The sequence below is a fragment of the Microcoleus sp. A003_D6 genome, from assembly GCF_036702825.1.
In the GTDB taxonomy this organism is placed as follows: domain Bacteria; phylum Cyanobacteriota; class Cyanobacteriia; order Cyanobacteriales; family Microcoleaceae; genus Microcoleus.
Window position 1 is genome coordinate 1 of the sequence record NZ_JAUBWA010000003.1, and the last position, 57,671, is coordinate 57,671.

Consider the following 57,671-nt stretch of genomic DNA (forward strand, 5'->3'; position numbering starts at 1 on the left):
ACAGGAGTAAAAATTGGACACACTTGTTTACATCGATTGGTAGAAAAACAAGAATGGTCAGAACCGATAGCCAAAATTGAGGTCAAAGAAACAAGCATAGATGGAGGGAAAGTCCGTCTGAGAGGGAAGTTGGGCGAAGGCTCTCATTGGCAAGATTATAAGGCCGTGCGGTTACACGAAAGTTATTATGGGGCTTTTTATCAAGAGAATGAAGCATTAATTAACTATATAAACCATCAGCCATTAGCCGATATATTAACTTGTTTGGGTGATGGACATGAGGGAATATGGAATATTATGAGCCAGTTAAATCCTGGTAAAACCAGACGTGAAATTTTAGATTGGTATCATTTAATGGAAAATTTATATAAAGTGGGAGGGTCATTAAAATCTTTAGCCAAAGCCAAGGAATTTTTGTGGCAAGGTCGGGTCGAACCTACGCTAAGTCTATTTAAATATTGTCGCAAAAAAACCGCCAAAAACTTTTGCAAGTATCTAGAAAAGCATCGCTCTCGAATTGTTAACTATGAGCAATTATCATCAGACAAGATTTGTTCCATAGGCTCGGGAGCCGTGGAATCGACGGTCAAACAAATAGATAGAAGGTTGAAAATTTCGGGAGCTCAATGGTTGAAAAAAAATGTCAATCAAATGCTAAAACTTCGTTGTGGTTACCTCAACGATCTCTTGGCCATTTGAGGCTTTTGCAAAACCGGGATGCTCCCTATTAGTTATTTACTACCAATTAGCAATGCCCAATGCCTAATACCCGATGCCCGATGCCCGATGCCCGATGCCTAATTCTGAATTCCTAATAATCTAGCCGGATTTTCTTTCATCATTAAATCAATTTCCAACTGAGAAATGCCTTCATTCATCAATTTTTTGACAAATAACTCGTAACCTTCCGCTGGTAAAGGATCTGGTTTTCTGCCCAAATCTGTACTCAGAACAAAATGCTCGGCTCCTATTAATTTGATAGCAGCCGCCATCCGCTCCATCGAAACATGATGCCAGTTTCTATGTCCTTCGTCAGCGGCATTTTCTCCCATCAAATCGTTGACAAATGCTAATTCTAGAAAAGCTCCCATTGCGGCGGCTGTTTGCATATTTTTTAAAGACAAACCGGGTACATCGGCCATTGCGTGGGTGATCAGGATGTTTTTAATGTTGAGAAGGTTGGCTTGTCGGACAACGGCCATAACTTCTTCTGAGGAAATATGCCCGGTTTCCAGCACCAAATTTTCTCTAGCTATTATCTTGAGTACCGCTTCAGTTTCCGGTAGAATCTTGCCATTTTCTGCGACTTTAATCCCAATTCCCGACTTGTGAAAAACCTTTAAATGATGCTCGGCATCAACTGTTGGCAGCCACACTACTTTACCGTATTTGCCGCCGATGCGGTGCATTGCTTCTACAGCATCGGGATTAATTCCGCCTACAGAATGATTGAGAACAATTCCTCCGAAAACTTCGATTTGCGGTACTATTTTATTAACTAGAACGGCCCGCGCTGCTGTACTGGCATAATGATTTTTCAATACAACAGCTTTCATCTTCGCGCTAGCAGCTAATTTCGCTACCTCAAAATCGTCTAATCTGCGGGGAATCACATCAGGAGAAGAATGAATGTGAAAGTCGATCGCACCTTCAATAATACTCTCTTGTGAGTTAGCAAACGGTTGGTCTCCCACAGCATACACTGGCAAAGAAAAGGAAGAGAAAACTAGCCAAAATACCGCTGTTATTCTGATGATGTAAACCGCCGAATAGTAAGCCGCCGAATAGAATTCGGGGCTACACAAACAAAGTCCGCCTGCGCGGACTGGAGAAGTGGAAATTTTAAGCAATTTATAAAAAAGATTTAATCGCATTTGCTAAAGCTTCTGCATTTTCTTCGTGCATACCCAAAGAACCGGGAATAACTCGCGATTCAACACCCGGTAATTCCGTTAATGCTTCCATTTCAGCCTTTGATTTTGGCGGCGCATTTTCAGCAATTACAACCATCACCGGTACTGCTAAGTGTTGGAATTTATCTGTAAATTCCGATCGCACTTTTGCCGGATCTAAACCACCAGTCACAAAAGCGGCGGAACCGTACCGAGCACCTGGTTTTTGCGTAACTTGCCATTTGCTTTGGATGAAATCGGGCGTGACTTTTGCAGCATCGGCGTAGACGTGGCGGCGGTACATCAAACTGAGGAATGAGGGCGCAGTATTCAGTTTGTAAAGGAATTGACCTAAAAAGGGCGATCGCACTAATTCTCTCACCATTCCGTGCCACCCGCTTTGCTGTTTGCTCATCGTCGGCAAAGGCCCGCGCCAAGTCGGCGCAGCTAACACAATCTTTGACCAAACATTGGGCTTTGACTGCGCTAATTGCATCGCATAACCCGCCGCGTGACCGGCCGCAACTACAGCAACAGGACTCTTAAAAATTGACTCAACAAAATCCTTGAGAAATTGATGGTATAATTGCGGTTGGTAGTCGGTGCGCGGGCGCGACGATTCGCCGAAACCCGGCCAATCTAAGCTCACAACTTGAAATTGGGGAGCTAACAATTCTGCTAAAGGACGCATTTCTTCTCGCGTCGAAACCGTACTGAATGCCGGCAGCAACAATACAGAATTTCCCTTTCCTCTGGTTTCGTAAATAACTTTGATTTGCGTGGCTTTCCAGTTCCAGAGATATTCTTGAACTGCGGCGGGATAGTTGCTAGAATTAGATTTTGTTAAATCTGTAGTTTGAGTCATAGATATTTATCCTGTTAATTTGCTTCGGCTTGCTCGCTCAATTCGCAAGCAAGTGCCTTGTTTCTCATCATTTGAAAGATGTTGTAAAATCCGTTAGCGCGGGAGGGTGTCAGGCTCACATTCAATCCCGTATCTTGAATGAAATCTGGGGTGACGCTAACAATTTCGGCTGGCGTCAATCCGCTCAAACCTTCCACGAGCAAGCCAACTAATCCTTTGACTAACTGAGCGTCTGAATCGCCTTGAAACGAAACTTTTCCGTCGGCTAAATTGGCAGTAATATAAACTTGCGACACGCAGCCAGAAACTTTGTTTTCAGGCAATTTATCGCTTTCGGGAAATGCTGGGAGTCTCTTAGCGTACCACAGCAGTTGTTCGTAGCGCTGTTTCGGGTCGGAGTGTCGCTGAAAGCGCTGGACGATTTTAGCTAGGGCTGCGGGTAGCGCGGTGTTTGCGGACATGATTTCGAGTAGCGGTTTACTTCGTTAATATTACAATACGGTTCACTTAACACTATTTATGCCCCGGAGATCCCCCTAAATCCCCCTTAAGAAGGGGGACTTTGAGAGCTTTCTTGTTCCCCCCTTTTTAAGGGGGGTTAGGGGGGATCTCTCTTAAGTGAACCGTATTGGTTAATATTATACATTTAATTTTGCCGGCGGGTGCGATCGACTGCTCATCTGTTGGGAGTGAAGCCGTCTTAAGGTGAATAGGTTATTGTAGTCAACAAGTGCGATCGTTCCGCAAAAAGGAGAATATATAGCTTTTATCAAAAAGATGAGGTATGACTGACAGCTTATATAACCACTAAACTAAGAGGGCCCAAGCCCAACTACGTACCTCATCTTTCTGAGAACCGCTATATGGTATTTAGTGCTTGCTATTAACGAAGATTGGTGTCGAGTCGTAATGAACCGCGAAACGCGCAGAATCGTTAAAAGCTTGCAGCCCAGTCAATTGAAAGCCTTAGAAATCTCCGGCGACAGTTGGGGGAATTGGGAGTCTTTCAAAAGCTATAAATCGCTGAAATATCCAGATTTTGATATTTGCGAGTATTGCCTCGACGAAACCTTTGATTTGATAATTGCAGAGCAGATATTTGAACACCTGCTTTGGCCTTACCGCGCTGGAAAAAATATATACAAAATGCTGGACAGCGACGGTTATTTTTTAATAACCACACCATTTTTAATTCGCATTCACAATTATCCTACAGACTGCTCTCGCTGGACAGAAACTGGCATCAAATACTTGCTTGCTGAATGCGGTTTTAATTTGGAACGCATTCAAACAGGAGCGTGGGGAAACCGAGCTTGTGTAATGGCAAACTTTGCGAGGTGGGAGATTTACAATCCCTCGATTCATTCGCTAGCAAACGAGCCGGATTTTCCCTTAGTAGTTTGGGCGATCGCGCAAAAATAGCTCCGGGCGATCGCACGCAGTTGGGCGAATCAGCCGGTTGGCCTGGTGTTTCGCCAATTCGATCGGGATTTGCGATCGCCCTCAAAGACATCACAGATCCAAACAGCGTCGGACTTACCAGTAGTGTGAGGAGCAATTTATTCATTTGTCCTCTTGCAAAAATAACTAGGACGGGCTCTCCGGCCCATCCCACAAAATTTTTTTTCTTGTGGAATGGGCCGGAGAGCCCGTTCCAGAATTTGATTAAAAGGATTTTTGCAAGAGGTTTATTTGTCCTCCTTAAAAACTTCAACGTATACAGTAGCGGATTATCTGTTGCAATTCAACAAAGTTTTCGTCCGACATCAGTACGATTTGCCGTTATTAAGGCTTAAGAGCCGAATATTTGCCACCCAAACATCGAATAATTGTCCGCGTATTAGCAACCAGCATTTCCTGATAAGTATTGCCTTCGCTCGCAGTTTAAGATTTGTTGCAATTTTAGTAAATTTAGCTCGCCAGTGATAGCAAATTCATCCAATGCGGGTAAACTGATTTCAGCAAGGGCAACTCGAAGCAGCGAACAAGTTTACCTCAGAAACCAGGTGGGGAGTGATGAGTACAGTTTTAGTGGTGGAAGATTCCCGCAGCCAGCGGGAGTGCATTTCACATCAGTTGAGTTGCAGCGGATTGAATGTAATTCAGGCATCTGACGGTGTGGAAGCGCTGGATAAAATTGAGAGAAATTACCCGGATTTAGTATTATTAGATATCATAATGCCCCGTCTAGACGGCTACGGTGTTTGCCGTTTAATTAAAGCTAATCCCGAAACTAGGAATATACCAGTCGTATTTTTAACAGGAAAGGGACAGCAGTTAGGTTTATTGTCTAGGGCGATCGATCGCGCCGAGGCTTATGTTAGCAAACCTTGGCAGCCAAGGGAACTTTTGGCAACGATCCAAAAAGTTTTGCTCAATGCCAATATTAAGTTCGATCGAGCTTCAGCGGACGCTTGGACAGAATACGGGATCTTAAACTTAAGTACAGTCGAACTGTATCAAAGCCGTGCCGATGCTTGGACAAAATACAGCGCCCAAATTATTAAATTGTACGATTCCAGCTTAGCAGCTTTCAACCAAGCTTTGGCAATTGAACCGAGTCACTCCAATGCCAACAAGTATCGAAACCGAGTCCAGACAATCCGGGCAATTTTGATGAAAAAATTAGAGCAAACTCAACCTTGTAAAGTCTGCGATTATTATTACGGCAAGGACGGCATCAATTGTGCGGTGCATCCGGCTGGCCGCCCTCAAAAACTGTGTCGCGATTGGGAATTTAATTAAACTAAAATGAAAACAAATAACCGCGCTTACTTGGAAAAGTTACTGCAAGAAAGAAACGAACATCCCGAAAGAATGGCGGAAATTGATGAGAAGATAGATGCAACTTTTCGCCAAAGTTACGCAATTTTAGTAATGGATATGTCGGGATTTTCGCGCACGACTCTCCGCTACGGAATCATTCATTTTTTGGCAATGATTCACCGGATGCACGGAATTGTCAAACCGATAATTTCAGAATGCGGCGGCACTGTAGTTAAGGAGGAAGCAGACAATATTTTTGCAGTTTTTCCAAATGTTAAATCAACTGTGGAAGCTGCGATCGACTCTTTGAAGCAAACGGCGGCTGTCAACACGACACTGCCGCCGGAGATGGATATTTACCTCTGCATTGGTATTGGCTGCGGCGATGTTTTGATGCTGGAAGGAGAGGATATGTACGGATCGGAATTTAATCTGGCATCCAAGCTGGGAGAAGATTTGGCGGAACGGGGAGAAATTTTGCTCACCTCAGCGGCATTTGAACAGTTGGAAGGTGACAAGCAAGATTGGGAAAAAGTGGAAATTTCAATTTCTGGGTTGGAATTGGTGGCGTACAAGCGGCTGCAATCAACTTAATTTCTCTAGTTATATCTTTAGCCCTCGGCGATTGAAACCGCTACTACACAAACGAAGTCCCAGCAGAGGGGCATTAAGAAATAAGCCGGATTTGGTATCATATGATTGACGATTACAAAAATTGGCAAGCTATTAATCTCGGCGCAATTGGGCAGCGGCTTGCTTGGCTGCAACAACAGCCGGATGGAATCATTTTTTGCAAAGATGCGGGAGTTCACTATGTTGCAGTCAGAAAAGACAAATACCAAATTAACCTATCTTTAGTAGAAAAAGTTAATTTGCATACAGATTTACTGCAATCTGTTTGCAATTTCCAAAATCCTTTACATCTAGTGTCTGAATATACTCAGGCAATGATGTTGGGTTTGGTGTGGCAAAGCCAACCTCAAAGAATCTACATTGCTGGTTTTGGCGGCGGCAGAATTCCCTTAGTTTTACACCACTATTTGCCGGAAACTGTTATAGAATGTGCGGATGTCGATCCGATCGCGATCGAAGCAGCTACACAGTGTTTTGGAGTGCAGTTCGACGGCAGAATCACAGTGGCAATCGAAGATGGGAGAGAATATCTAGAACAGCAAAATCCCGATATTAAGTACGATATCATCATGACGGACGTATTTTTTGGCAACGGATACTTTCCCCACCGGCTGGCCACCAAAGAATTTTATGAACTTTGCGAAAAACGCTTGTCAAGCGAGGGAGTTGTGCTTGTAAATCTGCTGCAAAGAGATGAGTTTTATGCGGAAAAAATCAAGACTTTCCAAAGCGTGTTTTCTCAGGTTTGCCTCTGTCCGTGGAAGGACATTAACAGCGTTTTAATTGGTAGCAACAGCGCTATTTTAGAGAAAGATGAGATTGTTTCCAGAGCAAAATATTTGCAAGATGGCCATCAATTTTCATTTCCATTAACAGACAGAGCACAGGAAGTAAAATTAGGTACAGAATTGGCGGAAGCTATACCTAATTTAGACCAAGCTCAAATTTTGCATGACGATTCGCCGCCCGCTGGTTATTTTGATTGCTGGTTATTCTGATATTGATAACAAGTCCGGGTTTACTCTTTGTGGAACAGGCCGGAAAGCCTGTTGGTGATGCGGCTTTCACGAAGTTGAGATCCCGGCGATTTGAAAGAGACTGTTAGCGAATTAAAAAAGGGTGAAATCAAACATCCCATAATCAGGACAAAAGAACTATGATGAGCCAGAGATAAAAAGAGCAGAAAAACTAGAGACACGAGTCAAGCCAATCGGAATGTTGCGCCTCAAGTGGATGGTTTCAATCCCTGATAGGGATTTAGGTTAATTGCGGCTTTAGATGATGACATTATCGTAGTAGCTAAGCGCCAACGTTTCAATCCCTGATAGGGATTTAGGTTAATTGCGGCAACGAAGCTACTTAAAGACAGCAGAGTATTACTTAGTTTCAATCCCTGATAGGGATTTAGGTTAATTGCGGCAGCTATTGCCGTGATAATCTCCCACTAAGAAGATAGTTTCAATCCCTGATAGGGATTTAGGTTAATTGCGGCGCAAATGCAATCTGTTTGATCGGGGTGGGCTGCTGTTTCAATCCCTGATAGGGATTTAGGTTAATTGCGGCTATCGTTGCCCTACGCTACCTCTTTGGGGAGCAACGTTTCAATCCCTGATAGGGATTTAGGTTAATTGCGGCAGTGGAGGTTTTTTTCCGGGGCTCCCCACAGATGTTTCAATCCCTGATAGGGATTTAGGTTAATTGCGGCAAACACCGACCGCCGACGCACCCGCAACAAGCGAACAGTTTCAATCCCTGATAGGGATTTAGGTTAATTGCGGCAATCCAAGAAATCAAGCCCAACTTTGCAGTTATTGAAGTTTCAATCCCTGATAGGGATTTAGGTTAATTGCGGCAGGATAATTGGATAGTAGAAGGTATAGTTGTTAGGTTTCAATCCCTGATAGGGATTTAGGTTAATTGCGGCAATACTATGCCACTCATACTGTCTCAGCTACTATTGGTTTCAATCCCTGATAGGGATTTAGGTTAATTGCGGCTCAATTGGGGGCAAGTTGAACTATTGAGACAAGCCTTTGTTTCAATCCCTGATAGGGATTTAGGTTAATTGCGGCGCTAGAATACCTTTCCTGGTCAAATGCTAATAAACGTTTCAATCCCTGATAGGGATTTAGGTTAATTGCGGCGCCTAATGTATTTGGTGTTATCAACAAAAAGAAGGTTTCAATCCCTGATAGGGATTTAGGTTAATTGCGGCCCTAATACTTGGAGCATAATCAGATGAACCTTCCTAACTCGTTTCAATCCCTGATAGGGATTTAGGTTAATTGCGGCTTTAAATAAAGTATCCCCTAGTATCAAGGGAGTATCTTGTTTCAATCCCTGATAGGGATTTAGGTTAATTGCGGCTGATCGATGTCCCTACTACTGAGTCTGTCACAGGTTTCAATCCCTGATAGGGATTTAGGTTAATTGCGGCCTTAGAGTCAGCAATGATATGGGCAAAAGAGAAGGTTTCAATCCCTGATAGGGATTTAGGTTAATTGCGGCTGCCATGCTTTACTTTCCTATCATGCTACAAATTATCACGTTTCAATCCCTGATAGGGATTTAGGTTAATTGCGGCCGGCGGGATAAAAGATTTAACCGAAATAGATCGGTTGGTTTCAATCCCTGATAGGGATTTAGGTTAATTGCGGCTAGGGTTTTTCCGGGGCAAGTCGCGGCCGGGGGGCGACCACAAGAGCTGGTTTCAATCCCTGATAGGGATTTAGGTTAATTGCGGCCATGAAATAAATAAGCCTGATGAGCAACAACAGGTTTCAATCCCTGATAGGGATTTAGGTTAATTGCGGCGGGAGTTGAGGCAATCTTATCTCTCACTGGGGGGTTTCAATCCCTGATAGGGATTTAGGTTAATTGCGGCGCATCAGTGACTAGCTCATCATCTGAATCATCTAAGTTTCAATCCCTGATAGGGATTTAGGTTAATTGCGGCTTAATTTAAGAAACTAGAATCCTGCCACGAGTATCCGTTTCAATCCCTGATAGGGATTTAGGTTAATTGCGGCCCCTTGAAGGCGACCAGCCAATCGAAGTACACGCGCTGTTTCAATCCCTGATAGGGATTTAGGTTAATTGCGGCATGAAATGGGTTTATATGCTCCTTCTTGTCAGTCCTGGTTTCAATCCCTGATAGGGATTTAGGTTAATTGCGGCTCTCTCGGTTATTAGCAACTAGATAAATATACAGCCCGTTTCAATCCCTGATAGGGATTTAGGTTAATTGCGGCTTAAAAATTGAGCCGTTGCTTTGTTGGCAATGTCCAACTTTTCGTTTCAATCCCTGATAGGGATTTAGGTTAATTGCGGCGAAAGTCAGATTTTTTCTAATATTTCTTAGATGGGGGTTTCAATCCCTGATAGGGATTTAGGTTAATTGCGGCTATCCAGAATCTGCCGAGTGGCTTTATGGTATTACTGGTTTCAATCCCTGATAGGGATTTAGGTTAATTGCGGCTCAAATACCCTATCTTGAGAAGCTTCCAAAACTTGAGAGTTTCAATCCCTGATAGGGATTTAGGTTAATTGCGGCATAAGTGCCGAGAACTGGGAATAAATACCACGCAGCGATTGGTTTCAATCCCTGATAGGGATTTAGGTTAATTGCGGCAAAGACTACGAGTTTATACTGAACTGAAAAAAATGTTTCAATCCCTGATAGGGATTTAGGTTAATTGCGGCTCTGTTACCAAGATTTTTCCAACCCCAAAGAATTTGGTTTCAATCCCTGATAGGGATTTAGGTTAATTGCGGCAAGCTGTGGAGATGTTGCTGAGCATTTGCTCTATGTTTCAATCCCTGATAGGGATTTAGGTTAATTGCGGCATCAGTTTTGGACTCACTATATCAAAAAGTGAACTCGCGTTTCAATCCCTGATAGGGATTTAGGTTAATTGCGGCTTTGTGGGCTAACCACTGGATAGACAGGGAAGCGGATTCGTTTCAATCCCTGATAGGGATTTAGGTTAATTGCGGCCGGGCGAGGTTGTGATAAATCGTTACTTTGAACCGTTTCAATCCCTGATAGGGATTTAGGTTAATTGCGGCTGGATATCTAGGAGGGCTGCTTACTCCAACACCCGTTTCAATCCCTGATAGGGATTTAGGTTAATTGCGGCCTTACACCCCACTGACAGCAGTTGGCTACTGTCAAGTTTCAATCCCTGATAGGGATTTAGGTTAATTGCGGCTCGGCTGTTGAACTTAGCTAAGCAATTCTTGAAAAATCTGTTTCAATCCCTGATAGGGATTTAGGTTAATTGCGGCTTGAGGAACGGCTGGGAAAATTGAGGGCCTGAGTGAGTTTCAATCCCTGATAGGGATTTAGGTTAATTGCGGCAATTTCGCCAGCATCCGCACGATGCCTATATGCGTTTCAATCCCTGATAGGGATTTAGGTTAATTGCGGCACGAGAAAGAAAAAATCCCGCCGCTCCTTGAAATTTGGGTTTCAATCCCTGATAGGGATTTAGGTTAATTGCGGCCTGATAAAGCTTTTACTGTAGATATTGGAGAAGCTAGTTTCAATCCCTGATAGGGATTTAGGTTAATTGCGGCTCAAACAGGTACTCCGATGCACTACATAGCTAATTCATGTTTCAATCCCTGATAGGGATTTAGGTTAATTGCGGCGTTACTTAAAAGTGATCTATACTGACTGAGAAAGTTTCAATCCCTGATAGGGATTTAGGTTAATTGCGGCTAGATTGGTTAGAAAATAATGGGGATATAATGCCGTCATTTGTTTCAATCCCTGATAGGGATTTAGGTTAATTGCGGCGTATCCTCACCTGTAGCTACTCAAAATCAAGAAAAAGTGTTTCAATCCCTGATAGGGATTTAGGTTAATTGCGGCTTATCACTTATGTCTAAGTCTGGAGTAATAGTGGTAGTATTGTTTCAATCCCTGATAGGGATTTAGGTTAATTGCGGCACTAATAAACCTTCTTCTGTAATTTCATAAGGCAAAGTTTCAATCCCTGATAGGGATTTAGGTTAATTGCGGCTTTAGATGATAATGATTTGTTATGTGTTATCAAGTTTCAATCCCTGATAGGGATTTAGGTTAATTGCGGCATAAGCGGCCCTCCACGCGCAGGCAAAGGAACTTGGTTTCAATCCCTGATAGGGATTTAGGTTAATTGCGGCAACGGAGCCGATCGCACTTCACGCACGATCGGCAGAGTTTCAATCCCTGATAGGGATTTAGGTTAATTGCGGCCCAAACCACCAATCAGCAAGGCTTGCAGGTCAGCGTTTCAATCCCTGATAGGGATTTAGGTTAATTGCGGCAAAACATACTTAATTATGTCTAAGTTGAGTTTTTGCCGCGTTTCAATCCCTGATAGGGATTTAGGTTAATTGCGGCTCAAGTTAGCATCAGGTTCGCACGAAAAGTTTAGTTTCAATCCCTGATAGGGATTTAGGTTAATTGCGGCTCAATCGCTACTCTTCTGAGTTTGCTAGTCGAGCAACTGTTTTGGTGTTTCAATCCCTGATAGGGATTTAGGTTAATTGCGGCTTACTAAATCTTTTCAATAGTAAACTTAGGATTAGTTTCAATCCCTGATAGGGATTTAGGTTAATTGCGGCAAAAGCAATCAGCGGCACTTGAAGAAAAAGTCCTCAGTTTCAATCCCTGATAGGGATTTAGGTTAATTGCGGCATACCATGAACAACACACGCCCCAAAAGTTTAGCAGTTTCAATCCCTGATAGGGATTTAGGTTAATTGCGGCTCGACTGGCTGATTGATACTTTTGTGCAGCAGATGGTTTCAATCCCTGATAGGGATTTAGGTTAATTGCGGCGGAAGCTCAGAATAGCACCACAGGCTGAAGCTATGTTTCAATCCCTGATAGGGATTTAGGTTAATTGCGGCTAGGGTTATCTCAAAGAGAGTTTGCCAAGGAACTTTCTGACAAGGTTTCAATCCCTGATAGGGATTTAGGTTAATTGCGGCTATAGGCTACAGAAAAAGTAAGCACGTCTACAATCTGGTTTCAATCCCTGATAGGGATTTAGGTTAATTGCGGCTTGAACAATACTGCTATTATATACAACTCCATATGAGAGTTTCAATCCCTGATAGGGATTTAGGTTAATTGCGGCCTAGTTCATTCATGATAAAAGTGAGTTCCACGTACTGTTTCAATCCCTGATAGGGATTTAGGTTAATTGCGGCCCTTAAAAAGGGGGAGTCGCGGGAAAGGGTCGCGTTTCAATCCCTGATAGGGATTTAGGTTAATTGCGGCCGCCTCAAAGTGATATCCAAAGATAGAAGAGTAAGTTTCAATCCCTGATAGGGATTTAGGTTAATTGCGGCCGCCCGTGTCAGAAGCCTTACTGTATTTAGTTTTCAAGGTACTGTTCCGTGAACCATCTACAAAATATCATTTCAGCCACCGCCCTGTCAAGAGACAAAAAATGCAACAACCACGAAAGCCATACTCAGCAAGAATTGCAGCGTTTCCGTGAATCGATTTTTCAAGCAGAGAGGCTCAAACCCTTGCCACACCAGCCATACAGCCGAAAGATTTGACCCCCTCAAAAAAACACCTACCCATTCACGGAAATTCCACGAACCGGTAAGCAATTAAACACTCGCGACTGCTAACAGTTCCTCAGCCTCTTTCTCGTTCATCTCGTCGAGTTTTTGCCAAACTTGCTGCATCAATTCATCCAACCCAACTCGACTCACAGCCGAAATCAACAAAATCGGAGCGCCGCTAATTTCTCTGAGTCGGCTGGTTAAATTACCGATTTCTTCGCTTTCGAGGTCGATCGCATCTACCTTATTAAAAGCCAAAATCTGCGGTCGATCGGCTAAACCGCGCCTGTAAGCCTTTAATTCTTCCTGAATTGTGACATAATTGGCGATCGGATCTTCATCCGTAATATCAATCAAATGCAGCAACAACCGAGTCCGCTCAATGTGCCGCAAAAACTCGTAACCCAAACCAGCACCTTCGTGCGCTCCTTCAATCAATCCCGGAATATCTGCAAACACCGTACCGTCGCCAGTCGGTTTTCTGACTACACCCAAATTCGGGACTAAAGTTGTAAACGGATAATCTGCTATTTTGGGGCGAGCCGCAGACAAAGCTGAAATTAACGTCGATTTGCCCGCATTCGGCATCCCGAGAATTCCCACTTCAGCTAATAGCTTCAATTCCAAACGCAAAAATTTGTGTTCTCCTTCTTTTCCCGGCATCGCATAATCGGGAGCGCGGTTGGAATTGGTCAGAAAACACTTGTTTCCCAAACCGCCTTTGCCGCCTTTAGCTACGCAAAAAGTCTGTCCGGGCGTTACTAAATCTGCTAAGATTGCCTGAGTTTCCGCGTCGTAAACTACTGTACCGCAGGGAACTTCGATCGTGCGATCGTCCCCAGAAGCCCCAGTCATATTCTTGGGCGCGCCGCGCTTCCCGTCATCGGCTTTAAAAATCCGGTTGTACTGAAAATCCAGCAGCGTTTGCAGGCTTTCCACCGCCACCATAAACACAGAACCGCCCCGCCCGCCGGTGCCGCCGCTGGGGCCGCCCGCCGGTACATACTTTTCTCTGCGAAAAGCTACCATACCGTCGCCGCCTTTGCCGGCTGCGACTTGAATATCTGCTCGATCGATAAATTGCATAATTTAGTCAGTAGTCAATAGTCAGCAGTCATTAGTCATTAGTCATTAGCTATGATACCAGATCCAAGTACAATATTCCTCTTTTCCTTGAGTGTGCAGAGGCAGACTCCAAGCAAGTGTAGTCGCGACTTACAGTCGCCGGAAAAATATAGTTATACCAATTCTGAAAAGTAGTGCCTACCGAGAGATTTTACCCGATCGTCTGTAGGGAAACGGCACTGCCGTGTCCGGCTCTGAAATCTGCTATTTTTAATAATTTGTATAAGATTGAGGATAGTACCAAGACTTTTATTGAAATAGTATTATCAAAGATTTGAGCTTAGCAAGGCTTACCCACAAAAACTGAATAAACCGGGTTTTTCTACTGGATTTTTCTACTGGCGCGGATGGGTGTAACGATGTTTTGTCCTAGAAAAACCCGGTTTTTGCATCCTAGACTAATTAGTAGTCATTGGTTAATAGTTACAGTCATTAATCCAAGATTTCACAAGAATGACAACTGACAACTGACAACTGACAACTGCCTACTGCCTACTGACTGCTAACAATATATCGATACATCTTCCTTACATTCATCTGCCAAATAGCAGAGAGATCGAAAGCGCATCCCCACCAACTGTTCGTAAAGCGGGTTAATCTTGCACATCGCCGGAATGTGCACGATTTTGCGTCCGAACAACACGACATCTCGCTCAAACGGACACTGCGGCGGAATCATTTTGCAGACAAAGTGTGCGACTCTGGGATCGTGAACTTCCCAGGCGTCAAGCCAGTCTTTGACTGGTTGCAGGACATTTTTGTGGTGAGGTTGAGGTAGTCGAGATGAAAGCGGGGTTCCGGCGACGGGGACGACATTCGCATCAAAGACTATTTGGCTGCTGGGCCCCTGCGGATCGGACTTGCTGTCTTCGATGGTGTGTCGCAGAGCTTCGATCGCCTCGACCTTGTGACCCAAAGCTGTGCAAAACTTGTAGATTACCTCGTCTTCACTGAGCGAGTAGGTACCGTCTGCCAAGGCTACCATTACTGCTGTCCTCAAAAAATCCTCGCCTTTGGATGTGTCTTTCCCTAAAACAGCAGCTAATTCCTCTGGGGCAATCGGTTCAAAAATTGCCTCAACAGATACCGGATGCAGTTCATCCTGAGTTAGATTCGCAATCATTTTTTGCTCGTTTTCGTCAAAGTTGCCGTCTGCCCAAGCAATTGTTAGCAATCCGCGCAGCCAAGCGGTAATCTCTTCATTGGTGCAGGAAGATTTCGCGTTACTCATTAGCATTTCCAGTTGGATATACCAGTCAATTTGTTCGTTTACAGCGGGATAAATATTCCCCTCCGAATAATTTTCACTGCTTTTTTGTTCGATCGATCTATTTGTTGAAGGTTTGTGCCCGAAGATTGCTCCAAACGCTTGTAGTGGACGTGTTAAAAGCATATTTGTTTCTCAGCAGCATCGCTGACTAGCGAGCTAATCTATTGGCTAATCCTATTCCCTAAAAAGTCATCTATCGGGAGGAATAGGTTTGTTGAATTCATCTTAACTCTAGTTGCACCCATCGAGATGACGATCGAATTTTATGCAAGCCCGATTGCCATTAGCCACCCAATTTTTCGCAAGAAATAAAAGGTTGGCAAGCGTTGGATCTAATCAGACACTGGGTTTGTCACCCAGGGGCGATCGAACTTCACTATGTTTCTATTTTAATGTATATTTTTGTAAATTTTGTGTAACGGCGTCGCAACATTTGACCGCGAGCTGGCTTTACGCTTTTGAAATCAAAAGAACTGAGGCAACGCTTCCGGGCTGTCAAGGGTTTTGATTGCTGTGTCCGTATCGAAAAAACTGATTTTTTTTAACTGCGGCGGCACAAAATCCAGCGCAATTCCATTGGCGGGCGTCCGTTTGCCATCGGGAAGACGTCTCGACCGGTTGCCCAACTGGGAAACCAGGGCGTCGGTGGCCAGGCTCCTTCTGGCAGGTGGTGGCGTTCGTACTCAAACACCAATTCGTCGGATATTTGGACTAAGGGCAACCCTTCCATTGCAGTGGCGAGTTCTTGGGGAGTAAATAAAGTAGACCAGGAGAGTTGGGCAACTTGTCGCACGAGGGTATCCGGCTGGTAGTCGCCGACAGTTAAAAACGTGCTGAACAGCAACAGGCCTCCGGGACAGAGGGAATCGCACATTTTAGCGAGGAAAAGCCGTACTTGATCGCTGTCTCGAAAATGTGAAATGACTTCGGCGGCAACTGCCAACTGGTAGCGGGCGGGTTTCATCCGCATTAAGGGGTCGAGTACGTCGCCTTCGGTAACTGTCACGGGAAGGTTTTCGGCTGTTACGGCCGCTTTCAATTGTTCTGCAAAAGCTGGAGTTAGCTCGATCGCATCTACAGAATAGCCCAATCTCGCCAGCGGCAAGGTATTGCGGCCGGTACCAGCCCCCACGTCCAAAATCCGCACTCGATCGGGATTTCCCAATTTAGCAGCCGTCGCCATCAATTTTGCGTCTGGATGAGAGCCAAAAAGCGGAGGTTCTCTGGTGTCTACCCAGCTTTTGTACTGTTCTCCCATTGTTGAGGTAGTAACAATCACTTTGCAAGCTAAACCGGTTTGCGGCGGCTGTACTGATTCGTATTGCAGGATCAGCATCGATGCTGTGGAGGTGCGGTAGCCTTGTTCTAACTTGCTGACTAAAAGCTTGCTGAGTTCGTCTCTGCGTTCTTCTGGCAGGGGTCTGTCGAGAGTGCGAAATAGCTGTTCGATCGCCTTGAGATAGTGGCTGAGCATTCCCGGTATGCAGGGGAAAACTAATTCTCCGCGAGCGATGATGCGAGTATTAATTTTGTAGAGGATAGCTTGCTGGAGAATGTCGGGATTTACTACCAGCGGTAGCTGTTCGGTTTGGTCGATCGTACTTTCGGCGCCCATAGATTCCGCGAAGAGGTGATTAGTTGTTAGTTGTTAGTTGTTAGTTATTTGTTATTAGTTATTTGTTATTAGTTATTTGTTATTCGTTATAACTCACATCTTGCACCCTTTTCAATAACAGGCAAGATGCCTGTTCCACAAAGAGGGAATTTTCTTGTGGAACGGGCCGGAAAGCCCGTTCAAAAGGCTTATTGACAATGGTGCAACATCTCAGTTATAACTCACATCTTGCACCCTTTTCAATAACAGGCAAGATGCCTGTTCCACAAAGAGGGAATTTTCTTGTGGAACGGGCATCTTGCCTGTTCGTAAAAAGCTATAAGCAGCGCGTCAAAACACTTTTCGCGTAAGTATTAATTATCAAAAAAACGCCGATTTTATAGCTTTATTTTCGATAAGTCTCAAATCGACTAAGCCCAAAACCCGAGTTTGTCTAAAAATCGGAGTTCGTATTTCGATAAGCTGTAGCACATTTAAATTGTATGTTTCGCGGCGAGGTGGAAAAAGCGTCAAATCCTCTCGCCTTCTCCCCCTCTCTCCTTCCCTCCGTCAGCCATAACAGGCAATTTATATGGGTAGCAACTTAAAGCTGGGCTTAGTTGCTGCCGGTAAAAGTCACTTCGGGGAACTTAGACTGAGCTTCAGTCACCGGGCGCCGTCTGCCTTCCTCTTGCCAGTAGTTGATTACTTCTGTAGCTTGGTTGAGGACTTCGACGCGATCGTTGTCAGCAATCCAGTGTTTGGCTTCGAGTTCGTTTTTGAGTTCTTCCCACGCATCCTTGCGGGGCCAGAAAAAATAAGCTGTCAGCGGGCTAGTTCCTTTACCGACAACTTGGTCAACGGCGAGGGCAACATTCTCTTCTAGCCAGAGAACTTTTAAGATGAACTTGGACAAGCAAACCTCCAGGGTTCCGATCGAACTTGTTAAAAATTTCTACAATCGCTAAGCGTAGCACATTCTGTTCAATAATGAGTCATCAGTGATTAAAAGTTTTGTCGCGCCGCTGGGTTTCGCGCCCGAAATTGGCTTGAAATCGATAAAATTTGGGTTCTCACCGGCCCTAGCTACAAGGATGGTTAAGTTGTGAACAAAGTTATTTTAGTCTTCGACATTGACGGTGTGGTGCGGGATGTGTCCGGTTCTTACCGGCGGGCGATCGCGGATGCGGTGGAACATTTCACGGCGGGTGCTTTTCGCCCGAATTCTCTGGATATCGACTCTCTGAAGTCTGAGGGAGTGTGGAATAATGACTGGGAAGCGTCTTTTGAGTTAGTTTGCCGTTATTTTGAGGCGATCGGGCGATCGAGAAACCAACTCTCTCTGAACTATGACGAATTAGTAGCTTTTTTCCAAAGTCGCTATCGCGGGCCCGACGAGCAAAATTGGACTGGTTACATTTGTGACGAACCGCTGCTGTTAAGTCCGGCTTACCTAGAAAATTTAACAGTTGGGGGCATTGTTTGGGGCTTTTTTAGCGGCGCGATGCGGGATGAAGCTGCTTATGTTTTGTCAGGAAAACTGAATTTAAATTCTCCCGTGTTGGTGGCGATGGAAGATGCACCGGGAAAACCCGATCCGACTGGACTTTTTGCGGCAATTGAACAGTTGGAAAACCTGCACGGTTTGGAAAAGAATTTGCCCGTAATTTACGCGGGAGATACTGTTGCCGATATTTACACGGTTGTGAAGGCGCGACAAGTGCAACCAAATCGAGTTTGGCTGGGGACGGGAATTTTGCCACCTCATGTTTTGGATGATTCTGAGCGCTGCGAGGCTTATGCTGCGGCGCTGAAAAAAGCAGGTGCGGATGCGGTTTTCAGGAATGTTGAGGAGTTGACTACCGCGCGGATCGAAGCATTGGTTAAGACGGCGGTTGAAACCGCGTCTACACAAACGATGTCCGCCTCCGCGGACTCAAGCATTGGTTGAGACGGCGGTTGAAACCGCGTCTACACAAACGATGTCCGCCTCCGCGGACTCAAGAATATAACATAATTTTAACCCTTTGATCTTCAACCTGCGGAGGCAGGTTTTGTTTGTATAGACGCGGTTTTAACCGCCGTCTAATCTTCAACCTGCGGAGGCAGGTTTTGTTTGTATAGACGCGGTTTTAACCGCCGTCTAATCTTCAACCTGCGGAGGCAGGTTTTGTTTGTATAGAAGCGGTTTTAACCGCCGTCCGATCTATTTCAAGTTCAAGAATTTGTCTAATGCGCTGACTGCAACAGGCGGCCAGCGGCGGGTATTTGCAACCCAATCGAGGTCTTTGTAGCGGGAATCGAGGCCGACTGCGGCTACCCAATTGCTCTCAGCTTCACCGCGATTTCCGGCTTCCCAAAGACAGGCGGTGAGTGCGGCTCTCATGTCGGCAAATTGGGGGTATCTGCGGACGATGTTTTTCATGTTGCGAATTGCTTCTTTGGTTTGCCCGTTTTGATAAAGTGCGAGGGCGTGATTGGCGCGGGCAAAGGCATATTCGGGGGCTAATTCAAAGGCTTTGCTGTAGTCGGCAATTGCTTGTTCCCATTTTCCTAAACCGGCTTCGGCGTTGCCTCGGTTGTTGTAGGCGGCTGGATCTTTGGGGTCTAATTCTAGCACGTGATTGTAGTCTGCGATCGCTTCTTCCCAGCGTCCTAAACCTTCTAAGGCGGTGCCGCGATTCAAGTAGGGATCGGGGGCGATGGGAGCTAGTTCGATCGCTTTTTCGTAGTCGGAAATAGCTGCTTGTAGTTTGTTTTGGCTGACTCTAGAATTGCCTCGGTTGCTCCAAGCCGCGGCTTGTGAGGGAAATTTGTCAATGATTTGAGTCCAAAAAGTTTCAGCGGCGGGAAATTTGCCTTCGTTTGTAGCTTCAAAAGCTTTTTGAACGAGTTCTCCTAATTCCTGCTGCGGATCGGCGATATCTGTTGGTTGTACTTGTGCGGCAGCGGACGCGATATTCCCCAACCAAACTAACCCGGTTACAATTAATACTGTAAAAAATGTGAAAAATGAGCGAATCATCGTTGTTGGCAGTTTAAACTTTACTAAACATATTATTAACCGAATTTGCGGGCGTTGGTTAGAAGATGTTTGAAAAGTCTCGGCGACTTAAGTCGCAGCTACACAGACAAAACCTGCCTCCGCAGGTTCTGGATTTTGTTTAGTCGGCGTAGGTGTTCACTGAGTTTGTCGAATGTGCGGACTTTGGTTGTGTAGTTGCGGGTTTAACTGAGATGTTGCACCATTCTGAATTACTTGTTTAGGAACAGGCTTTTCGGCCTGTTCCACAAGAAAATTCACTCTTTGTGGAACAGGCCTCTTGCCTGTTCTTAAAAATCGTGCAAGATGTGAGTTTTAACCGTCAGTTTATGTAGTCGCTAAGGGTAATTTGGTGAAAAAACGGTTGCTAATTTTGGGCGGAACGGGGGATGCTGCTGAACTGGCTGCCAGGGCTTCCCAAATCGCTGATATTGAGGTTGTATCTTCGCTAGCAGGACGCACTCAACAGCCTTTTATCCCAAAAACGGGTACGGTGCGAATTGGGGGGTTTGGTGGGGCGGCTGGGCTGGCGCAGTTTTTGCTCGATCGCCCGATCGACTTGTTAATTGATGCTACTCATCCGTTTGCGGCTCAGATTTCTGCCAATGCTGCTGTTGCTGCTGCTGAATGTAATGTGCCCTATTTGATGCTGGTGCGTCCAACTTGGGAGATGGTGGAGGGCGATCGCTGGATTGAAGTTGCCAGCCACTCGGAGGCGGCAATTGCTTTATTAGGGCAGTCTGGGCGGGTGTTTCTCAGCATTGGCAGGCAGGAATTGGCTGCCTTTGCGGGTTTGGATGCTATTTGGTTTTTGATGCGGGCGATCGATCCTCCTGCACTAAATACTCCTCTTCCTAACGGTAAATTGTTATTAGCAAGGGGGCCTTTTACATTAGAAGACGAGCGAGAATTGCTGTTAGAATATCAGATTGATACAATTGTTAGTAAAAACAGCGGGGGAGGTGCTACTTATGCTAAAATTTTTGCAGCGCGGGAACTGGGAATTCCGGTTGTGATGGTGCAGCGGCCACCGATTCCCGATGTAGAGCAGGTTGCTGAGGTGGAAGAAGCTATTTTTTGGTTAATTAAGCAGTTGAATTGAATTGAACCGCGAAGACGCAAAGGACGCGACTGAAGAGGGAGAAGAAGATAGGTAGATAAACGCTATTTGCATCGCAATCATATTTTTATTCGTGCAGTGCGATCGGGACGCTCGCGAGAGGTTATAATTCCGCTGTCAGCGAATTTAATATGATTATTTGCTTTTATTCTCGCTGTTCAAAGAGTTAAGACGATCGTTCATCTCTTGTAGATATGCTTTTAAAACTGGATACTGGGAAGTTGCTAGCAGCGCATCTTTTTTCTGGGTGGCATTTGTTTCTAAGGGCAAAACGCGATAGTTCGTTTTATTGTTCAGAAATAATTAAGAGAATAATAGACCTCTTGCAAAAATAACTAGGACGGGCTCTGGGGCCCATCCCACAAAATTTTTTTTCTTGTGGAACGGGCCGGAGAGCCCGTTCCAGAATTTGATTAAAAGGATTTTTGCAAGATGTCTAATTAAAAAAAAGTATGAGTTAGCATAGGATGCGTCGAGGTGTTGGCGGCAAGCCAGACCCCATAGAATAAAAGGAAAAAACCGAAAAGCTGTCAGAATTAAAACAACTAGAAGATGAGGAACAAATTGATTTATACTATTTGAAAGTGTTTTTGATAAATATTTACCAAAATGGAACTATCGAGCCGTACCTCAAATCACTAAACAATCAAGTTTTTAATTTTGCATTCCTAAATTCAATTCAATTAATCATTAAATTATGTCATCACTAATCTTAACTCGAATCTTCCTAGCAACCGCAGCCGTATTCGGAGGTTTTTCTGTCGTCGGTGGCGCCTTTGCCTCTCACGCTTTAAAAGAGAAATTGACCGATCGCGCTTTAGCAATTTTTGAGACCGGCGCCCGATATCAAATGTATCATGCCCTAGCTCTATTGCTCGTCGCTTTACTCTTGAGCCGCGCCCAAGAGTCTCAAACTTTTTTTGCAGTCGCTGGATGGGCTTTTATTACCGGCACAATCATTTTTTCAGGCAGTTTGTACGCCCTGAGTTTGACTGACATCAAATGGCTGGGTGCCATTACCCCATTGGGAGGAGTTGCTTTTATTGTCGGTTGGGGATGTTTGGCAGTCGCAGCTTTTAGTTTTAAATAGAGATTGGCAATTCCTAATGCCAAATCCCTCCGCGAGAGTTCCGCTTTTTGACCCCATGCCCCATGCCCTATACCCCATGCCCCATGCCCCATGCCCTATACCCCATGCCCCATGCCCAATTCCCTAATTATCAAAAACATCGCTGGAAAACATCTCTGTCACAGTACGCAAGTAAGGTAAAAATACCGTTAAATCTTCATCAGGGAGGCGATCGGATATTTCCCAAAACAAAATTAGCAGCATATCTTGCACTAGCTGCCAACTTACATGAAGTTTTGGATACAGCATCACGCAAATTGGAAACAATTCTTGCTGTACCGGACCCATGCTTTCTTCCAAAACGCACCAGCACAAATAGCTTTGAAAAATCTCGACATCCCGGATACCAGAAACTTTTACCTCCCGATCGCTCAAATAACCGCTGCTGCTGCGGTATCCTTGATGCTGGGAACTAGCCCGATCGTACACTCCACTAGCAATCTGAGTCGTATGCTGCAACAAATGCTGAACGGCTAATAGAGCTTTTGAATTCGGGGGCTGATTCGCCGCAGCCTCGTTAATCTCTCCGTAGGGAATGTGCAGGTAGTCCTCTACAACTTTTAAGTATGGTGTAAATTCCGATCGCTCAGACTCGGAAAGACATCCTAACAAAATTTTGCTAGTGTATTGAAACTGTAACGTCACAAATCCCAGCACTAACGCATCTGCCTGTGAGTATTTCCGCCTCACTTGGATAATATCTTTTCCTACCAGCACTGACAAGCGGAAAACAGGTTCTCTATCGGCGTAAGCGTCTATCGCTTTCCGATATAAAGTGCTAGTGTCGGCAGCAATTTCTAAAGGATTAATTAAGCTCGGATCGATCGCGTGCCGCTCTATTTGTTCCCCTAAAACAGCTTCTACTCTACTCCAAGCTATCTCGCTGGCTAATTTCAGGGTATTTGTCAATTTGTCAACTATTTTAGCTCGATTTCCCTCAAAATTCGTCAACTTTGGGCTTTGGGAAATTTGTCGCGGGGCTTGGTTTTCTCGTGCCGCCAGTGTACTGTAATATTTTTTTGCCCAGCTAACTGCGAAGGAAGAAACGCTGACACTTTTAGCTTCTGGGAGTTTGTGAGTGTCTGAGTCGGTAATACCCTGTGACGCAAGACTGTCGCCCTGTTGAAGTTCGTCTGCTGGTAAAGACGAAGATACTTGTGAAATATTCGTCATTATCGACCTCGTTTTTTTATTAAGTCGCACCCGATCCATTCCCTTAACTTTTAATGTTGTTAACTACAATTTTCTGCATTTGTACGCTGAGAGTCATCCGCCATTGTGCTTAAAGCTATAGGCCATTTGGCTCTACTGCCTGCATCTTTTATAAGATATACGTTAATAACGTTATTTATTGTGTTTTAGAACACAATCATCCTGTGAGTCGCCACCTATTTTTTCTTACCAGTAAAACCCGCAGCAAAAAAAAATAATTTGCTTACAAGTTCAGACTTAAAGTCTATTGTGTCTCAAAAAAACTGAGCTTTGAAATATTTTATCTTTGTTTTCAATCGGTTTTGTCGATCGCCTTAGTTTCTCAAATAACCTATGCTAAATCACCAGCGAGCGGTGATTTGGATTAATTTATTTACCTAGCTAAATGAAAAATGTATTTTTAGCCTTGCGGTTGTTAGGAAACCGTCACAAATAAAACAAGCTGCTTTTATAAATAAATAATTAAATTTAAGATTAGAATAAAATTGATGTGCGTTTCGTTAATGCCATTGCCATCGCGTTTTTTTAGCTTTTTTTAGCTTTTCCAATCGCCCGCAACTGATAAGCGTTTATTATATCGCCAAACTACCTTTCAAAACCGGAATCTAGATAGGCTTGCCCGATCGCTCTTCAAGATTATCAACTCAGGCTGTTTCGAGTCCTCCTCCTACAGAGAGAGCTTGCCCCCATAGCGATAAGATGGGGTTGATTCGGCAAACAGCACGGCCAGTACGTCTTTAAGGCTATGGCTTCGGGTAGGATTAATAGGACGAGAGGAAGTGGATAAAATGAGCGCCAGCAGCAATTCAACAGAAATCAAGTTCGGAACCGATGGGTGGCGGGGACTGATTGCCCGCGACTTTACTTTTGCCAACGTGCGAAAAGTCACCCGGGCGATCGCCAGTTACCTAGAAACCGCTTACACCAAAGACCGACCAGTTCTAGTCTCCTACGATACCCGCTTTCTGGCAGACGAGTTCGCCCGCACCGCGGCGGAAGTATTGGCAGATTTGGGATGGACTGTGAAAGTGGTCGATCGAGATTGCCCCACACCAGTCATCGCCTACAGCGCCAAGCATCTAAACTCCGCAGGAGCTCTGATGTTCACGGCTTCGCACAATCCCGCACCTTACTGCGGCATCAAATACATCCCCGACTACGCAGGCCCGGCAACCCCGGAAATTACCGATACAATTGTGGCAAATATTGCTGGCGCTTCTGATGCCCCAGCCAAAGGCAGTCACAACGATAAAATCTCCACTTTTGACCCGAAACCCGAATATCTGAAGTTTCTTTATACTTTGATCGATGTGGAGCGGATTCGCTCTGCTAAGTTGAAAGTCAAGTACGACGCCCTTTATTCGACTTCTCGCGGCTATCTCGACGGGGTTTTGGAACACTGCGGCTGCGATGTCGAAAGTTTTCACACCTACCGCGACGTGCTGTTTGGCGGCGGAATGCCCGAACCCAAGGGCGAACAGTTAGTCGAGTTGGTGGAAGCTGTTAAGAAGGATTCGGCCGATTTGGGTTTGGCTACGGATGGCGACAGCGATCGCTTTGGTATTGTTGACGAGTTGGGAAATGTCTTGACTCCAAACACCGTGCTGTTGCTGCTGGCGCGTCACTTGGTTAAAAATAAAGGCTTGACTGGGGCGATCGTCCGTACCGTCGCAACTACTCACTTGCTAGACAATTTAGCCGCCAAGTACGGTTTAACAATCTACGAAACCGCAGTCGGTTTTAAATACATCGGCGAAAAAATGCGGGAAACTGCGGTGCTCATCGGTGGCGAAGAATCTGGCGGTTTGAGCGTTTTGGGTCACATTCCCGAAAAAGACGGGATTTTGGCTGATATGCTAGTTGCCGAGGCGATCGCCTATGAAGGCAAACCGCTTTCTCAGCTAGTCGAAGAAGCCATTAAAGAAGCCGACGGCCCCCTGTACAACAAACGCTTGGACTTGCACCTAGATGACGCCCACAAAGCAGCCGTTTTGGAATCTTTTACCAAGAATCCCCCGACGGAAATAGCGGGTATTGGCGTTAAGGAAATCGGCCGCAAAGACGGAATTAAACTTTATCTTGAAGATGGCGGCTGGGTATTGCTGCGGCCTTCGGGAACCGAACCCCTGATGCGCGTTTACATGGAAACAAATTCTGTGGAAAAAGAAAGCCAAGTTGCGGAATACATGGAAAAGGTAATTTCCCACTTAGAACCTGTTTAAATTTCCACCTATTCCAATGGGGGGTTTTTTCCCTACGGCTTGAGATTGTAGGGTGCGCACTGCGCACCTTACGTATTTTTGATAGCTCTTGCAAAGCTTCTGAACATTAATCATCAATACTGCTCAGTCAGTTATATATCAATACGGTTCAGTTAGTGCTGTTGCTTAATCAGGGTATGAAAAAATAATTTTAAAATCCAGAAACTGTGTCAAAAATGGTTTCTATGACTTGCATATTTTGCCTTGCATACCATAAATCAGCAACGCCCAATTTTAATTGTTATTGTGGGATGGGCGTCCCGGCCGTCCAAAAAGGGCGGGCGGGACGCCCAACCCCTACTCCCCACTTTCAAGAGTGTAAGTTATTTAATTCTCATTCCTTACGAATCTCGATCGAGCTTCAGCACAGCCATAAAAGCCTCCTGCGGCACATCCACAGTACCCACAGACTTCATCCGCTTCTTACCCTTCGCCTGCTTTTGCAGCAACTTCTTCTTCCGGGAAATATCACCGCCGTAACACTTAGCCAACACATCCTTCCGCAAAGCCGGAATGTGTTCCGAAGCAATCACCTTAGCGCCAATTGTCGCTTGAATCGGCACCTTAAATTGATGGCGGGGAATCAATTCCTTGAGTTTTTCCGTCAAGCTGCGGCCCACATTATAAGCCTTATCGCGGTGTACGATCATCGCCAAAGCATCAACCGGATCGCCATTAATTAAAATGTCCAGTTTCACCAGCGGATTTTCGCGGTAGCCAATTATGTGATACTCCATGCTCGCATAACCGCGCGATCGCGATTTCATCTGGTCAAAAAAGTCCGTCACCACCTCCGCCAAAGGCAACTCGTAAACCAGCGTAGTTCGGCCTTGACTCAGATACTTCATATCCATAAAAATGCCCCGCCGACTTTGAGACAGTTCCATCAGCGCCCCCACATAGGTTTCCGGCGACAGCATTTCTACCCGCACGTAAGGCTCCTCAATTTTCTCCCGATACTGAGGATCTGGCAAGTGGCTGGGATTGTCAATTGTTAACACTTCTCCTTTGATTGTTGTGACTTGATAAACCACAGAAGGAGCCGTAACAATCAAATCCAAATTGTATTCTCTCTCCAGTCTTTCTTGCACAATTTCCATGTGCAGCAAACCCAAGAAACCGCAGCGGAAACCAAATCCCATCGCGCTCGAAGTTTCCGGTTCGTAAGAAAGCGCCGCATCGTTGAGTTCGAGTTTTTCTAAGGCTTCCCGCAAATCTGGAAATTGGTCGGCATCGATCGGGAACAAGCCGCAAAAAACCATCGGTTTTGCTTCTGTATAACCCGGCCAAGGCTCCGATGCAGGCTTTTTGACTAAAGTAATCGTATCGCCGACGCGAGCATCAGCTACTGCTTTAATTGCCGCGCCCAGATAACCGACTTCCCCCGCGTGCAGTTCGTCTACTTGAACTTGCGTCGGTGAAAGGATGCCCAATTCATCGATGACATATTCCTTTCCCGAAACCATCAACAAAACTCGATCGCCCTTTTTGACACTGCCATCCATCACCCGGAAATAAACAATTACCCCCCGATAAGCATCGTAATAACTGTCAAAAATTAGCGCCCTGAGCGGTTTGTCAACAGTATCCTGCGGCGGCGGCACCAATTCGACGATCGACTCCAAAATCTCATCAATACCAATTCCTTCCTTAGCAGAAGCCTCAATCGCCCCGCTACAGTCCAGACCGATAATTTCTTCAATTTCCCCTTTTACCCGTTCCGGTTCTGCCCCCGGCAGGTCAATTTTATTTAAAACAGGAATAATTTCCAGATTGTTTCCCAAGGCAAGATAGACATTTGCCAGGGTTTGTGCTTCCACGCCTTGAGATGCGTCAACCACCAGCAGCGCACCTTCGCAAGCAGCGAGCGATCGCGACACCTCGTAAGAGAAATCGACGTGTCCGGGAGTGTCGATCAGATTGAGCACGTACTCCTGACCGTCCTTAGCAGTGTAATTCATGCGAGCCGCTTGCAGCTTGATCGTGATGCCGCGTTCGCGTTCGAGATCCATATTGTCTAAAAACTGCTCCTTCATCTCCCGTGCCTGCACAGTCCCAGTCGCCTGCAACAGCCGATCGGCCAGGGTGGATTTTCCGTGGTCGATGTGAGCAATAATCGAAAAATTACGAATGCGAGATACAGGGACGTTAGTCATAAAACCTATCGGCAAAAGATTGACTTTTGTTGTATTATAAAACTTCATTCAATCTACAATCATTTATACTCATTTAGAGACTTAAATATAATTTAATTTTTTCTCGGCTGTGGGTTGACAGCTCCATTGTATTTATGCTATGTTTATCAGCTAACTCCAGCCAAGACCCCTCCTGGAAAAAAACTTTTCTCTTTGTTATTGTAAAAATAGTGTAAAAAAAGCTGTTGAACGGTTGGGGATGCTGTCGATCGCCAGCATCCGTCCTCAAACCCCCATTCCAGTCAGGTTGCTCAACCGGCGGGCGATCGCCAACTTAAAAATATTGGTGAGAAGTTGCTGGCGCTTGACAAGAAGCAGATAATTTGGTCAAATGACGGAAGCGGGACGGTAAGGGTGTAAAAAAAATACAGGTTTTGATCCGCTGTGAATCTGTACTAGGGATCAGGCATCACTTCCTTCAAAACACTTCCTTCATTCAAACAAAACAAAAAAGCGTAAATTCCTAGAAGGAATTGAAACTTAAGAATTACAACTAGGATTTTTTAACTATGAGCGAGTCAAGGATACCATCCCACAGTTCGTCAGAAAAAGTGGAACTATCTATCCATATAGATTCTGAACTGCTAGACCAAATTAAGCACTTGACGAATGACCCCAGCAAAGTCATTGAAACAGCAATCAAGCAGTGGCTCAGAGGCGAGCGCCGCGAAGACGATCAGGCTATGAGTTTGCGCCGCAACCCCCCAGTCCCGCCCCGCGGCGAGTGGAACGACTGAGGTTCTCTCCTCTCTCGCCCGAGACGGCGCGCGCAAATCTGCTGGCTGTGAAATTTCGAGTTCCGGCTTCGAGTTCCGGCAGATTTCGCGGCGAAAACTACAGGTTTTGGGCGATCGAACGCTTGTAAACTCGCAACCTCGGAACTCTTCAAGGTGAAAGCAAAGATGCGCTCGCCAGTCTCCCACTTGAGTTGTTTGCAGCCTCAAATTTTGGGGTGATTTTCAAACTCGATCGTTAATCGGTGCAGACTACTAATTCCTAAATCTTAAATTTTATTTTTTAATTAGCAAAAACGGCGGACAACAAATAGTTTTGACTTTTGAGTAGAGTTCTGAATTAAATAATTAATATCTTTTTAGTTCATTAATAACTCAAAACGCAATGGTAGAAGCCTAAAATAGTGGTAAATTGTGAGTTTCGATCTGTGAATTGTTAATTAAATATCCCACAAATTTTTAGTTGATTAAGAACTCAAAACTTAACGGTCGAAGCCCAAAACAATTTTTCCTTCTTGAGTTTTGAATTAAAAACTCAAGAAGGAAAAAATCCGAACTACTTTCATCCCCAACTCTGATGGACTCTAACACAGATTTCCGGCGATCGAGCCTCGCCTCTACAGCCTTTTTTCAAGAGTTAGGGGCAGAATTAGTATTTACCCAAGACGCAAGGGGTCAGTATCTATCTTTTTACTGGCAAAAAGCCGAGCAGTACAACCTCACAGCAGAACAAATTGTCGATCGCCCCCTCAGCGAAACCCTGCAACCCATCCCCCCTGCGCCTTATCTCGATATCCTGCGACGGGCGATCGAAACCCTCGTACCGCAACGGTTCAGCTATCCATTTAGCCGCGGCGAACAATATTTTCTTTTCGATTTGACAGTCACTCCCGCGATCGACTCAAACGGCAAAGCTACAAAAGTCTTAGTTATGGGAAGGCTGCTGTCTGACAAACCCGCAGAATTGCCGCCAGATTCCCCAGAATTCATGCCCGATCGAGCTTTGCCATCCCCCCCGGACGCCCGCCAACAAATGCCGCTTCCCGATCGCCGCATCGGTCGATCGCTCCCTCCCAACTGGGAAATCGACCGCAAAATCATCTCCCAAATCGCTCAAAATCTGCACAGAACCCTCGACCTAGAGACAATTTGGCAGCAAACAGCTAACAGTTTGGGTCAAGTCTTGAACGCGAGCCGCTGCATCATCTGTTCCTACAAAAAAGACAGCGAAAATCTCCAATCCTCCCCATTCCTTGCCCCAGAAAATCAGCAAAATTCGGCCGCCCCAGCAGCCGAATTGCAACAGTCAATTGCCAGCGATCGCTCGCCCCCGCTTTTGCCAGATCAAATCGAAAATCTTCAATCGAAAACTCTTAAAGTAGTAGCTGAGTACCGCCAAGAACCTTACTCTTCCATGCTGGGATTAGAACTGCGCGCAGCCGAACAGCCGGGGTGGATTCAAACTTTAGCCACCTTACAACCAGTAGCAGTCGATTACGCCTCCCCCGTCGCCGATCCCTTCGGTCGCCATTCCGTACTCGTAGCAGCTACCTCCTATGAAGACCAACCCAATGCACTGATCGGTTTGCACCGCTGCGGCAATTCCTCTAAATGGAGTCCAGTCGAACTCGAATTCGCCCGCGAGTTAGTCGCTCAAGTCGGCAGCGCGATCGCCCACGCTACACTTTACCAAGAATTAGAACAGGCCCGCGCCGAAGCCGTAGCTCTTTCCCAACTGAAAAGCCAATTTCTGGCCAATACTTCTCACGAACTCCGCACCCCTCTCAACGGCATCCTCGGCTTTCTGAAACTGCTTATGGACGGCATGGCAGATGACCCCGAAGAAGCGCACCAATTTATCGAAGAAGCTTACCGATCGGCAGTACACTTGTTCAATGTGATTAACGATATTTTGGATATCGCTAAAATCGAAGCTGGCAAAATGCACTTAGACCTCGCTCCCGTCAAACTCGGCGAACTTTTGCAGCAAGTTGAGAATTTTACGCGGGTTCAAGTGCAGCAAAAGCGATTGCAATTTCAAATCCAAAAACCGCCTGTCGAGGACGAAATTATTTTGTACGGCAACTACCAACGCCTGCTTCAAGTAATTTTGAACCTCACGGGCAATGCGATTAAATTTACCGGGGAAGGGGGAATTCGCATCACTGCCGAAGTTATTAAGAAAAAGGTGACCGTTCACAACCAGCAGTTCCCCGGAATGGTAAAAATCCGAGTCGCTGATACTGGTATTGGCGTTTCTCTAGACAAGCAAGATAAATTATTTGAGTCGTTTTTTCAGGTAGACGGCGCTCGTACCAGGCAATACGGCGGCACCGGTTTGGGATTGGCTATTTCTCAAAAAATGGTAGAAGCAATGGGGGGTACAGTAAATTTTTACAGTATGGGGGAAGGACTCGGATCGACTGTTACTTTTACTGTGCCGCTTTATCAAGAACCACTCTTAAAAAATTAATCATCGGTCATCGGGAAAAAGGTAATTGGTAATTCGTAATTGGGACGTTGAAGGAAGTTCGGCAATGGATTGTCTAACGGATTTAACTGATGTTGAGGGAAGAAGCAACAGGGAATCACGAAGAAGCAACAGGGAAAAAAACAGCTATCCGTGTATCCGCAACCAAGAATTTCTTGATAGTACAAGCCCCCGGATTTATCCGTGGAGTCAATCCAAAATCCAAACTCTAAAATCTAAAATCGAATGACTTCCGTTTCCTGAATAAAGGTAATTCATAATTCGTAATTTTCCTACAGAGACAGTTCGATCGCGCGCCACAGTATCAATTATTACTCTATCTGCTGCCAAGCTCCCTCATTTGGTGTTTTGAAGTCAGACCGATCGCCCCCGCCACTTCCTGGGCCCCACCCAGAATTCGCATCAATGGAATCCGACGCCCTAGGGATAACAGCTCATCTTTATCTGTCCCCTGGGGGCTAACACCTCCCAGTAAACCCCCGCAAATCGCCAACTTTAACAATAACTTATTGAAGTTTTACAATACCAATGATTCAGCTTCCAAATCCCCTACTGTAAAGGATTCTTCAAAAAACAGGACGCTTTCCGTTCTATGTGAAAACCATAAAGATATTGTAAAGACACCGAGACTACTTAGTAATGTTTGACGGTGTGTGGCAATATTTAAGTGTAATTACGTAAGTCCGAAGTCGGACAGCCTGCGACTGGCAAATTTAGTAAATTCCTTCTCTGTTGGCGGGGTGGTAAACTTTTGCCAGTCTAGTAGAAAAAGGGTTGCTATGAATCAGCAAGTATCAGCTCAATCACAAAAACTTTTACTCCAAATTGGCCGAAAAATTCGTCGAACCTTGGATATCGATACCATTTGGCAGCAAACAGTTAACAGTCTGGGACAAAATCTAGGCGTCAGCCGCTGCATCATTTGTCCCTATCCAAGTTCTAGCCTGCAAGTCAAAGTAGCTGCTGAATACTGCCAAGAACCATTTCTACCCATGCTGGGAATGGAAATCTCGCTCACAGCAGCACCTCATTTCATTCAAGCTCTAGCCACCCTCGAACCGGTGGTAGAAGAGTCCTTTGGGGCCGATGACCCTTTTGAGCGGCAGTCGGTGCTAGTGGTGGCTACCGCTTATCAAGAGCAACCTAACGGCATAATTAGCTTGCACCGGTGCGAGGGCGGATCGTCGGGAAAGGGTAATGCCGATCGACCTTGGACTCAATGTCAGATCGAATTCGCACAAGAACTTGCCGATCAAGTAGGAAGTGCGATCGCGCTGGCCACCCTCTACCACGAGAACAGCCAGCGAACACAAGAAATATCCCACCTCAAAAAGGAATTTTTGTTGAACGCGTCCCACGAGCTGCGCACTCCCCTAAATCACATCATCGGCTATCTTCAACTAACCATAGACGATCAAGCTGACGATCCGATAGAGGAGAGAGATTTTATCCAAGAAGCTCACCGTTCGGCTATCCACCTTTATAAGGTAATTGGTAATGTCTTAGATTTCATTCAGTCAAGTGAAGCGTGCAAAGCTCACGTAGAGTTAGCCGCTTTCAGGAGCCAGGAGAAATCTGGGCCTCAGTAAAGATTCGAGCCACCCATTCAAAAAGTCGAATATTTAGCGTGCAGACAAGTCTTATGCCTGAAAAATCTGACTGTTGCATTTATAGATTCCCTTAATAAATTTGGTGGCTAGTTACTCAATTATTTTTAGGTATTTAGGGTTTTATACCGCACAGGATACCAACTACTAAAGGTAGCATCTGGGTTTATTTCTCATATTATTTCCGCTCGAACGACCTGATCGAATAGGTTATTTAACCGGAAATGATATCGCAAGCAGAAGAGGGAAGTTTCGCACTTTTAATATTTTTAACTTGTGCTTTAGAGAATTACCGATCGCCGTTTTTTCTCTGAGTTTTTGGAGGTTTGACATAGCGCGCCCAAAAAGGTTCCTCCATATCTTTCATCGCTGCTAGTTGTTGGCGCTTCTCCTGTATGCGCTGGCGTTCTGAAAGGTCAGAAAATATGTTGATGCTGCCGATAGTCTCGCCGCCGACATCTCGCACAGGTGCGGCAAACAGCCAAACATCGATCGAGCTACCGTCTTTTTTCAACAAAGACACTTCCAAACCGTTTTGCGGTTTGCCATTGCACGCAGACTTCAGCAGCGCGTAAAAATCTTGCTTTTGGCCTTCAGGAATATTCGGTAAAGATTGCCCTAAAACCTCAGCCGAAGTCCAGCCAAAAAGTTGTTCGGCGGCGCGGTTCCAGACAAGGGTACGGCCGTTATTGTCGGTACAGTTAATCGCCAGCGGTGCCGATGCCATCTGCGCTATCATTACTTCGTTAACGAGTTGCAGTTTCAATTCTACTTGCTTGCGATCGGTAATTTCCTGACAAGCGCCCCACAAACGAACAACCCGTTCAGCAGTTTTGTCCCACACCACTTGCCAGCAGTCCCGCACCCAGCGCACCTCGCCTTTTCGATCGATAATGCGGTACTCGTTGACTCCCGTGCGGCTGAAAGTACAGCCTTCTAATTGTTTAATTAATATTTCCCTATCGTCGGGATGAACGAGTTCGGAGTTCCACCAACCAAAGGATTCTAATTCTTCAGGAACGCGACCCGCGCAGCGCTCAAAAGCTTCTGTAGCCCACTCGCAGGTAAACTTGCCGTCTGGCAGTGCCTTAAAAGAATAGGCAAAATCCGAAGTAATTTGCGACATAACTCTATAGTGCAGTTCCGACTCCCGGACTGCGATTTCTGCTTGCTTGCGTTCCCCTATTTCCCGGGAATTAATTATAATTCCCTGCACGCTAGAATCGTAAATCAAACTATTACCTATCGACTCCATGTAGAGCCAATAACCGTCAGCGTGGCGTATCCGATATTCGATCGATCCAGCAATTCCGGGAGCTTCTAACAACTTCCCAAAATACGCCTGCCAAGCCAGCAAATCGTCTGGATGGATTAACTCGCCGTGAAACTTGCCAATTCTTTCTTCTGGATTGTAACCCAAAACCTGCTGTAGGACTCCGCTGTGGTATCGGACTAGCCCGTCGGCGCCGACAATGCTAATTATATCTGGAGAATTTCGCAGCAGAGCTTGTATTTTGGCTTCGCTTTTAATTAATCCTTGATTGTCCCTGCGGTGCTGGCTAATTTCTTTGTCAAACTGCTCCTTTAGCTGTCTGATTTGCGATGCTTGCTGCGCGACAGTTCGTTCTAAGAGGCTATTTAATTTTTCGAGTTCAACCAGCTTTTCAGCGTTATTTTCCGCGCTTTCAAACTGGCGGCTGGCTGCCATTTCTTGCAAAAAATATGATAAATCATCCAGAATTTTTGTGACAATTTCTTGTTGCTGCGGTGAAAATTTGCTAGCTTGTTCCTGCAAAATTTCTAAGTGTTGGTAGACTGTTTCTAGCATTTTATTAATGAGGGAATCTAATAGTTGCCAAAGGTGCAACGCTAAAAAGCGGACACAAGTTTTTTCAAAATAACCTATAACTAAGAGTGGTGTCTGGCGCTCGAACGCGATCTCAACAATTAGCTATTTGGTGACTTTATTTTCACATTATACCAACCCATACAGAAGGTAAATTCTTGTGCCGATCGAACTAAGCTGTTGTGCATTTAAATTGTATATTTCGAGTCCCGATCGAACAATCGTCAAATCCTCTCCCCCGATCCCCATCGGACCCTCTCCCTCTCTAATACCATAGGCAATCTAGATGCAACACAGCTTACCAGCCCAGCAGCACCCGCCCCCAAGTGCTCGCGCGAGTACGGGCAACTCCCCTATCCGGTGAATGCGGGGCTTGGAGCGGTTAAGCTAAACTAGAGGGGTGTCAAGAGAAAGAGGGATTTATGACAGAGCCAGCCAACGCTCGCGATTTGTTTCGCGCTGCTTACGAACACCGCTACACTTGGGATGCCAATTTTCCCGGTTACAGTGCCGATATTGAACTCAAACAGGGCGACGAAGTATATACGGGTCATGTTTGGATCAAACCCGATATGAGCGTGGAAGTCAGCGGCATTGAAGACGAGGAAGTGCAGCAGAGCGTTTACACCCAAATGCGCGATATTGTCACCCACCGCAAACGCTCGACATTTGAAAAATCTCACGGGAAAAATAGCTTCACCCTCGGCGAGAAGGACAGCACCGGCGCTGTGGACATCTTGGTTGCCGGCGACTCAATGGGGTCTAATTATAAAATCCGAGGTCTGTCAATTTGTCAAGTCAGCCGGGTGATGGGTCGTATGGCCTTTGTAATTGACACCCACAAAAGCTTAGAGACTCCCGAGGGTTCTTTGGCCAGCCACTACGACGCCGTTTTCCGCAACCCCCAAACAAACGAAATCATCAGAGAACTCGAATTTGAAGACACCTTTGACAAAATAGGCGACTATTATGTCATGACCAAGCAAGTAGTGCGATCGAAAGAAAAAGGTCAATTGACAACAACCGAGTTCAACTACTCCAACGTCAAACTGCTAGAACCAGCAGTAGTGTAGCGCTAACCAAAAAACCTGTTTTATTTGAGAAAGCGGGTTTTGCTATTAGCGCAGGCAACCAAACCAAACTTTATTTGCTAGCAAGTAACGCTAGCATTAAACAAAGACAATTGTACTAAATAACGTACCAGGTGAAATATGACGACACTAGCACTAACCAGAGATAACGTCGAAACAGTTCTCGATGAAATGCGCCCCTACCTGATATCCGACGGCGGCAACGTCGAACTCGTAGAAATCGACGGCCCAGTAGTACACCTGAGACTGCAAGGAGCTTGCGGCTCTTGCCCCAGTTCCACAATGACTCTGAGAATGGGCATTGAACGCCGCCTGCGCGAGGCCATCCCAGAAATCTCCGAAGTTGAACAGGTAATGTAATTAGTCAGTTGGTAATTGGCAGTTGGCAGTTGACAGTTGACGGTTGACGGTTGACGGTTGACTGTTACCAATTACCAAATTTAATTACTAATTACCAAATTCAATTAGCAATTAGCAATTACCAATTAGCAATTACCAATTAGCAATTACTAAATTCAATGTCTCACCCCCTGTATGTAGCCTTCATTTGGCACCAACATCAACCGCTGTACAAATCCCGAGTATCAGCTAACTCCACAGAAGCTCAATACCGACTGCCTTGGGTGCGCTTGCACGGAGTCAAAGACTACTTGGATTTAGTGCTAATTCTGGAAAAATATCCCAAACTGCATCAAACCGTAAACCTGGTTCCATCCTTGATTTTGCAGATAGAAGACTGCATCGCAGACAGAGCATTAGACCCTTACTTGGCGGTGACATTAAAGCCAGCAGAAACTTTAAATCTCCAAGAACAAGAGTTTATTTTAGAACACTTCTTTGACGCCAATTACCACACTCTGATTCAGCCACACCCCCGCTACGATCGACTCTACACTCAGCGGCAGGAAAAAGGCATTCAGTGGTGTTTGGCAAACTGGAAATTGCAGGATTTTAGCGACTTGCTGGCCTGGCACAATTTAGCTTGGATTGACCCGATGTTTTGGGACGACCCCGAGATTGCAGGGTGGCTCAAACAAGGACAAAATTTTAGTTTGGCAGACAGAAAAAACATCTATTCAAAACAAAAAGAAATCCTCGCTCGCATCATTCCCCAGCACCGCAAAATGCAAGCTGAAGGACAGTTGGAAGTCTCGACAACCCCCTACACGCACCCGATTTTACCGCTGCTTGCCGACACCAACGGCGGCCGCATAGCCATTCCCAACATGACGCTGCCACAACACAGGTTTCAGTGGGAAGAAGATATTCCCCGACACCTGAGAAAAGCCTGGGAAATGTATGAAGACCGGTTTGAGTGCCAACCGCGCGGTTTGTGGCCGTCGGAACAAGCAGTCAGCCCGGAAATTTTGCCGTATATTGCCAAACAAGGCTTTAAATGGATAGTCTCGGACGAAGCAGTATTGGGGTGTACAATTAAACACTTTTTTAACCGCGACGGGGCGGGCAATGTCTGCGAACCCGAATTGTTATATCGCCCTTACCGTTTAGAAACTCCTGACGGCGATTTAGCCATAGTATTTAGAGACCACAGATTGTCTGATTTGATCGGGTTTACCTACAGTTCGATGGAACCGAAAAAAGCAGCGTCAGATTTGGTGGGACACTTAGAGGCGATCGGCAGAACTCTCAAACACCGACAGTCAGGCGGCCAAACAGCTTTAGAAAATCCCTGGTTAGTGACGATCGCCCTAGACGGCGAAAATTGCTGGGAATTCTATCCCGAAGACGGCAAACCGTTCTTAGAATCCCTCTATCAAACTCTCAGCGACAATCCAGATATCAAATTAGTCACAGTCTCGGAATTTCTCGACCAATTCCCAGCCACCGAAACAATTCCCGCCGCCCAACTGCACACAGGTTCCTGGGTGGACGGTTCCCTCACAACTTGGATCGGCGATCCCGCGAAAAATCGCGCTTGGGACATATTAGGGCCCGCCAGACAAATGCTGGCAAACCATCCAGAGGCCACAGAAGAAAGCAACCCAGAAGCTTGGGAAGCGCTTTATGCGGCCGAAGGTTCCGACTGGTTCTGGTGGTTTGGCGAGGGCCACACGTCGAACCAAGATGCCATGTTCGACCAGCTATTCCGCGAACACGTAGCGGCGATTTACGAAGCTCTCGGCGAGCCCGTACCTTCGGAAGTGCGGCGGCAAGTAGAGGCGCACCAAGTTCAAGGCGACCACCTGCCGATGAGCTTTATTCACCCGGTAATTGACGGTATCGGCAACGAACAGGATTGGGACAAAGCCGGTCGGATTGAAGTTGGGGGAGCAAGGGGTACGATGCACCGGAGTTCGGCAATTCAGCGGCTTTGGTACGGGGTTGACCACTTGAATTTTTACATTCGCGCCGACTTTAAGGCAGGGGTACGGCCGGGAATTGATTGCCCTCCAGAGTTAAATTTGTTCTGGTTTTATCCCGATCGCACGATGCAAAACAGTCTGATTCCGCTGTCGGGTTTGCCCGACGAAGCACCGCTAAACTACCGATTCCACCATCAGTTAGAGATTAATTTGCTGACGAAATCGATTGCGTTTCACGAAGCAGGAGAGGGCGATGAGTGGCAGCCCCGCCTCAGCCGAGCCCAAGTGGGATTAGATAAATGTTTGGAGGTAGCAGTGCCCTGGGCGGATTTGCAGATTATGCCCGACTGGCAGGTGAGGCTGATTGCAGTTTTATCGGAAGGGGAGCGTTACTCTACCTGTATGCCGGAAGAGGCTTTGATTGCGATCGGAATGCCGTAAAAAGTCATCAGTCATCAGTCATCAGTCATTAGTCATCAGTCATTAGTCATCAGTCATTAGTCATCAGTCATTAGTCATTAGTCATCAGTCATCAGTCATCAGTCATTAGTCATTAGTCATTAGTCATCAGTCATTAGTCATCAGTCATTAGTCATCAGTCATTAGTCTGTAGGGGCGGGTTTCACGAGCAAAATAGAACGGCAAACCCAATTACATATAAACCCGCCCCCGCCAACTGAATTAGTCATCAGTCATCAGTCATCAGTCATCAGTCATTAGTCATTAATCAAAGGAACAAACACTTAAATAATTATCAATTTTTATTGAATTGGGGCTTCTACTCTGGCTGTCTAATGCCTTCATCATTTCGATCGCATCCGGTCGATCGAGCGCTATAAAATTTGTTTGTATTGAGGGCTTCATTCCTCAGAAAAAAGAGGACTTAACTCCTGACTCCCAAACATATAATGGTTAATTTACCGGACATTATATCATTAGTCATGGGGAAATTAACAAGCTAATGAGCCGCATTTTACTCTTGGTCGATCGCCACCAACAACCTAATTTGCCGATCGCCCACCTCAACACCGAGCATGAGGTGATCGTAGTCGATCGCGCTTTAGATCCCAACTCGGAATTTCCCTTTCCCCAAATCGCTTTTGACTTGTGCATTCTCGACGAGGCAAATTTCGATCGCATCGGGCCGCTGGTAGAATCATTAAAAGCTGCCGCCGAGCCGATATTTTTACCGTTTTTGCTTTTTAGTAAATCCCAAACGCCTGCTCTTTCTGAGTCGCCATTTTCGCAGCCGGCAAAACAACTCGATCGCAGAATAGACGATTTGATAGTAAGTCCCGCCGAACCCGCCCAATTGCACTTGCGGGTAGAGAATTTGTTGGCCCGCAGGGGGCTGTCGCTAGAACTCCACAGACTTCAGAAAGTAATTAAAGAAAGGACTTTTACAGAAAGTTTGTTAATCGACTCGCTGCAAACGGCAAACGAAAACCTGCAACGGGAAACCGCCAAGCGGGCGGAGGTAGAAGCTGTACCGCCAGAAAACTCCTATCTCGACTCGCTGATGAATGCCATGCCAGATATTGTCTGCTTCAAAGATGACGAGGGCAGGTGGCTGGAGGCAAATAAAGCGATATTGGAAGTGTTCGAGCTAGAAAAAATAGACTACCACGGCCTGACAGATTCTGAGCTAGGAGAACTCAGCAGTTTTTACCGCGAGGCGCTACAGGCGTGCGAGGTCAGCGATCGAGAAGCGTGGGAAAAAGGTACGCTTTCTAGGGGGGAAGAAGTGATTCCCCGATCGGACGGTACTGTGAAAATCTACGACGTGATTAAAGTACCCGTATTTCACCCCGACGGCAGACGCAAAAGTATCGTGATTTTGGGTCGCGACATCACGGAATACAAGCAAACTAGAGACGAACTCGTCCGCTTGGCGTCGATTGTCGAGTCTTCCGACGACGGCATCGTCAGCAAAACCCTCGCCGGGACGATTCAGAGCTGGAACGCAGGAGCCGAGAAGATTTACGGCTACTGCGCGGCAGAAATCAAGGGACTGTCGATCGAGATTTTAGCCATACCCGAACGCCCCAAGGAAATGCCCCAAATTCTGGAAAATATTAGGGCTGGAGCCAGCATCGACCATTACGAAACCGTGCACTTGCGGAAAGACGGCAAACAGATAGATGTGTCCCTGACGATTTCTCCGATTAAAGACGCCACAGGAGCGTTAACGGGCGTTTCCACAATCGCTCGCGATATCAGCGACAGCAAGCGAGTCGAAAAAGCCTTTGAACAACTCCGCCACCAAACAGAAATGATTTTGTTCTCGGCAGGAGAAGGAATTTGCGGGTTGAACAGACATGGAAAAGTAACTTTTGTCAATCCCGCGGCGGTGAGAATGGCAGGCTGCGAATCGAAGCAATTGATCGATCGACCACTCTATGAAAGTTTATACCGTTCACAGGAAGAATGCTCGATGGCGATCGAGCAAATTTTACCTGCAACAGACATCTATTCAGGCTCTGAACTTGCCCCAGACGGCGCGGCCTCGTCGGCGGGCAAACTGCGGCGGTTGGGGGTAAGTTCTCAAATTTTAGCCACCTTGGAAGACGGAGAGGCGCGGCGCGTCACCGATGAGGTTTTTTGGCGGCGAGACGGCAGCAGTTTTCCGGTTGAGTACGTTGTCGCTCCGATGCGAGAACAAGGCGAAATTATTGGAGCTGTGGTGACTTTTAAAGATATCACCGATCGGCTTGCCGTCGAGCGGATGAAAGATGAATTCATCTCTGTTGTCAGCCACGAACTGCGGACGCCCATGACCTCAATTCACGGCGCCCTCGGCCTCCTCAACAGCGGCCTCCTTGACGCTCAGCCGCACAAAGGCAAGCGGATGCTGGAGATTGCTGTCGCTAACACTGACCGCTTGGTGCGCTTGATCAACGACATCCTGGATTTAGAGCGGATGGAGTCGAGTTACAGCACTGCAATCAAACAAACTTGCAATGTCGCTGAACTGATGTTGCAGGCGGCTGACGAGATGCAGGGAATGGCTCAGCAGGCGGGAGTTACTCTCTCGGTGAGGCCTGTGGGGGCGCAATTGCGGGCTGTTCCCGATCGGCTAATTCAGACTTTGACAAATTTGCTCAGCAATGCTATAAAATTTTCGCCTTCGGGTGCTACGGTTTGGCTGAGCGGGGAGTTGACCCACAATCGGGATTTGGCAGAAAAGGCAGGGTACAAGTCTGTGTCGTCGTCTTTGTTGTCTCCTGAGTCTGCCACCGCCAATCCGCACTTACCGCCAGTGAGCTCGTCCATCCTGATTGCTGTTAAAGACCAAGGACGGGGCATTCCGGCAGATAAGCTGGAGATAATCTTTGAACGCTTTCAACAAGTTGATGCTTCAGATTCTCGCCAGAAGGGAGGTACTGGTTTGGGGCTGGCTATTTGTCGCAGTATCGTGCAGCAGCATGGGGGTCGGATTTGGGTGGAGAGCGTTTTGGGGGAGGGCAGCACTTTTTTCTTAAGTCTGCCGGTTCTTAGGGAGGGGCTTGTGTAGCTTCTGCCATAGAGTTTTGAAAATTTACTTTAAGTCGGATCTGGTAAAATAGTTGGCTTTACAAAATATTCACATTTGGGCTCTAGCCTGAGAATAAGTTTTCAGTGTTAAAAAAGATGTTAATTTTGACTACCAAGCGCATCTTGGTTATTGACGATGCGGAAGATATTCGGGAAGTGGCTCAAGTCAGTCTTGAGGTGGTGGGGGGCTGGGAAGTCCTGACGGCGTGTTCTGGCCGCGAGGGTGTGGCTAAGGCTGTTGCCGAACAGCCTGATGCTATTCTGTTGGACGTGATGATGCCTGACCAAGATGGGCCTACTACTTTTCTACAGTTACAAGCTAATAATGCTACGCAGCACATTCCGGTGATTTTATTGACGGCTAAGGCTCTGGCTGGGGACAGGCGGATGTTCGCGGATTTGGGGGTTGTGAGAGTGATTGCTAAGCCTTTTGAACCGATGTTTTTGGCGGCTCAGGTCGCTGAAGCTTTGGGCTGGGAGCAAGAATAGGTCGATCGCGCATTTATAGCAGAAGGAATCAGGAATCAGCAGTAACAGCAATGGTGGCAGCAATTAATACCAATTTTAAAAAAGAATGCAACAGTATTCTTGTTCCCCCCCTTAGCAAGGGGGGGCTAGGGGGGGTCGAAGAGTGTTGCACGATTTTAGATAAATGGTATAAGAATGTCCTAACAGTCGGGCGCGGTTGCTAAAATTATGCATAAAAAAAAACAAATTATTCCTGCTGGTTTCTCGGACAAATATAAGCTGGTAGGAGTATTTTACTTTTTGTGACAAGTTGCCGGTCTTCATAAGTTCTTCAGGTTTGAGTTTTAAGTTTAAGCACATGGTCAGGGATCGATCCTGACTGTTGGCAGATACATTGGGAGAAGACGACTATGCCCTCAGCTTACATTTTGCTACTAATAGTTTCTCTGGCAGCAGTCTGGGTTTACTGGCAAACCTCTCAAGATATTTTTGTTCTTGTGGTTTTGGTCGGACTGGGTTGTTTTATTTGGGGTTTCTCTTGGGCTCCTTGGAGCGTTCAGCTTCTGATTGTGGTGTTGCTGTTGGGCTACCAAAAGTGCTACTTGGGAGACGCTCAAAGTTTTGAGTGAAAAAAATTTTTTATTGTTGTGTCTGAAGTTAAGATCCGCCGGCATTTGTCAATCTCTGTAATGAATTCATTATCGCTCCATATCTTCAAGAAGGTTTAAAATATCATGAATAGTTGCCCTTGTTGCTCCTCTAAATTGCTCCGCCACGCTCGCCACAATCGCGTTTATTGGTTTTGCTCGCACTGCTGGCAGGAAATGCCGGATCTGTCGGAGATGATTTTAGGTAACGGCCAGCGGACTCACAAACGGGAAGGTTTGGTGAAGCTTCCGGCTTTGACTCCTAAATTAAGGATTTTTGATTCGGTAGGAATTGCTTAGTTGACAGGAGTTAGTCTCGCGATAAATATTGAGACGGAAAAGATTTTTGATTGTGCCATCGGTCGGATTTTTTGAGAGAAAATGCAAAAGTCCCCTCAATGTGATGAAGGGGACTTATTAGCGGGGGGCGATCGCACTTGTGATGGGGTCGATCGCCCGCCTGAATTTCAGTGATTGTATGCAGAAGAGCTGATTACATCAAACCGATTTGAGAGAGAATGCCTTGACCGGTGAGGTATTCGGTAGCTAAGCCGATAACGAAGCCCAGCATTGCCAAACGACCGTTCCAGGTTTCAGCGAACTCAGTGAAGCCCAACTTTGCGTCTTTGTTTTCCATGACCAGAAACCTCGTTTAATTTCAACCTTATGTAACTAAACTTAACACAGCAGTACAAAGTTTGCAACATATTTTTACATTTGGTTTTTAAATGCCGGAGATCAGCGGGATGGGCTTGGGGGGAGGGGCGATCGGGCGATCGCACTTGTAAGGCGAGAAACCGGGTTTCTTCCGATATTTTCCGTGACTCGTTGCCAAATCTCGTAGAAACCCGGTTTCTGAGGTCAGGGCGCGTGGGTCGAAGGATGTCAGAAAAATAATTTTTAGTTAATATAAAATAGCAAAAATCTAGTGACACTCTGCCTGGGGTGCCCCGGAACAGCAAACCCTAATTGTTTCGCACACAGCATAATTCCGGGGCATCATGCAATCTGAATCTATTAGATGCGAAGGTATTTCACAAAAATACTCATCACCTCACCACTTTTAGCAGTTGGTAGCAGGGGACTCCAGACACCAACCTCAGCGTACCCGCGCGCGTGGAGTACGTGAATTGTGCTCCTGACAGCTTGGGGAGAACCTATCAGCAGATGTTTGAGGGGTTCTTTCTCAGGATTTGCTGCGTCGGGAGTTAGCAGGGACGAGGGAAGTTGAATGGCGTCGCTGCTGGAATTGGATAAAAAACTCTGTGTCACAGTGATTAAAGGCTTTTCCTAGTTGAGTGCTACATCCAAAAAATACAACACCCAGCCCGCTTGACACCACAAATTCAGTGTAAATATTCCCCTATTTTTTTAGATTTATTTTTGATTCGCTCCAGTACCTCTTCTAGAAAATCTTCGTTTTTGCCAGCAACCTCGATCATCTCTCGCAGCGTGTCAGCGTATGACAAGGTACGCTTGTGGTGGTCTGGCATTTTTTCAAAACCCGGCCCCCACCGCTTGACGGCATCAATATTAACGCCTAAAACCTTTACCAGAAGCAGGTTGCAACGCGCTTTGTAGCCTCTGGCTTTTTCTTCTTCTTGTGTGGCGTGGAACCACCGACGGCAAAAATCACAAGCTTCCATTGACTCACTCAGCCAGCTAAACCATTTGTCGCGTCGCGACGTTCTGCAAGTTCGCAACATAGGGTAAAAATTACACTGTTTTAGGATTATGGTATCATCCCATTTGGTGTAAAATTTCCCCTAATAGACTATAGCTGACAATTGAGACTTACCCACAAGTAGCCAGAAACCGGGTTTTTTTGCGAAAATACTTCGCTGCATCCCGCAGATTCGATAAAAAACCCGGTTTCTTTTGTCGGATCGCATAAGTCCCGTTCATAAAATCAAGCTCAAAAAATAAATCAGATTACCGATTGACATTTTAGAATTAATGTGCCAGTATCAAAACAATACAGCTCAGATAGACACCCGCATTCAAAAGCAAAAAGTGTCGGTTAAGTCGTCTCAGCGGTAGGATATGCAAATTGCGAATAGGCGTCCTAAAGACCAGTTGATATAGACATTAAAGTTAATTTCGTTTCAACTGGAATCAATAGGTATCTCTAGGAACTATGTTTTTGTCTTGACACGGCAAGAGTTTCAGGTTTTTATTTGGAGAGTTGTAATAAGTCACTTGGCGCGACATTAACTTTAATGTCTATATCAACTGGTCTTTACGACGCCTATTCGCAATTTGCACATCCTATCGCTGAGACGCTAACCAAGCAAGTACACACTAAATTAATAGTGTGTTAGTCAAGAGTTTTGTTAAATGGAAAACCTCATTTTTGAGAGAAGCCACAGACAATTTTTCCTTGACTAGATGCGTAATTTATCTATGCTGTCCTGCAAACATTAGTTTTAGGACACATAAATATGACGGACAATCATTTAGTAATTGGCAAACAAATCAGCCAGCAACAGTCTTTAGTTTCAATTTATTGGGATTATCAGAACATCCCAGATGTAAAGCAAGCCAAAAACTTATTGCTTTTTGCGGCTTCATTAGGATATGTAGTTACCAGAAAGGTTTACGACAAGAATTGGCAGCAGAGAAATAAGATTTCTCAAAAAAGAACATTCGTTAATCTTGGATATGATTGTGTTCCTGTAGTCCAGAAAATCCATGATGCTGTTGACTTCTGTTTGTTTTATGACTGTTCTGATGAAGCAGCAATTAGTCTATATCCACACACATTTATTATTGTGTCTGGAGACGGCAATGGCGAAATCTTGATTCCTAAGCTGCAAAACAAGGGTAAAAAGGTGATAATCTTCGCTCGACCAGGTAATGAAAATAAAAATCTGGAAAGGCTCGCAAATGAATTCTACTTTCTGGATGAATTACCGAACTTGCTTGAAAGCTACAAAGTAGCAGCATAAATATTCCTGAAATTCACCCCCGCCGCAGATAGCAAAAATCCAGTTTATTTGATAAACTAGATTCTCCCAACCTACCGCTATCTGCGGCTCTTTCATGTCCGCATAACACCAAAATCCAAAAACAATAACCATTACCAACTCCCATGCAATTAACTAACCCAACAAAAGAAATACAAATGACCCTTCCCGAATTCAAAAATGAAAAACTGCTGCGCCAAGCGCTCACTCACCGTTCCTACGTCAACGAAAACCCCACATTCCGCGAAGAAGACAACGAACGCTTAGAATTTCTCGGCGATGCTTTGCTGACTTTTCTCAGCGGCGAATATCTATATCAGCGTCATCCAGAAATGGGAGAAGACCAACTGACTCGCCGGCGTTCTGCATTAGTAGATGAAAAACAATTAGCCAGATTTGCTACTGAAATCAATTTAGACTTAAAAATGCGGCTCGGAAAAGGAGCTTATCGAGAAGGGGGGATTACCAACCCAAATTTGCTCAGCAGCACTTTTGAAGCATTTATTGGCGCTTACTATCTGGACACGCAAGATATGGACAAAGTTCGCAACTTTGTGCGACAAATGTTTGATTCTGTTCCCGAAAATGTTGTGGAAACTCGATCGACTGTAGACTCGAAAAATCGCTTTCAGGAATGGGTACAATCCAACGGTGACACGACTCCGCCCAAATACGTGACTGTCCAAGCAGGAGGAACGCCTCACAAGCCGGAATTTCTCGCTAAAGTTTATGTCGGAGAGAAACTCTATGGAGAAGGTAAAGGCAAAAGCAAAAAAGATGCTGAGAAAAATGCGGCTGAAGATGCGCTAGCAAAGCTGAAAAAACGCGGACTGATCTAAACTTCAAAACATCGGTAAAAACTACTAGCTTTTTTGTGCTATACGGGTGTTGGCTAAGCCATTGAAGACGATCGCCCGAATTGATTGCCAGAACACACAATGGGCTATAATCAGAACTTGCGTAAGTGTTACCGCCGTCGATCGAGGGTTGCAATGGCAGAAATTCGTTGACGAGTGCCCGATTGTCGATCGTAATTTTGGGAAATATCAGAGCAATTCATGTCTACTCACAACCCGACTACCCTAACTGTTGAAGAAGCACAGCAAATCCTCAAAGATTTCACTTGTCTGGATATGCAATCTCTAGCATCGCCGCAGGAAAAACAGGCGCTGCGTCAAGCGATTTTGCTGGTAGCAAGTTTGTCGGATTATCAAATGTTGGGAGTGTGCGCTGCTTCGACGGATGAGGGGTTTTTAGCTTTAGAAGCTTATTTGAAAGCTTTGGGATATCAAGCTGTTTTAGATCCCAATGCTGTCTCGACCTTTGCTGGTTCGGTTTATATTAAGTTCAATACTTTGAAGGGTTCGTATTATGTTGACGGCTATCCCGGAACTTACCGGGGCGTTTTGGTGTCGTGCCAATCTTCCTCAGAAAGTGGAGTGAGTGGCACTTACGGTCATTTACCTCTCGATTTATTTATTGATTAATTTGTCAGTAGTCAGTAGTCAGTAGTCAGTAGTCAGTAGTCAGTCGATCAATTAAATTGAATCAAAAACTGCCTTACTAAGCTGTAGGGTGCGTCAGCCGATCGCCCCTCGATGCAGTTGAATCAAACACCGACTGACGCACCTTACTAAAATTAACCCTTGCCAACGCTCAATTCTGCCTCTTGTTCCGGTGCGGTTTCTTCGGGTGGCAGTCCCAAAATATCGCTGTACAAGTTGACGTATTTCCGGGCAGAAATATCCCAGCCAAAATCTTCTCTCATGCCGCGCTGTTGCAGTTCTTTCCACTTATCTTTGTAGCGGAAACTTTCCCAAGTTCGGATCATGCAGGTGAACAAGTCGAGGGGTTCGTAGCGATCGAAACAGTAACCTGTACCAGTGTTATTGATCGGATCGTTGTGGGAAACGGTATCGACTAAACCGCCGGTGCGGCGAACCATTGGCACGCACCCGTAGCGGAGGGCGAGCATTTGGCTGATGCCGCAGGGTTCAAAGCGACTCGGCATCAGGAAGGTGTCGCAGCCTGCGTAAACGCGACGGGAGAGGGCTTCGTTGTAGAGTAATTGGGTGGACATCCGACCGGGATAGCGGGCTGTCATTTGCCACAGTTGGGTTTCGTAGTAGCGATCGCCCGTTCCGAGTACAATAAATTGAGCGTCGGTATAGGCCATGAACAGATCGAGCATTTGAATTATTAAATCCAATCCCTTCTGTTCTACCAGCCGCGTTACCATGCCGATTAAAAAGGCACCTTTATTCACTTCCAAACCGACTTCTTCTTGCAGGGCAATTTTATTAGCTGGGCGCTTTTCAATAGTATCAACACTGAATTGTTGATGGAGGTACTTGTCAGTTTCTGGGTTGTAAGATTCTGTATCAATTCCGTTCAAAATGCCCGATACTTTGCCGCCGAGGAAAGATAGCAAACCTTCCAAAGTTTCCCCGTAAGCTGGGGTTTTGATTTGCTCGGCGTAAGTGGGTGAAACTGTATTTACTCGATCGGCAAACTGTACTGCGGCCGCCATTGTATTGTGACCTTGCATATACCAAGGACACCAAGTCATCTGCTCCAAACGCCAGCGCCACGGCCCTTGATAAGCTAAATTGTGAATAGTAAAAACCGTGCTGATATCAGGATCTTGGCTCATCCAAACAGGTATCATTCCCGTATGCCAGTCGTGACAGTGGATAATTTGGGGCTTCCAATGATTCCAGGCAAATTCAGCCGCAGCATTGGCAAAGAAAGTGAACCTCCAATCTTCATCTAAACCGCCGTAAACGCGGCGGGGCAAGAAAGATGGATGTTGCATTAAGTATAAAGGTACATCGGTTCCCGGCAAAACAGTTTCAAACACCGAGAAGCTTTGGAACATGGCAGCCCCATCCCAAACAGGTTTTTTGGGAACGTCCATTTTGTCGGGGACGAAACCGTAGTAGGGCATGAAGATGCGGACATCGTGTCCCATGCGCCGCAGAAATTTAGGCAAAGCGCCGACGACATCGCCCATACCGCCCACTTTGGCGAGGGGTGCTGCTTCGGCGGATACAAATAAAATGCGCATTATTTTTTTGTGTTCCTTAAGGTAGTTAGTCTAGATTAAGTTTAAATGGCGATCGACACAATGTTAACGCGGTGTGCAAAAACCATAGACCTCTTGCAAAAATAACTAGGACGGGCTCTCCGGCCCATCCCACAAGAAAAAAAAATTTGGAATGGGCGGGATACCCCGTCCGAAAATTGGTAGTAATAAATATGTAGTGAAATTTAATTACAGTAATTGAATACATAGGATATGTTTATATCTTACAAAATCAATTTTTGTGATTTTAATATTTATTTACGCGCTGAAATCTAGGTTGAGTATAACTTATGATATCACAAGTTATACTCTTGCTGGAATTCTTGATATCTGCCAACATTAGTTTAGTCATAAAATATGCTATCCTTACGACCAAATTGCCACGATTGCGGTTCAAATCACACAGTTGAAAATGGTAGAATTCAGGCGTTGCTTAATCAGGGCATGAAAAAAATAAGTTGAAAATCCCGAAGCTTTGTAGATACTGGTTTCTAGGATTTGCATATTTAGTCTTTCATACGGTAAATCAGCAACGCCGATGTTTTGCAGCAGCAGTACGATCGCACTTCCGAACTAGAAAAACAAGTCATGTCATTGTTAGCGACAGAAAACCAGCCAGTCAACGTCGCCAAATTGCTACAAAACGGACAAATATCATCGTCAGATTTGCTAAACGCATTGCAATCTCTATCGCGGCGCTGCTTGATAGAAAAAGAAGCAAGTCTTTACACTTTGTCACCTGTACTGAAGCAATAAGCTGTTCGACATTTAAACCGCTAACGAGGCCTGTAGGGTGCGTCAGCTAGAACACTTACTAAGCAAGGGAAACAAGATAGGGCTGACGCACCCTACAATACTATTTTAAATGCGTAACAGCTTATATCAAAGGGTTGTAACGGAGATGTTGCACCAATATCAATAAGGGCTTTTTCGTGGGTGGGGGCGGGTTTACGAGATTGTGGGTTTTAGGCAATTTTTGTTGGTGAACCCGCCCCTACAAATTTTTGACAGAGGGTAAGATTTCAGTTATACCCAATCCCGGCTTAAATACCTCCTTTATTTCTTAGTCTGCGGAGGCAGACTTTGTTTGACAAGAAGCGGTTTCAACCGCCCCATCATAAAGGGTGGTGACTGTGCTATCATTGAATACAAAACTTATTGAGTCGAGTTATATGACCACAATAACTACAGTCACAACAGCCTCAAAACTCGCTGATTACTACATCTGGTTTGCGAATGATGTAGGCTCCTATCTCAGCAACCACAAGCTACAAAAACTCTTGTACTACGCCCAAGCATGGTATTTAGCCTTTGAAGATACACCGCTTTTTGATGAAGATTTTGAAGCTTGGGTGCACGGGCCGACTATCCCGGCTTTATTTTATGAATACAAAGAACAATTTGACTGGAAGCCAATTCTCAAAGAAGTCGAAAAACCAGAGTTTCCCGAAGAAGTACAAGAGTTTTTAGACGAGTTAGCTGACGATTATTTCTTCCTGGACGCTTATGAGTTAGAATTGATGGTGCGACGCGAAGACCCTTGGATTAAAGCGAGAGGTGACTTGCCAAGAGATGAACCTTCTCATGCTATTATTACGAAGGAATTAATGCGAAAATTTTACAAAACCCGTGTCATCGAAGAAGCGTAAAAAAAGACAAGATACAGATATTCGTCGTCAGCCATCTTCAGCACCGAGAGAGGTTGTGAAAATAAAAATACCGGAAGGAATTAGTTTTTCTTTTAGGTATTATCAGGATGATCGAGATCAGTTTTCCATTGGCGGTAGAGATGCTAAGTATCTAGCATCTCTATTGAGAAGGCTGCGCGATTTGTCACAATTGAACGCTCAAGAAGTTATCAATAATCAGAGTAAAAGTCTGCGATGTCATGGTATAGTTTGGAAAAATACAACTGAGCCTAATGGCTTTGGGATTCCCAATGAAGCTGAGCTAGTAAATGTTCCCTACCAGTTTCAAATATCTGCTAATGAATACGGCAGGGTGCATGGCTTTTTTAGTGAAAATGTTTTTTATATTGTCTGGCTAGACCCCGACCACAATCTTTACAGTTGAAATTATAGCAGAAGGAAGAAGGAAGAAGGAAGAAGGAAGAAGGAGAATGCAATCCAAACAAATTATCTCGTGCTTAAAATTGGAGAATAATTGAAGAAGTTGGGAATCTCAAACAGTTTCGGGCTCACTCCCACTAAAGAAACCGGGTTTTTCATGGAATCTGTGGCTGCGACGAAATATTTTCGCAAAAAACCCGGTTTCTGGGCTCCCGTGCTAAGTCCTAATTTTAAGAAAATTTTGCATAGAGAGCTGATATAAAATTAAGGCTTAAAAAGCCTACTGCTAGTACGAGAATGATAAAGATTGCGATACTGAAAATAGACTTTAGCCGATCGCCAATTCCGGGTTTTTCTGAGTTCATCGGTCAATTTTTGCAGTAAATTTGAGAAGGTCAATTGAGAAAGAGTAAATTATACCAATGCGCGAACAAAAAGGCAACTCCCGACAAGCTCCAAACGACGATCGCCCTCAATAGGTCGCATTTTTTTAACTTTTAATCTAAAATCTAAAATCTAAAATAGTCTTAGGCATTGTTCGGTTAGCCCGGGCAGCTATTGTCGATCGCCCGAACCCGATCGCGCTAACTGCTGTAAAATAGAGGGCGCGTTGGGGCGAACCTTTTAACAGCCGGAATTAGGGGGCGCTCGCCGTCAGCTCTCAAATAGATAATAATCTGTCAGCCATCCTTAGCTTACTGACTAAGGTAAAAATAGAAGAGTTTCAGGAAATAATTTAAAACATATAACTGAAAAAAGGATAGAAATCGATGCTCCACCCAGTCTCGCAACCTTACCAACAACGAGAAAATACTATGACTCAAAGAGCCGTGCGGAAGCCAAAACCCTCTGTTGCCAACGACTTGAGACCAAGTTTTCCTCAAAGGCACTGGCTGGAAGTGGCAGAATACGCCTCTCTGGCGGCCTCTGGTTTGGGTTCCCTGGCGGTGGCTGTGTCGGGTCAAGCTTTTTACGGGGTGGCTCCCCTAACTTTGGCTTTGTCGCTGAATGTTGCTAACCGGTATCGGTTCGAGCAACAAGTGCGGGTGCATCAAAATTCGGAAATGGCCCAAGTCCAAAAGTCTGTAAATAAAGTCGAAAAAACGGCCGTGACGGTAATTGTTAAATTGCGCAAGCAGTTGTCAGCAGATATTGCAGCGCTGCGCCAGCAAATGGCTGCACTGCCTAGGGCTGAGGGCTTTGAAGAGTCGATCGATATTCAGCGGCAGTTGCTGAGTTTAGGAGATTCGGTAGCTTCTTTGCAAGAAATCGTGGCGTCTGCTGTGCTCGATGTCCGCCAGCAGGTGAGCGAACAACTGCAAGATTTTCGAGAAGGTCAACCGGCGAATCTCGAAGCTGTGGAACAGGCTATAGAGCAACTGCAAAGCGCGACGCAAGGCTTGGCAGAAACTTCTCTCACGCGAGACGACTGGGAAGCAGTAAATACTCGATTTTTGGAAATCCAGAAAGTCATGGCAAATCTGCAAAGCCAACTGCAAGCTCCCGCGCACCAATCGACTGCGGATTTGTCTCTAGTCCAAGCTCAAATCCACCGTTTGGAACACGAGCAGCAAGAAGTTGTCAAACCTCACCTCAAGCGCTTAATCTCGGTTGTCAAGGAGTTGCAGCACACACAAGACAGTTGACAGTTGGCAGTTGGCAGTTGGCAGTTGGCAGTTGATATTAGTAATTGGTGATTAGTAATTAGTCATCAGTCAGAAGGAAGATTTTCCCACTCTCCCCCTCTCCCACTCTCCCCCTCTCCCCCTCTCCCCCTCTCGGCTGGAGTCCAACTTTTTGGACAAATGTGTTACAAATTTAAAAGGTAATCTGTCTAATTCAACTGTTTTCAACCTGTTACAAGAAAATTAAATGACTGCAACCGTAACTACTGCTGATAACCCGTTACTAATCGGTCAAGGATTGCCGACCTTTGACGCGCTCGAACCACAACACGTAGTCCCCGCTGTTACCCAACTGCTGACCGAACTAGAAGCCTCGCTAGCTGACCTAGAATCGTCTGTAGAGCCGACTTGGAGCGGGTTAGTAGAACCGTTGCAGCGGCTCGGAGAGCGTTTAAATTGGAGCTGGAGCATTATCGGACATTTGATGGGGGTGAAAAATAGCCCGGAACTGCGATCGGCTCACGAAACAGTGCAGCCGGAAGTAGTAAAATTTTGGAGCAAGCTCAGTCAAAGCAAACCGCTTTATGAAGCTTTTAAAGCGCTGCGGGCTAGCCAAAATTGGGACAGCTTAGAGTCAGCTCAAAAGCGAATTGTCGAAGCCGCTCTCCGAGACGCCCAACTCTCCGGCGTCGGTTTAGAAGGCGAGCAAAAAGAGCGTTTTAATGCCATTCAATTAGAATTAGCCGAAATTACTACCCAATTTTCCAATCACGTCCTCGACGCTACCAAAGCATTCAGCATCACCCTCACAAACAAAGACGAAATTGACGGTTTGCCGCCGAGTTTGTTGAGTTTAGCAGCTCAAGCCGCTCGCAGCGCGGGCGAAGAAAATGCGGATGCCGAAAACGGCCCTTGGCGGATTACTTTAGACTTTCCGAGTTACGCCCCTTTCATGCAGCACAGCACCCGCCGCGAGTTGCGGGAAAAGTTGTACAAAGCTTTTATCAGCAGAGCTAGTAGCGGAGAATTGAATAACTGGCCTTTGACCGATCGCATTTTAGCTTTGCGCCAGGAAAAAGCTGCTTTGCTCGGGTTTAGCAGTTATGCCGAATTGAGCTTGGCGAGCAAAATGGCTCCCGACGTTGCAGCAGTGGAAGCTTTGTTAGAAGAATTGCGCTTAGCTAGTTACAGTGCAGCGGTCAAAGATTTAGAAGATTTGAAAGCTTTTGCTGCCGAAAAAGGCGCGCCGGAAGCTGGAGATTTGAAGCACTGGGATATCGGTTTTTGGTCGGAACGGCGCCGGGAAGAAAAGTTTGCTTTTAGTGCCGAAGAATTGCGCCCTTATTTTGCTTTGCCGCAGGTATTGGAGGGGTTATTTGGATTAGTAAAGCGGCTGTTCGGCGTGACAGTAACTGCGGCGGACGGTCAAACTCCTGTGTGGCACGAAGATGTGCGCTATTTCCAAATAGATGATGAAGCAGGAAATACGATCGCCAATTTCTATTTAGACCCCTACAGCCGCCCCGAGGAAAAGCGCGGCGGTGCTTGGATGAATGAGTGTGTAGTGCGCGCTAAATTTGTGGAAGCGGGAAAGACAACAACGCGGTTGCCGGTGGCTTATTTGGTGTGCAACCAAAGTCCTCCGGTTGACGACAAACCCAGTTTAATGACTTTCTTGGAAGTAGAAACTTTGTTTCACGAATTCGGTCACGGTTTGCAGCATATGCTGACAACGGTAGACTATCCTGGGGCTTCTGGCATCAATAATGTTGAGTGGGATGCAGTGGAATTGCCCAGTCAATTTATGGAGAATTGGTGTTATGACCGCGCGACTTTGTTCGGGATGGCTAAGCATTACCAAACTGGGGAAACTTTGCCGGAACACTATTACCAAAAACTGCTAGCAGCGCGCCACTACATGAGCGGTAGCGCCATGCTCAGGCAAGTACATCTTAGCAGTGTTGACATCGAATTGCACCACCGCTACCGATCGGGCGGCAGCGAAACTGTGGCCGATGTCCGCAACCGCATCGCTAAAACTACGACTGTTTTGCCTCCTCTGAAAGAAGACGCATTTTTGTGCGCTTTCGGGCACATTTTTGCGGGCGGCTATGCGGCAGGCTATTACAGTTATAAATGGGCGGAAGTGCTCAGCGCTGATGCTTTTGGGGCGTTTGAGGAGGCGGGTTTGGAAGATGAAAGTGCGATCGCATCTACAGGTAGGCGCTTCCGAGATACAGTCTTAGGATTGGGCGGCAGTTTGCACCCGATGGAAGTGTTTAAAACTTTCCGGGGACGCGAACCGAGCACTAAAGCTTTGTTGAGACACAGCGGTTTAGTTGCGGCTTAATTTAAGTGTGGAATAACTGGGGATTAATGCGGGTGAATTTATCTGCATTACTCCCGGTTTTTTCCTGAACAAGATTTACGCATATCCTGTATTTGTAGGGTGCGGCGTGCATGAATTATTACCGCTATCGAGCAGATTCCAGGTTCATGAAGCACATCCGCCTATCGTTCGATGCCCGTAGGGACACGGCGAAAGCCTTTGTCCCTACACTTCACAAACCTGGAATACGCTATAATTCATGCGTAAAACAACTTTTTGCGTAAGTATTATTGTTATAAAATTGATAATTGTAGCCTCACTTTTTTTAGTGGTATTAATAGGACTAAAATTTTCACTACAAACCCATTTTATTGTAGAACATCATGCAAGAAACATCTGTAGTTTGGCACATCATCCCAAATCTTTTTTAGGACTTACACAACGGTCACAAATAGGGGTTAAATTTTAGGTATGTGGTTGCGCTTTAGCGCTCTTACAAGAAACATCTGTAGTTTGGCACATCATCCCGAATCTTTTTTAGGACTTACGCAACTGTCACAAATAGGGGTTAATTTTTAGGTATGTAGTTGCGCTTTAGCGCTCTTAGCTTAGGAAAGAGCGCTGAAGCGCAACTACATACCTTTGTGCCACTTGGCCTTAGTCCTATTTTTGTGGAAAATCGGGGAGAAAGTGCGTTAGCGAAGCCCTCGAAGAGGATCGCCAGCAGCTTGTAGTTTAGGTTGAAGGCTCATCAAACTAGCATTTGCGAATATTTGCTGTCATTTATCACTGATTATACTTAACTTTCCCTACCCCGTAAATTAAGTTTATATTTTGCAACATTTACGGGCTTTTGTCTCGATACAGCTAATGCTTTTATTAGCAACTAAAAATCGAGGATTTTACCGAATCTTTAATATAGAGCGGCAACAGCGAGTTTTTTTTAAAGTTTTGATAAAGAGCGGGGTACTCCGCGTCAAAAAGACAAAAATTTTAGGTACAAACTAAAAAAGTTAGTTGAGATGAATTTTAGGATTGCCAGAAAAAATCTTTGTATATATGATAAAAAGTAAGGATTGATAGTTAGTCGTTCACCCATAGATTAAGATTTTCATGGATATTCAATTAATTAATATCGGTTTTGGTAACATTGTGTCTGCTAATCGAGTGATTGCTATTGTCAGTCCCGAATCAGCGCCAATTAAGCGGATTATTACTGATGCGCGGGAGCGGGGACAACTGGTTGACGCTACTTACGGCCGCCGCACGAGAGCGGTAATTATTACAGATTCGAGTCACGTCATCCTCTCGGCGATTCAGCCGGAAACCGTTGCTAATCGTTTTGTGGTGAGCAAAGACGGTCAAAGTCGGGATGATTGAGGTTTGTCAGTTGCAATTTGAGCGCTTACAGTTTAGAGTAAGCGAAAACTTGAATTGTTACACGTTTCTCTTCTAAAAATGAAATTCGGTAAATTAATTGTTCTGACGGGGCCTAGCGGTGTGGGGAAAGGCACCCTAGTACGATCGCTCCTCAATCGCCATCCCGAATTGTATCTTTCGGTATCGGTGACAACTCGTGAGCCCCGTGAGGGAGAAATTGAGGGAAAGCATTACTATTTTGTCAGCCGCAGCCGCTTTCAACAAATGGTTGAGGCTGGAGAATTGGCCGAATCGGCCGAGTTTGCCGGTAATTTTTACGGTACTCCTTATTTGGGTCTCAAACAAGGAATCGGTGAGGGAAAATCGGTAATCCTGGAACTTGAGCTGGAAGGGGCGAGACAAATTAGGAATAAGTTTCCAGAGGCGCTGCGAATTTTTATTTTACCTCCTTCTTGGGATGAGTTGGAACGGCGCTTGCGGAGTCGGGGTCAAGATTCCGAAAGTGCGATCGCCCGTCGGTTGCTGCGGGCTAAAGAGGAAATTGATGCTGCGGGAGAATTTGATTTTCAGGTTGTTAATGACGATTTGGAAGTTGCTTTGAAAAAGCTAGAATCAATACTTAATTTGCAGTAATTTTTAGGTGTGAATGAGTGAATTTTGAAGTTTTATTGATACTAATGCCCAACAGCACGACACGGAAGTCACGGATACACTGATAGTTGTTTTTTCTTCTCACTTCTGAATCACCATTGAGAATTCATCTGTGTATCCGTGTCAAAATCAGTGTGTTGCATTCCTTGTTCCTGCAATCTTACCCATTTCTCCGTCCTGGCTAAAATTTCGCTACTTTGTTTGATGGCAACACAAACTTTTAAATTCAATTCCAGAATATTCAGTGAAGGCGAATTTTTTCTCAAGGGTTCAATTTCGCGAGCAGAACAGCCCAGCATTTCCATATAAGCTAGCGTCCAGCCAATAGCTGCAATGTCCCCTACATTGCCTTCTCCGGCGCAAAGGTGACAGCTCGAGTCGCCCTCCGACCCACACTCAGGACAAACCCAATTGCCCAGGTGTGAATTGGGCTGATTTGTGCGGGATGCTGATGCAATTGTTAATGCTTTAATATGATTTTGAACTACTTGTTTAAAACCTCGGTTTGGGTTGCTGCGGTGGTCGAAATCACCGTGCGATCGCTCGATTGCTACTGCTTGCTGTTGTGGCGAAGCAACAGAGGCTGTTTGGTTCTGCCTGGTTACTCTAGATTCCCCTAGGTTCGCAGTTAGCTGAATACCATACTCCTTCGACTCCGCAGTCTGAGATTGGTTGAGTGCGCTGGAGGAATCGGGTTCGGAAGTTGTGAAGGATTGTTCTATGCCAACGGCAAAATCTTGCATTGAGAGGTGATGTTCGATCGCCAAAGACCAAGTTCTTTTATGTCGGAGGTCGCCATATTTTCTGGCTTCGGCCTCAGTAATGCCGATCGCCGCAGCCTCTTGGCGCAGCACATTCATCGAAGTCATTGTATCTGATATCATTAGTTTGTTTGCAGTTAGATCGGACGGCGGTTGAAACCGCTTCTACACAAACGAAGTCCGCCTCCGCGGACTGAAGAAAATAAGGTAATTTCAACCAATCGGTCTTTAACCCGCGGAGGCGGGTTTGGTTTGTATAGACGCGGTTTCAACCGCCCGGTCTTTTTATCCCAAGCGTCTTGAAATATAGTAACCTAGGTTTCTGGAATTAGAACTATCAATGACTTCAATTCTTCCCGATACAGCTTTATCTGTTGCCGGACTAACA

The 57,671-nt window shown here is 45.6% G+C and carries 47 protein-coding genes and 1 CRISPR repeat array (1 of these 48 running past the window's edge); of the genes, 31 read left to right on the plus strand and 16 right to left on the minus strand.

What is annotated here, in order from left to right; all coding sequences use genetic code 11:
* Positions 1-699 (plus strand): ISKra4 family transposase (locus QUB70_RS01600; protein ID WP_332977992.1); only part of this gene is annotated, 699 nt, incomplete at its 5' end.
* Positions 700-797: 98 nt separating this feature from the next.
* Here QUB70_RS01600 and QUB70_RS01605 read toward each other — a convergent pair.
* From QUB70_RS01605 to QUB70_RS01615, 3 genes are read right to left on the minus strand one after another with little or no spacing between them, the layout of a single operon-like run.
* A complete protein-coding gene (locus QUB70_RS01605; RefSeq protein WP_332977993.1) occupies positions 798-1,874 on the minus strand; it encodes a DUF6282 family protein in 1,077 nt (358 codons plus the stop codon).
* Positions 1,852-2,757: an alpha/beta fold hydrolase gene (locus tag QUB70_RS01610; RefSeq protein WP_332977994.1), complete on the minus strand. Its 906-nt coding sequence runs from the start codon at positions 2,755-2,757 to the stop codon at positions 1,852-1,854. Before QUB70_RS01610 ends, QUB70_RS01605 begins: the two co-directional genes overlap by 23 nt.
* Before the next feature lie 14 nt (positions 2,758-2,771).
* Complete coding sequence (locus QUB70_RS01615; protein ID WP_332977995.1) at positions 2,772-3,218, minus strand: SufE family protein; 447 nt, start codon at positions 3,216-3,218, stop codon at positions 2,772-2,774.
* A 448-nt stretch (positions 3,219-3,666) separates the two neighbouring features.
* On the opposite strand from QUB70_RS01615, the gene QUB70_RS01620 reads away from it, so the two are divergent.
* From QUB70_RS01620 to QUB70_RS01640, 5 genes are all read left to right on the plus strand, one after another.
* Positions 3,667-4,179 (plus strand): methyltransferase domain-containing protein, encoded by a 513-nt coding sequence (locus QUB70_RS01620; protein WP_332977996.1) that lies wholly within the window; start codon positions 3,667-3,669, stop codon positions 4,177-4,179.
* Positions 4,158-4,553, plus strand: coding sequence for a hypothetical protein (locus QUB70_RS01625; RefSeq protein WP_332977997.1), 396 nt, complete (start codon positions 4,158-4,160; stop codon positions 4,551-4,553). Before QUB70_RS01620 ends, QUB70_RS01625 begins: the two co-directional genes overlap by 22 nt.
* Positions 4,554-4,773: 220 nt before the next feature.
* Positions 4,774-5,502 (plus strand): response regulator, encoded by a 729-nt coding sequence (locus tag QUB70_RS01630; RefSeq protein WP_332977998.1) that lies wholly within the window; start codon positions 4,774-4,776, stop codon positions 5,500-5,502.
* 6 nt (positions 5,503-5,508) lie between these two features.
* A complete protein-coding gene (locus tag QUB70_RS01635; protein ID WP_332977999.1) occupies positions 5,509-6,117 on the plus strand; it encodes an adenylate/guanylate cyclase domain-containing protein in 609 nt (202 codons plus the stop codon).
* Positions 6,118-6,218: 101 nt separating this feature from the next.
* Positions 6,219-7,154, plus strand: coding sequence for a spermidine synthase (locus QUB70_RS01640; RefSeq protein ID WP_332978000.1), 936 nt, complete (start codon positions 6,219-6,221; stop codon positions 7,152-7,154).
* A gap of 238 nt (positions 7,155-7,392) precedes the next feature.
* Positions 7,393-12,501: a CRISPR direct-repeat array (repeat unit 37 nt; unit sequence GTTTCAATCCCTGATAGGGATTTAGGTTAATTGCGGC).
* A 270-nt stretch (positions 12,502-12,771) separates the two neighbouring features.
* Here QUB70_RS01640 and obgE read toward each other — a convergent pair.
* The 4 genes from obgE to QUB70_RS01660 all read right to left on the minus strand — a co-directional run bounded on the left by obgE (position 12,772) and on the right by QUB70_RS01660 (position 17,643).
* Entirely contained in the window at positions 12,772-13,812 is a 1,041-nt protein-coding gene (gene obgE, locus QUB70_RS01645; protein ID WP_332978001.1) for a GTPase ObgE, read from the minus strand.
* Between the two features lie 541 nt (positions 13,813-14,353).
* Entirely contained in the window at positions 14,354-15,244 is an 891-nt protein-coding gene (locus QUB70_RS01650; RefSeq protein WP_332978002.1) for a Mo-dependent nitrogenase C-terminal domain-containing protein, read from the minus strand.
* 418 nt (positions 15,245-15,662) lie between these two features.
* Positions 15,663-16,736, minus strand: coding sequence for a class I SAM-dependent methyltransferase (locus QUB70_RS01655; protein WP_332978003.1), 1,074 nt, complete (start codon positions 16,734-16,736; stop codon positions 15,663-15,665).
* A 595-nt stretch (positions 16,737-17,331) separates the two neighbouring features.
* A complete protein-coding gene (locus QUB70_RS01660; protein WP_332978093.1) occupies positions 17,332-17,643 on the minus strand; it encodes a 30S ribosomal protein PSRP-3 in 312 nt (103 codons plus the stop codon).
* 177 nt (positions 17,644-17,820) lie between these two features.
* Between QUB70_RS01660 and QUB70_RS01665 the strand changes: the two genes are divergently transcribed.
* Positions 17,821-18,666 (plus strand): TIGR01548 family HAD-type hydrolase, encoded by an 846-nt coding sequence (locus QUB70_RS01665; RefSeq protein WP_332978004.1) that lies wholly within the window; start codon positions 17,821-17,823, stop codon positions 18,664-18,666.
* Positions 18,667-18,921: 255 nt separating this feature from the next.
* Here QUB70_RS01665 and QUB70_RS01670 read toward each other — a convergent pair whose 3' ends face one another.
* A complete protein-coding gene (locus tag QUB70_RS01670) occupies positions 18,922-19,740 on the minus strand; it encodes a tetratricopeptide repeat protein (RefSeq protein WP_332978005.1) in 819 nt (272 codons plus the stop codon).
* Positions 19,741-20,110: 370 nt separating this feature from the next.
* On the opposite strand from QUB70_RS01670, the gene QUB70_RS01675 reads away from it, so the two are divergent.
* Together QUB70_RS01675 and QUB70_RS01680 are read left to right on the plus strand one after the other, a co-directional pair.
* Positions 20,111-20,860 carry a cobalt-precorrin-6A reductase gene (locus QUB70_RS01675; protein WP_332978006.1) on the plus strand — a complete coding sequence of 250 codons (750 nt, stop codon included), beginning with the start codon at positions 20,111-20,113 and terminating at the stop codon, positions 20,858-20,860.
* Between the two features lie 715 nt (positions 20,861-21,575).
* On the plus strand, positions 21,576-21,968 hold the full coding sequence (locus QUB70_RS01680) for a DUF423 domain-containing protein (RefSeq protein WP_332978007.1): 393 nt from the start codon (positions 21,576-21,578) through the stop codon (positions 21,966-21,968).
* 123 nt (positions 21,969-22,091) lie between these two features.
* On the opposite strand, the gene QUB70_RS01685 is transcribed toward QUB70_RS01680, so the two are convergent.
* The gene (locus QUB70_RS01685; protein ID WP_332978008.1) at positions 22,092-23,180 is read right to left on the minus strand and encodes a hypothetical protein; all 1,089 of its coding nucleotides are present in this window, start codon (positions 23,178-23,180) and stop codon (positions 22,092-22,094) included.
* Positions 23,181-24,007: 827 nt separating this feature from the next.
* Between QUB70_RS01685 and QUB70_RS01690 the strand changes: the two genes are divergently transcribed.
* Positions 24,008-25,441 carry a phosphoglucomutase/phosphomannomutase family protein gene (locus tag QUB70_RS01690; protein WP_332978009.1) on the plus strand — a complete coding sequence of 478 codons (1,434 nt, stop codon included), beginning with the start codon at positions 24,008-24,010 and terminating at the stop codon, positions 25,439-25,441.
* A 380-nt stretch (positions 25,442-25,821) separates the two neighbouring features.
* Here the strand turns inward: QUB70_RS01690 and lepA are convergent, their stop codons facing one another.
* Positions 25,822-27,636 (minus strand): translation elongation factor 4, encoded by a 1,815-nt coding sequence (gene lepA / locus QUB70_RS01695; RefSeq protein WP_332978010.1) that lies wholly within the window; start codon positions 27,634-27,636, stop codon positions 25,822-25,824.
* 548 nt (positions 27,637-28,184) lie between these two features.
* On the opposite strand from lepA, the gene QUB70_RS01700 reads away from it, so the two are divergent.
* The 3 genes from QUB70_RS01700 (at position 28,185) to QUB70_RS01710 (ending at position 32,489) form a co-directional block, all read left to right on the plus strand.
* Positions 28,185-28,412: a type II toxin-antitoxin system CcdA family antitoxin gene (locus tag QUB70_RS01700; RefSeq protein WP_265237347.1), complete on the plus strand. Its 228-nt coding sequence runs from the start codon at positions 28,185-28,187 to the stop codon at positions 28,410-28,412.
* A gap of 574 nt (positions 28,413-28,986) precedes the next feature.
* Positions 28,987-30,882 carry an ATP-binding protein gene (locus tag QUB70_RS01705; protein WP_332978011.1) on the plus strand — a complete coding sequence of 632 codons (1,896 nt, stop codon included), beginning with the start codon at positions 28,987-28,989 and terminating at the stop codon, positions 30,880-30,882.
* A gap of 797 nt (positions 30,883-31,679) precedes the next feature.
* Complete coding sequence (locus QUB70_RS01710) at positions 31,680-32,489, plus strand: GAF domain-containing sensor histidine kinase (protein ID WP_332978012.1); 810 nt, start codon at positions 31,680-31,682, stop codon at positions 32,487-32,489.
* A 307-nt stretch (positions 32,490-32,796) separates the two neighbouring features.
* Here QUB70_RS01710 and QUB70_RS01715 read toward each other — a convergent pair whose 3' ends face one another.
* Positions 32,797-34,335 carry a PAS domain-containing protein gene (locus QUB70_RS01715; protein ID WP_332978013.1) on the minus strand — a complete coding sequence of 513 codons (1,539 nt, stop codon included), beginning with the start codon at positions 34,333-34,335 and terminating at the stop codon, positions 32,797-32,799.
* 440 nt (positions 34,336-34,775) lie between these two features.
* Between QUB70_RS01715 and QUB70_RS01720 the strand changes: the two genes are divergently transcribed.
* The 7 genes from QUB70_RS01720 (at position 34,776) to QUB70_RS01750 (ending at position 42,717) form a co-directional block, all read left to right on the plus strand.
* Entirely contained in the window at positions 34,776-35,426 is a 651-nt protein-coding gene (locus tag QUB70_RS01720; protein WP_332978014.1) for a DUF3386 domain-containing protein, read from the plus strand.
* A gap of 138 nt (positions 35,427-35,564) precedes the next feature.
* Positions 35,565-35,804, plus strand: coding sequence for a NifU family protein (locus QUB70_RS01725; RefSeq protein WP_193975189.1), 240 nt, complete (start codon positions 35,565-35,567; stop codon positions 35,802-35,804).
* A gap of 158 nt (positions 35,805-35,962) precedes the next feature.
* Positions 35,963-38,209 (plus strand): glycoside hydrolase, encoded by a 2,247-nt coding sequence (locus QUB70_RS01730; RefSeq protein ID WP_332978015.1) that lies wholly within the window; start codon positions 35,963-35,965, stop codon positions 38,207-38,209.
* Between the two features lie 520 nt (positions 38,210-38,729).
* Positions 38,730-41,282, plus strand: a complete 2,553-nt coding sequence (locus QUB70_RS01735) for a PAS domain S-box protein (RefSeq protein ID WP_332978016.1) — start codon at positions 38,730-38,732, stop codon at positions 41,280-41,282.
* Between the two features lie 116 nt (positions 41,283-41,398).
* Positions 41,399-41,791 carry a response regulator gene (locus QUB70_RS01740; RefSeq protein ID WP_332978017.1) on the plus strand — a complete coding sequence of 131 codons (393 nt, stop codon included), beginning with the start codon at positions 41,399-41,401 and terminating at the stop codon, positions 41,789-41,791.
* A 389-nt stretch (positions 41,792-42,180) separates the two neighbouring features.
* A complete protein-coding gene (locus QUB70_RS01745; protein WP_332978018.1) occupies positions 42,181-42,399 on the plus strand; it encodes a hypothetical protein in 219 nt (72 codons plus the stop codon).
* A gap of 105 nt (positions 42,400-42,504) precedes the next feature.
* The gene (locus QUB70_RS01750; protein WP_332978019.1) at positions 42,505-42,717 is read left to right on the plus strand and encodes a hypothetical protein; all 213 of its coding nucleotides are present in this window, start codon (positions 42,505-42,507) and stop codon (positions 42,715-42,717) included.
* A 193-nt stretch (positions 42,718-42,910) separates the two neighbouring features.
* Here QUB70_RS01750 and QUB70_RS01755 read toward each other — a convergent pair whose 3' ends face one another.
* The 3 genes from QUB70_RS01755 to QUB70_RS01765 all read right to left on the minus strand — a co-directional run bounded on the left by QUB70_RS01755 (position 42,911) and on the right by QUB70_RS01765 (position 44,123).
* On the minus strand, positions 42,911-43,054 hold the full coding sequence (locus QUB70_RS01755; protein WP_106150802.1) for a chlorophyll a/b-binding protein: 144 nt from the start codon (positions 43,052-43,054) through the stop codon (positions 42,911-42,913).
* A 380-nt stretch (positions 43,055-43,434) separates the two neighbouring features.
* The gene (locus QUB70_RS01760) at positions 43,435-43,689 is read right to left on the minus strand and encodes a hypothetical protein (RefSeq protein ID WP_332978020.1); all 255 of its coding nucleotides are present in this window, start codon (positions 43,687-43,689) and stop codon (positions 43,435-43,437) included.
* A 74-nt stretch (positions 43,690-43,763) separates the two neighbouring features.
* Positions 43,764-44,123, minus strand: a complete 360-nt coding sequence (locus QUB70_RS01765; RefSeq protein ID WP_332978021.1) for a hypothetical protein — start codon at positions 44,121-44,123, stop codon at positions 43,764-43,766.
* 735 nt (positions 44,124-44,858) lie between these two features.
* On the opposite strand from QUB70_RS01765, the gene QUB70_RS01770 reads away from it, so the two are divergent.
* From QUB70_RS01770 to QUB70_RS01780, 3 genes are all read left to right on the plus strand, one after another.
* Complete coding sequence (locus QUB70_RS01770) at positions 44,859-45,365, plus strand: NYN domain-containing protein (protein ID WP_332978022.1); 507 nt, start codon at positions 44,859-44,861, stop codon at positions 45,363-45,365.
* 176 nt (positions 45,366-45,541) lie between these two features.
* Positions 45,542-46,222 (plus strand): ribonuclease III, encoded by a 681-nt coding sequence (gene rnc, locus QUB70_RS01775; RefSeq protein WP_332978023.1) that lies wholly within the window; start codon positions 45,542-45,544, stop codon positions 46,220-46,222.
* A 219-nt stretch (positions 46,223-46,441) separates the two neighbouring features.
* Positions 46,442-46,870, plus strand: a complete 429-nt coding sequence (locus tag QUB70_RS01780) for a DUF1824 family protein (protein ID WP_332978024.1) — start codon at positions 46,442-46,444, stop codon at positions 46,868-46,870.
* A gap of 152 nt (positions 46,871-47,022) precedes the next feature.
* On the opposite strand, the gene glgA is transcribed toward QUB70_RS01780, so the two are convergent.
* Positions 47,023-48,450, minus strand: coding sequence for a glycogen synthase GlgA (glgA, locus tag QUB70_RS01785; RefSeq protein WP_332978025.1), 1,428 nt, complete (start codon positions 48,448-48,450; stop codon positions 47,023-47,025).
* Between the two features lie 561 nt (positions 48,451-49,011).
* Here glgA and QUB70_RS01790 point away from each other — a divergent pair.
* The 7 genes from QUB70_RS01790 to gmk all read left to right on the plus strand — a co-directional run bounded on the left by QUB70_RS01790 (position 49,012) and on the right by gmk (position 56,504).
* Positions 49,012-49,224, plus strand: coding sequence for a hypothetical protein (locus QUB70_RS01790; RefSeq protein ID WP_332978026.1), 213 nt, complete (start codon positions 49,012-49,014; stop codon positions 49,222-49,224).
* 416 nt (positions 49,225-49,640) lie between these two features.
* Positions 49,641-50,117 carry a Panacea domain-containing protein gene (locus QUB70_RS01795; RefSeq protein WP_332978027.1) on the plus strand — a complete coding sequence of 159 codons (477 nt, stop codon included), beginning with the start codon at positions 49,641-49,643 and terminating at the stop codon, positions 50,115-50,117.
* Positions 50,098-50,541: a hypothetical protein gene (locus tag QUB70_RS01800; RefSeq protein WP_332978028.1), complete on the plus strand. Its 444-nt coding sequence runs from the start codon at positions 50,098-50,100 to the stop codon at positions 50,539-50,541. The genes QUB70_RS01795 and QUB70_RS01800 overlap by 20 nt, the downstream gene beginning before the upstream one ends.
* Positions 50,542-51,352: 811 nt before the next feature.
* The gene (locus tag QUB70_RS01805; protein ID WP_332978029.1) at positions 51,353-52,183 is read left to right on the plus strand and encodes a hypothetical protein; all 831 of its coding nucleotides are present in this window, start codon (positions 51,353-51,355) and stop codon (positions 52,181-52,183) included.
* A gap of 226 nt (positions 52,184-52,409) precedes the next feature.
* Positions 52,410-54,512, plus strand: a complete 2,103-nt coding sequence (locus QUB70_RS01810; protein ID WP_332978030.1) for a M3 family metallopeptidase — start codon at positions 52,410-52,412, stop codon at positions 54,510-54,512.
* A gap of 1,092 nt (positions 54,513-55,604) precedes the next feature.
* Positions 55,605-55,871, plus strand: coding sequence for an extracellular matrix/biofilm regulator RemA (gene remA / locus QUB70_RS01815; protein ID WP_236503792.1), 267 nt, complete (start codon positions 55,605-55,607; stop codon positions 55,869-55,871).
* A 78-nt stretch (positions 55,872-55,949) separates the two neighbouring features.
* Positions 55,950-56,504, plus strand: coding sequence for a guanylate kinase (gmk, locus tag QUB70_RS01820; protein ID WP_332978031.1), 555 nt, complete (start codon positions 55,950-55,952; stop codon positions 56,502-56,504).
* 110 nt (positions 56,505-56,614) lie between these two features.
* On the opposite strand, the gene QUB70_RS01825 is transcribed toward gmk, so the two are convergent.
* Positions 56,615-57,406 carry a hypothetical protein gene (locus QUB70_RS01825; protein ID WP_332978032.1) on the minus strand — a complete coding sequence of 264 codons (792 nt, stop codon included), beginning with the start codon at positions 57,404-57,406 and terminating at the stop codon, positions 56,615-56,617.
* A 217-nt stretch (positions 57,407-57,623) separates the two neighbouring features.
* On the opposite strand from QUB70_RS01825, the gene xseA reads away from it, so the two are divergent.
* Positions 57,624-57,671, plus strand: partial view of an exodeoxyribonuclease VII large subunit gene (gene xseA, locus QUB70_RS01830; RefSeq protein WP_332978033.1) — the 5' portion only. Its footprint extends 1,122 nt past the window's final position; only the first 48 of its 1,170 coding nucleotides appear in the window; it begins with the start codon at positions 57,624-57,626; the stop codon falls past the right edge of the window.

Excerpts from the sequence above, each read along its gene's own strand:
- QUB70_RS01605 (WP_332977993.1), bottom strand. The coding sequence starts at position 1,874 with ATGCGATTAAATCTTTTTTATAAATTGCTTAAAATTTCCACTTCTCCA.
- QUB70_RS01610 (WP_332977994.1), bottom strand. The coding sequence starts at position 2,757 with ATGACTCAAACTACAGATTTAACAAAATCTAATTCTAGCAACTATCCC.
- QUB70_RS01615 (WP_332977995.1), bottom strand. The coding sequence starts at position 3,218 with ATGTCCGCAAACACCGCGCTACCCGCAGCCCTAGCTAAAATCGTCCAG.
- QUB70_RS01620 (WP_332977996.1), top strand. The coding sequence starts at position 3,667 with ATGAACCGCGAAACGCGCAGAATCGTTAAAAGCTTGCAGCCCAGTCAA.
- QUB70_RS01630 (WP_332977998.1), top strand. The coding sequence starts at position 4,774 with ATGAGTACAGTTTTAGTGGTGGAAGATTCCCGCAGCCAGCGGGAGTGC.
- QUB70_RS01635 (WP_332977999.1), top strand. The coding sequence starts at position 5,509 with ATGAAAACAAATAACCGCGCTTACTTGGAAAAGTTACTGCAAGAAAGA.
- QUB70_RS01640 (WP_332978000.1), top strand. The coding sequence starts at position 6,219 with ATGATTGACGATTACAAAAATTGGCAAGCTATTAATCTCGGCGCAATT.
- obgE (WP_332978001.1), bottom strand. The coding sequence starts at position 13,812 with ATGCAATTTATCGATCGAGCAGATATTCAAGTCGCAGCCGGCAAAGGC.
- QUB70_RS01650 (WP_332978002.1), bottom strand. The coding sequence starts at position 15,244 with ATGCTTTTAACACGTCCACTACAAGCGTTTGGAGCAATCTTCGGGCAC.
- QUB70_RS01655 (WP_332978003.1), bottom strand. The coding sequence starts at position 16,736 with ATGGGCGCCGAAAGTACGATCGACCAAACCGAACAGCTACCGCTGGTA.
- QUB70_RS01670 (WP_332978005.1), bottom strand. The coding sequence starts at position 19,740 with ATGATTCGCTCATTTTTCACATTTTTTACAGTATTAATTGTAACCGGG.
- QUB70_RS01680 (WP_332978007.1), top strand. The coding sequence starts at position 21,576 with ATGTCATCACTAATCTTAACTCGAATCTTCCTAGCAACCGCAGCCGTA.
- QUB70_RS01685 (WP_332978008.1), bottom strand. The coding sequence starts at position 23,180 with ATGACGAATATTTCACAAGTATCTTCGTCTTTACCAGCAGACGAACTT.
- QUB70_RS01690 (WP_332978009.1), top strand. The coding sequence starts at position 24,008 with ATGAGCGCCAGCAGCAATTCAACAGAAATCAAGTTCGGAACCGATGGG.
- lepA (WP_332978010.1), bottom strand. The coding sequence starts at position 27,636 with ATGACTAACGTCCCTGTATCTCGCATTCGTAATTTTTCGATTATTGCT.
- QUB70_RS01700 (WP_265237347.1), top strand. The coding sequence starts at position 28,185 with ATGAGCGAGTCAAGGATACCATCCCACAGTTCGTCAGAAAAAGTGGAA.
- QUB70_RS01705 (WP_332978011.1), top strand. The coding sequence starts at position 28,987 with ATGGACTCTAACACAGATTTCCGGCGATCGAGCCTCGCCTCTACAGCC.
- QUB70_RS01710 (WP_332978012.1), top strand. The coding sequence starts at position 31,680 with ATGAATCAGCAAGTATCAGCTCAATCACAAAAACTTTTACTCCAAATT.
- QUB70_RS01715 (WP_332978013.1), bottom strand. The coding sequence starts at position 34,335 with ATGCTAGAAACAGTCTACCAACACTTAGAAATTTTGCAGGAACAAGCT.
- QUB70_RS01720 (WP_332978014.1), top strand. The coding sequence starts at position 34,776 with ATGACAGAGCCAGCCAACGCTCGCGATTTGTTTCGCGCTGCTTACGAA.
- QUB70_RS01725 (WP_193975189.1), top strand. The coding sequence starts at position 35,565 with ATGACGACACTAGCACTAACCAGAGATAACGTCGAAACAGTTCTCGAT.
- QUB70_RS01730 (WP_332978015.1), top strand. The coding sequence starts at position 35,963 with ATGTCTCACCCCCTGTATGTAGCCTTCATTTGGCACCAACATCAACCG.
- QUB70_RS01735 (WP_332978016.1), top strand. The coding sequence starts at position 38,730 with ATGAGCCGCATTTTACTCTTGGTCGATCGCCACCAACAACCTAATTTG.
- QUB70_RS01740 (WP_332978017.1), top strand. The coding sequence starts at position 41,399 with ATGTTAATTTTGACTACCAAGCGCATCTTGGTTATTGACGATGCGGAA.
- QUB70_RS01745 (WP_332978018.1), top strand. The coding sequence starts at position 42,181 with ATGCCCTCAGCTTACATTTTGCTACTAATAGTTTCTCTGGCAGCAGTC.
- QUB70_RS01750 (WP_332978019.1), top strand. The coding sequence starts at position 42,505 with ATGAATAGTTGCCCTTGTTGCTCCTCTAAATTGCTCCGCCACGCTCGC.
- QUB70_RS01755 (WP_106150802.1), bottom strand. The coding sequence starts at position 43,054 with ATGGAAAACAAAGACGCAAAGTTGGGCTTCACTGAGTTCGCTGAAACC.
- QUB70_RS01765 (WP_332978021.1), bottom strand. The coding sequence starts at position 44,123 with ATGTTGCGAACTTGCAGAACGTCGCGACGCGACAAATGGTTTAGCTGG.
- QUB70_RS01770 (WP_332978022.1), top strand. The coding sequence starts at position 44,859 with ATGACGGACAATCATTTAGTAATTGGCAAACAAATCAGCCAGCAACAG.
- rnc (WP_332978023.1), top strand. The coding sequence starts at position 45,542 with ATGACCCTTCCCGAATTCAAAAATGAAAAACTGCTGCGCCAAGCGCTC.
- QUB70_RS01780 (WP_332978024.1), top strand. The coding sequence starts at position 46,442 with ATGTCTACTCACAACCCGACTACCCTAACTGTTGAAGAAGCACAGCAA.
- glgA (WP_332978025.1), bottom strand. The coding sequence starts at position 48,450 with ATGCGCATTTTATTTGTATCCGCCGAAGCAGCACCCCTCGCCAAAGTG.
- QUB70_RS01795 (WP_332978027.1), top strand. The coding sequence starts at position 49,641 with ATGACCACAATAACTACAGTCACAACAGCCTCAAAACTCGCTGATTAC.
- QUB70_RS01805 (WP_332978029.1), top strand. The coding sequence starts at position 51,353 with ATGACTCAAAGAGCCGTGCGGAAGCCAAAACCCTCTGTTGCCAACGAC.
- QUB70_RS01810 (WP_332978030.1), top strand. The coding sequence starts at position 52,410 with ATGACTGCAACCGTAACTACTGCTGATAACCCGTTACTAATCGGTCAA.
- remA (WP_236503792.1), top strand. The coding sequence starts at position 55,605 with ATGGATATTCAATTAATTAATATCGGTTTTGGTAACATTGTGTCTGCT.
- gmk (WP_332978031.1), top strand. The coding sequence starts at position 55,950 with ATGAAATTCGGTAAATTAATTGTTCTGACGGGGCCTAGCGGTGTGGGG.
- QUB70_RS01825 (WP_332978032.1), bottom strand. The coding sequence starts at position 57,406 with ATGATATCAGATACAATGACTTCGATGAATGTGCTGCGCCAAGAGGCT.